This is a genomic window from Hymenobacter caeli, assembly GCF_013294115.1.
Lineage (GTDB): Bacteria > Bacteroidota > Bacteroidia > Cytophagales > Hymenobacteraceae > Hymenobacter > Hymenobacter caeli.
Window position 1 is genome coordinate 227235 of sequence record NZ_JABSNP010000002.1, and the last position, 56882, is coordinate 284116.

Consider the following 56882-nt stretch of genomic DNA (forward strand, 5'->3'; position numbering starts at 1 on the left):
CCTGATGCTGAACCTGCTGGATAACCAGAACAGCTACGTGATGCGCGAGGACGGGGCCTACATCCGCCAGCGCCCGGCCCCCGGCGAGCCGGTGGTGAACGTGCACAAAGACTTCTACCGGCGCGACGAGGCCCAACTGGCCCTGGCCACGCCCGAGGGGCTGCTCGACCTGCTGGCCCAGCAAACCGCCCGCCGCCGGGAGGTGGCCGCCGCCCTGGTGGCCGCCGAAGCGGCCGCCACCGAAGGCACGGTCCCGGCCTCGGCCGTGGGCGACGATTCCGCGTTCGGCGAGGGCCCCGGCGACGACGAAGACCTGGCCGGCGTGGACACGGAGGCCGAAGCTGTGCAAGCAGATTTGGAGTAGGGGGGTAGAATAAGCTTGACGAGGAACGCCGCCGGGGCCACGCAAGGGCATCCTTCGGTGCCCATTTCTCTACTCGACGTCGGCCGGCTCGTTGCGCACGTCGGGGATGGGCGGGTGGGCGGGGTGGCCGCTGGCGGGGCTGATTTCGTCGAAGTGCTCTTCGAATAAGGTCTGGAGCATGCCGTCTTTCAGGCCGATGTCGGGCACGATCATGCTGCTCACGTTGGCCCATTGCATGGCCGAGAGGTAGATGTGGCCGGCGGGCACGATGACGTCGGCGCGGTCGGGGTTGAGCATGGCCACGTTCACGCGCTCTTCCATCGTCAGGGCGGCGAGGCGGGCGAGGAGGGTTTCGAGGCTGCGGCGGGCGACGGGCTTGCGGGGCGCGGCCGGCGACATGCTGTAGAGCTTGTTGATGTTGCCGCCCGTGCCGATGGCCCGCGTGACGTGGTAGCGGCGGGCGTTGTCGCGCACCCAGGCCTCCATGCGCACCCAGAGGTCGGCCTGGGCGTCGGTGTCGCGGGCCCCGCTCTCTTCCTGCTGCATCCGGCGGATGGAGCCGACCTCGAACGACTGGGCCGCTACTTTGCGGCGGTCGTGGTAGATGTTGAACTCGGTGCTGCCGCCGCCCACGTCGATGTGCAGGTAGTGCTTGTTGTCTTCCAGCAGGTGCTCGATGACGCGGTTGATGTAGAAGGCTTCGTCTTGGCCGTCAATTACTTTGATGTGCAGGCCCAGCTCGTCGCGCACACGGGCGGCAATGGCCGCGCCGTTGGTGGCCCCGCGCATGGCCGAGGTGGCGCAGATGAGGTGGTGGGACACCTCGTGCACCTCCATCAGCAGCTTGAGCGAGTGCAGGAACTTGACGAACTTGTCGGCTTTGCGGGGCGAAATCTCGCCGGTGGCGAACACGTCCTCGCCCAGGCGCATGGGGTAGCGCACGTACTCGACGCGCTTGAGGCGAAACTGGTCTTTGTAGCTCAGCACGGCCGAAATCTGGCAGCGCACCGCGTTGGAGCCGATGTCGATGGCGGCGAGTTTACACAGCGGGTACTCCACAGGCGAACGGTTGGTGAGGGTAAGCGGGCAAAGGTAGGGCCGCCCGCCGCCGGTTCCCCCTTCGGGCCGGATCGTTCCGCCCGCCGTGCGCCGGGGCCTAGCCGAGCCGAACGGCGGGCCTGGAGCGGGTAATGCCCGGGCTAGCTCCCGGCGGCCAGCTCGGCCAGCACCTGGGGCACGCCCACGCTGGCCGGGGCCACCACGTAGCGCACGCCGCGCCGGCCGGCCGCGGGCTGGTGCGGGTCGATGACGAACACCGGGCAGCCGGCCGGGGCGTAGTGCAGCAGGCCCGCCGCCGGGTACACTTGCAGCGAGGTGCCCACCACCAGCACGGCGTCGGCGGTGGCCACGGTTTCGGCGGCTTCCTCGATGGCCGGCACCTGCTCGCCAAACCACACGATGTGGGGCCGCAGCTGCGTGCCGTCGGGGCCCAGGTCGCCGGGCTGGATGTCGCCGGGGCAGTCGTACACCGCGGTTTCGTCGCCCACGGTGCGCATCTGGCGCAGCATGCCGTGCAGGTGCAGCACGTCGCTGGAGCCGGCCCGCTCGTGCAGGTCGTCCACGTTTTGGGTGATGATGCGCACGTGCCAGCCGGGCTGCGCTTCGAAGCCGTCCAGGGCGAGGTGGGCCGCGTTGGGCTGCACGGTGCGGGCCTGGGCGCGGCGCTGGTTATAAAAATCGAGCACCAGGGCGGGGTTGCGGGCGAAGGCTTCGGGCGTGGCCACGTCTTCCACGCGGTGGTCTTCCCACAGGCCGTTGGTGTCGCGGAAGGTGCGGATGCCGGACTCGGCCGACACGCCGGCTCCGGTGAGGACAACGAGGTGCTTCATGACAATTCTAAACGTTAAGCCGCGGCAAATGTGGCCAGGGAAACCCTAATAACACAAAAATGATATTGTAGGCCGCAACATCAAAGGAGGGCCGGCCGCCCCGCCCTCAAAACCGCCCCAGCTCGCCCGCCCCAAAGTCCCACTCTGGCGTGGCCATGACTGCCGCCGCTGGCCGCACCGCGAACCAAGCCCCGAGCGCGGGCTCGTCCACGTTGCGCAGCACGTGGATGCTCTGGGCGGGCATGTAGCTCTGGGCCAGCAGCATAAACCGCTGGCCGCTGGCAGGGTTTTCGGCCACGTCCACCACCAATACCGCGTGGCCGGGGGCCCCGCCGTGGACGAGCACGTCGCCGGGTTGCACTGCGGCCAGGGGCACGGGGCCCAGCTCGCGGCGCAGCGACCGGGTGCCCGCGTAGCCGAACGTGGGGACGAGGTAACGGGCGAGGGCGGCGTGGGTGGGCGCTTCGGCGGCCTTGGGCGCGGGCCGCACTTCCTCGCCCACCACCCGGAAGGTGCGGCCGGCCACGTAGTCGGAAAACCAGAAATCGTAGCCCGTGGTGAGGTGGAAATGCACCCGGTTGGGGTCGCGGCCGAACAGGTACTCGGCCCGCAGGCGAATAACCGCGTCGGCGCACTGCTGGAGGTCGGTGGGGCCCACGTCGATGTCGACCACGGCGGCCACCACGTCCTGGCGGTCCTTCAACTTACCGTTGTAGAGGCGGGCGGGGGTGCCGGCGGGGCGCAGGGGCAGCCCGCGCAGCCACGCGCCCCATGCGCCGGCCACCACCGCCACGCGCCGGCACCCGGCCGGGGCCGGAAACCGGGTAGCCAAGGTATTCCCGGCCCGGGTGGGCCGGTCCCGCCAAGCGTAGGCCGGGCCCGGTGGGGGCAGCGGCGGCCGGGAGGGGCCCGCGTCGGCCACCGCGGCCGGGCGCAGTACAGGGCCGGGCGCGACTAGCGCCGCGGCCAACAGGAAACAAACGAAGTGCACGAAGCCAATACGAATAAAAGGAGCCCGCCGCGCGCGGGCCCGGTAGCATAACGGCCAAGCGCTTGATTTAGCCTGCCGACCACTAAGCGGGGAATGCCCGTTTACTATTACCAGGCCAGCGACACGCAGGTGGCGATGCAGCAGTCCGCGTCGGTGGCAGTGGTCTGGTAGGAGCAGGGGCGCAGCCGCAGGCCGGTGGCCAACTCGGTGGTGCTGGTCCAGCTGTAGTTGCCCGACCAGTCGTAGTACGGAGTGCAGCTGCGGGCATAGGCGCGGGCCTCGGCGGTGGGGCGGGCTTCGTTGGCGCGGCTGGCGCGGGAGGCGGGGCGTTGCGATGCGTTTTTCATCGGTACCACGGGCTTAGAGGACGACGGTGGAGGCGGTGGTGGTGGCCCCCGTGCTATCGGTCACGGTCACGGTGTAGCAGCCAGCCGACAGGCCCAGCACCGTGGCGCCGGCCTGGGCCAGGGTTACGCCGGCCGTGGTGTTGCGCCAACTGTGGGTGTAGGGGGCCGAGCCGCCCGTGGCCACCACCGTGGCGGTGCCCCCGTGGCGGCTCCCGCCGGGCCGCGGAACGATGGCCGCCGCCAGCGGGGCCAGGGTTTTGAACATCACCGTGTTGCCGTACACTGTGCCCGCCGCGCCGGTGGCGTAGGCCCGCACGTAGTAGGTGGTGTCGCTGGACAGGTTGATGGACCGCGAAAAGCCGCCCGGGCCGCTGCCGATTTCCACCCGCGTGCCGTTGCCCAGGGTGGGGTGGGCCGCGAAGGCGCTGTACACAATGCCGCGCCTGATTCCGTCCCCGTCCAGGGCTGCAAAGCCGCCCAGCACGGCCGACGTAGCGGTGATGGCGTCGGCCAGCGTGGTGCCCACGGTGGGCAGGGGCCCGCTGCCCAGGCCGGTCGCATCCGGCCCCGGCAGCGGGCCCGCGGGCCCGCTGCCGTCGGCGCGGGCGGCGGCCAGCAGCTGGTGGTTGCCGGCCAGGTCCACCGCGGGCGGGGCGGACGCGTCGGTCGTGCGCACCGGCGCGTCGTGGGTGCCGTCGAGCCGCACGCGCCGCAGGTGGTTGGTGGGGGAAGGGGCGGGGGAGTCGTTGAGCATATAGTACAGGCAGTCGTGCACGCAGTCGAGGGCTAGGCCAACGAGCCGCGTGGCAAGGGCCCCGGCAATGGCCGGGGGAACGAAGAATAGGCTGGAGGCCCCGGTGGTAAGGTTCACGGCGTGGATGGCTTGGCCGTTGGGGTGGGTGGTGGCAATTAGCATCCGGTTGTTGGCCAGGTCCACAACCACCGTTTTGAGCGGCAGGGCCGCTACCGCGGGCGTAGCGGCCCTGCCGGGCGCTGCTGCGCCGGGGACGGCTGCCGCCACCTCCGGCACGGCCACCGCCCGGCTGGCCGCGGCTGCGGGCCGGAGCGGCTCGTGCGCGGGGTACCCCACGAAGGCGTGCGGCAAGCACACGTTCAGGGCCTGGTTGGACCCGGCAGTGTGGGCCGGGCCCGGCCCAAGGGCGGGCGCGCCGGGCAGGCGCGCCCCCACCAGGGAGAGCAGGGAGGCAAGGGAGAACACGGCGCGTGGAGAAGAAGGCCCGGCGGGGCAACCCGTCATAAAAAGATTAAAGCCAGCGCGAAAGGGGCGGCTGCCCCCGGCAGAAAACCCAGGACGGCGAAGGGAGCAGGGTAGAAACCCCCACCGACTAGCGGGCCGTCCTGGGCCCTCGGGCCGGTGGCCCCGGGCCCCGGCAGGGCGAGGCCAGCGAACGAGGAAAACCAAGCTGTTTTCATAGCGGTGAAAGGACTGGAAGTGTGGAAGTGCCGGCTGTTTACGCACGCAAAACAGCACCCTTCCCGCCGCCGATTTCAGCGTAGAAACACCCGTTTTAAAAACCCCGTATTTCTACGCGGTACTCCGGGGGCAAGCCCCGGTACTGGCCACGGCTTTACCCAGCCGGTTTGGCCTTTCCACATGGGCGGCGCACCTCAGCCGGGCCCTTTCCTAAAAGAGCGGGGTGCGTCCGGTAATTATAGGGTTGGCTTAAATCCGACGGCTGACATTCCTGCTTTTTTGGAGGGTTGTTCTCGAATAAAAAACGGCACGCAACAGAACGTCACCAGAAGCATCTCTCCCGCGTAGCTAATATGCCAATTGGGGCAGGAAAGATGCTTCGCTGCGCTCGGCATGACGTTCTGATTTTTTGCTAATTCAGCAAAAAATCTGGCCCCCCCTCACCCTACGTGCGCGGGGTACCCCTCCAGCGCACCGGCTGTGCAAAGCGGCTCTGCAGCGCTGCACCCGCAGACGCTATGTAGCCCCTGAAACGGCGGGGAGACGCTGGGAAATTAATTTCAATCCGCTAGTTAGAACGTATTCAGAATCAGTGCGTCGTAGCGCGAACTACAACGTTCGCGCTTCCACTGGCCGCCACGTGCCCTGATTTCGGACCCGCGCTAGGCGTCGAGCAGGCCGTGGCGCACGGCGTACACCACCAGCCCGGCCGAGTTGGGGGCGCTGGTTTTTTCGAGCAGGTTCTGCCGGTGGCCTTCCACGGTGCGGCGGCTGATGAAGAGCTGCCCGGCGATTTCGGCCGCGGTGCGGCCTTCGCAGATGAGGCGCAGGATTTCTTCCTCGCGGGGGGTGAGCTGCACCGGGTCGGGCAGCCGGGTGGCGGGCTGGCGGGTGGGCTGCTGCACGCCCCGCACCAGGGCCCGCGAAACGGCCGGCGTGAAGTGGTGGCCCGTGGTGAGCACGTCCTCTATGGCCGCCCGCAGCTGGTCCAGGTCGGCGTCTTTGGGCAGGTAGCTGCGGGCCCCCAGCTTCATCATCTGGGTGATGAACTTGTCGGCCGAAAACATCGACAGGACGATGATTTTCAGGTCCGGAAATTCTTCCAGCAGGCGCTGGGCCACTTCGGGGCCGTCCATGCCGGGCATTTGCAGGTCGAGCAGCAGCACGTCGGGCACGCGCTGGCGGCAGAGGCCCCGCAGCTCGTCGAACGCGCCCGCCTCCACCACGGCCTCCACGTAGGGCAGCGCTTGCAGGATGTACCGCAGCCCCTGCCGGAACAGCGGGTGGTCGTCGAGCAGCGCAATCCGAACCGGGTAATCGATGACGGGCATAGAAATAAAATTGGGCGGCCGCCGGCGTACCTCGTCCGTACCGGCCGCTGGTAGCATCAATTCAAAACCCCGCCATAATGTTAGCCGGCGGGCTCGGGCGCGTCCATTTCCACCGCCATGCGGGTGCCCGCGCCGGGGGCCGACTGCTGGCGCAGGTGGGCGTGCAGCATCTGCACCCGCACCTCGATGCTGCGCAGGCCGGCCCCGCCGCTGGCCGCCTTGGTGGCCCCGGGGGCCAGGGGCACGAAGCCGCAGCCGTCGTCCTCCACTTCCAGCACCAGGCGGGGCCCCTGCTGGCGCAGGCGCACGTCGAGCCGGGTGGCGCCCCGGGCGTGCTTCAGGGCGTTGTGCAGCAGCTCCTGGCAGATGCGGTACAGGGCCAGCTCCTCGGCCAGGGGCAGGGGGCGGGGGTAGTCCACGGCCAGCCCGATGGCGAGGGCCCCGGTTTCGTTGCTCACGTCCACGAGGTGCTGGAGGGCCTCGGCCAGGCCGAAGCGGGCCAGCACGGCCGGGTAGAGGCTGTGCGAGATGCTGCGCACGTCGAGCACGGCCGCGCCCATGATTTCCTGCACCAGCCCGAGCAGCTGCCCCGCGTCGTCGGCCGGGGGGCCGCTGCCCAGGCGGTTCACGAGCAGCTTGGCCGTGGCAATGGTCGAGCCGATGCCGTCGTGCAGGTCGCGGCCAATCCGCTCCCGCTCGCGCTCCTGGGCCTCAATCACGGCCGTGAGCAGCTGCTGCTGGTACTCGGCTTCGGCGGCCCGCAGCCGCAGCTGCTGTTGCAGCAGGCGCTTCTGGTACGTCACCAAAAACACCACCAGCAGCGCCGCCGCCAGCAGCATGAACCCGATGCCCCCGAAGAGCAGCTGGCCGAACGCTACTTCGCTGGGCGCATCCATAGGGCCAGGCAGTAGCAGGAGTGGAGCAGGATATGGAGTACGTTTTGAACCGACCAGATATTCCGGTTGGTCTGCAAAGAATAATGCCGTAGCATGTAATCGCTAAAAAGGGCAATTTGCAGGTAGCCCAAAAAATAAATAGACAGCCCAACAGATACCCAAAACATTGGTTCGCGCGTCAGGCTCATTACCCATAACTCGTTGAGCAACTTACGAAAATATAACCCGACTAATCCTAATATAAATACGCTCTGAACTACCTGTTGCCCAGGCCTGTACGAAGAAAGGCCAGGAGCTGATACCAAGCTGTCGAACGCTACGTAAATCGCAAATCCTACGATTAACCATTGCGCGGTTTTGGTGAAAGTGGCCGAGTGTAAAGTGTGTTGATAAATTAGGACAAGCAGCCCGAGTTCGCCCACTATATAGATGGGCATTAAGAATAAATTGTTTCCGTGCTGAAAAATAATTAATAACCCCGCTACCTCAAGGGGTAGTTCAAACCAAGCAAGCCCAGCGAGGTAGCGTAGGTTGTTGGGAAGTTGACGAAAACGCACAAAACCGATGACGGCTGCCAGGACGACTGGTACCAAAGTAAGTCGCCCCGATACCAATGCGAACGTAAGTTGTTTGGTGTCAGACATCTGTCAAATCGATTGCCATTGCCCAGCAATGAAAGATAGCTACGCTTTCCTCGGACCTATTTAGGAGCGGGCGGGCTGGGCTGGCCTATGTCAAAGAATGGGTCATCCGAAGCTGTTGCCGCACTCTCCGCTGTCGTGTCCTTCGCCGCTATGTTACTTGTTGCCGCACCCTTCTCGGTGGGGTTGTAAAGCCGCATCGCCAGCCCGAAGGTTTGTGTCAGGGCCGCACTAACGGGCGCGTAAAACTCGTGCAGGGTGAAGTTCAGACAGACGTTCTGTTGGTCAAATGGTTGGGCGTTGTAGAGCGGGGTCATGAAGTCGGACAGGTCGAAATTGTACCCGCGCAGAGGGCCCGCGGCGGCCCCGGCGGGCGTGGTGAACATGGCCGGCGTGGCCGGGCCCGCTTTGGCCCAGTTGAGCAGCCACTCGCGCACCAGGTTGTGGGGCACCTGCGTGGCGTGCACGGCTACCTGCGCGGGAGACGCGGCCGTGCGGGCCGCCACTACTTCCTGCGCCGCATCCCCCGCGTTAGCGGCGGCCAGCGGCACGTAGTAGGCCGACAGCTGCTGGTCGGCCGCATCGGTCACGAACAGCGCCACGGAGAACTTGTGGTCGTCCGTCACCAAGAAACGCGCTTTCACGAAGCGGCCCCCCACGGTTGACACCAGCTGCACCACCTGTTGCAGCGTAAACTGCACGTTGGGCATTTTGCCGCCCGGGGCCGCGAAGCAGGCGGCCAGCGCTTTGGCGTCGGCCGCGGCGGCCAGCCACTGCTTGGTGTACCGATCAAACTCGTCGGGGGTAAGGAGGCCAGGGGTAGCGTTTGCCATTGTGGTAAAAAGGAAGGAGTTGGTTGAACCGTTCAAAGGTAGAAGCCAACCCCAAAGGATTTCTATATAGCCGGGCTTTTTGTCGAATTTGTTTTCCTACGCCTCGTGCAGGCACAAAAAAGCCCGCGCAAGGCGGGCTTTTTCCATTGCTGGCCGCGGGCCGGCTACTTGGCGGCGGCGGCCTTCCTGGGGGCCGCTTTTTTGGGAGCCGCCGCTTTGGCCGCCGGCTTCTTGGCCGCGGCGGTGGCTTTTTTGGCAGCCGGCTTCTTGGCCGCGGCGGGTTTCTTCTTGGCCGGCTCGTCGGCTCCTTTCTCGGCCGGGGCGGCTTTTTTGGCGAAGCGGCCGCCCTTGGCGGGCTTGTCGGGGGTGGCGTCGGCCAGCTCCTGGCAGCGGGCCAGGGTGAGGTCGGCGGGCTCCTCGCCCTTCGGGATTTTCACGTTCTTCTTGCCCGCCACGATGTAGGGCCCGAAGCGCCCGTTGAGCACCTGGATGTCGGGGTTTTCGGGAAAGGCCTTGATGAGGCGCTCGGCGTCAGTCTTGCGCTTGTTCTCAATCAGCAGCACTGCTTCGTCGCCGGTAATCGTGTGGGGGTCCTGCTCCTTGGTGAGGGAGAAAAACTTGCCGTCGTGCCGCACGTAGGGCCCGAAGCGGCCCAGGGCCGCCGTCATGTCCTTGTCCTCGAACTGCCCCACGATGCGCGGCAGCTTGAACAATTCCAGGGCCTCTTCCAGCGTCAGGCTCTCGATGAACTGGCCCTTGCGCAGGTTGGCGTAGGCCGGTTTCACTTCGCCGTCGGGGTCGCCCAGGGCCACGTAGGGTCCGTACTTGCCCAGGCGGGCCGTTATTTTGTCGCCCGTGTCGGGGTGCACGCCCAGCTCGCGGGTGCCGCCCAGCGTGCTGCGCTCGATGTCCTGCCCGGCCTCAATCGTCGCGTGGAACTTGCCGTAGAAGCCGGTCAGCATCTTCGTCCAGTCCTCGTGGCCGTTGGCAATCTGGTCGAACTCGTCCTCCACCTTGGCCGTGAACTGAAAGTCCACCACCGTGGGGAAGTGCGCCACTAGGAAGTCGTTGACCACCATCGCCGTATCGGTCGGGAACAGCTTGGCTTTCTCGGCCCCGTAGTTCTCGGTTTTCACCTCCGTCTGCACCTCGGCATCCGCCAGCGTCAGCACGTGGAACTTGCGCTCCTTGCCCTCGCGGGTATCTTTTTCCACGTAGCCGCGCTTCTGCACCGTGCTGATGGTGGGGGCGTAGGTGCTGGGCCGGCCGATGCCCAGCTCCTCGAGCTTCTTCACCAGCGAGGCCTCGGTATAGCGGGCCGGCGGGGCCGAAAACCGCTCCGTGGCGCTCAGGCGCTGCAAGGGCAGGGCCTGGCCCACGCTCAGCGGGGGCAGCCCGCGCGAGAAGCTGCTTTCGCTGTCCTTGGCCGCGCCGTCCTCGTCTTCGTCCTCGTCGTCCTTGCTCTCGGCGTACACCTTCAGGAAGCCCTCGAAGGTGATGACCTCGCCGGTGGCCCCGAACGTGGTGCCCGGCAGCGTGCTGATGCCGATAACGGCCGTGGTGCGCTCAATCACGGCCTCCGCCATCTGCGAGGCCATGGCCCGCTTGCGAATCAGGTCGTAGAGGCGCTGCTCCGAGGCGTCGCCCCCGGCCTTCACGGCCCCGAAGTCGGTGGGGCGGATGGCCTCGTGGGCCTCCTGGGCCGAGGCCGACTTGGTTTTGAAGGTGCGCTGGTGGTGGTACGCGGCCCCGTAGGCCGCCGTGATGGCCGCCTGGGCCCCCGCCTGCGCGTCCTGCGACAGGTTCACCGAGTCCGTCCGCATGTAGCTGATTTTGCCGGCTTCGTACAGCTTCTGGGCCACGCTCATGGTCTGGGCCACCGAGTAGCCCAGCTTGCGCGAGGCCTCCTGCTGGAGCGTGCTGGTGGTGAAGGGCGCGGCCGGGCTGCGCTTGCCGGGCTTTTTGTCGAGGCTCTCAATCCGGTAGGTGGCCCCCACGCAGCTGTTCAAAAAGGCTTCGGCCTCGGCGCGGGTTTTGAAGCGGGTGGGCAGGTCGGCCTCCAGCACGGCCCCGCGGCCGGCGTCGAAGCGGGCCACCACGCGGTAGGCGCTGGCGCTCAGGAAGTGGCTGACTTCGCGCTCCCGCTCCACCACCAGGCGCACGGCCACGCTCTGCACGCGGCCGGCGCTCAGGCCGGGCTTCACCTTTTTCCAGAGCACGGGGCTCAGCTCGAAGCCCACGAGGCGGTCGAGCACGCGGCGCGCCTGCTGGGCGTTCACCAGGTTCTGGTCCACCTCGCGGGGGTTGGCAATGGCCCCCAGGATGGCGTTTTTGGTAATTTCGCGGAACACGATGCGCCGGGTTTTGGTCGGGGCCAGGTTCAGCGTCTCGGCCAGGTGCCAGGAAATGGCCTCGCCCTCGCGGTCGTCGTCACTCGCCAGCCACACCAGCTCGGCCTCCTTGGCCAGCTTCTTCAACTGGCCAATCAACTCCTTTTTGTCGGCCGACACCACGTAGGTGGGCTTGAAGCCGTTGGCGATGTCGATGGCGTTGTTGTCCTTCGGCAGGTCGCGCACGTGGCCGTAGCTGGAGCGCACCACGAAGTCCGGGCCCAGGTAGCCTTCGATGGTTTTGGCCTTGGCCGGGGATTCGACAATAATTAAATTCTTAACCATAAAGGGGAAAGGAGTAGCGAGCAAGCAAGCGGGTAGGGTAGATGTAACGCAATAACTGCAACCGGAGATTGAAAAGCGGGGGCAAAGATGTCGGAATAATCCTGCCCGGGGCCCCCGGGCCTAGCAACAGCCCCGCCCCCGTCCCGGTTTCCGGCCCCCGCCGGCCCGCCTATCTTTGCCAATGCGGCCCCCGTGCGCGACCTTCGCCGGCCCTGCCGCGCCGTCCCCTTCCCCTCCCTCGTCAGCACTCCTTTATATATGGCCTCCCCGAAGACCTCGCCACCCAAGCCCCGGCGGGCCCCCGCTGCCCCGGCCGACGCGCCCGCGGAGGCCCCCGCCCACGGCGTCTCCACCGATATGACGCGCACCACTAATGACCTGACCCGTAAGCGCGGCAGCTCGCGCGGCTCCGTCGATACCCAGGACCCGGGCTACGTGAACGACCAGCTCAACCGGGTGCTCTACGCCCTCGACGCCTTTAAGAAGGGCGACGTGAGCGTGCGCCTGACCAAGCAGAACGACGACATCTTCGCCGAAATCGCCGAGGCCTACAACTCGATGGTGGCCATGATCGGCGGGGTGGGCGGCGAGGTGTCGCGCATCAGCAAGGTGGCCGGCGTGGAAGGCAACCTCAAGGCCCGCGCCGCCGTCGACGGCTCGTCGGGCTTCTGGCGCGACATGATCAACAACATCAACGGCCTGGTGGACAGCATCGCCGTGCCGGTGCTGGAAGTGGGTAAGGTGCTCAAAAACATCAGCCGCGGCAACCTCGACGAGCGGTTTCAGATTCCGGTATCGGGCGATTTCAAGGTAATGGCCGAAACCATCAACAAGACGATTGACAACCTGAACGTGTTTGCCGGCGAAGTAAGCCGGGTGGCCCAGGAAGTGGGCACCGAGGGCCGCCTGGGCGGCCAGGCCGTGGTACCCAACGTGGGCGGCGTGTGGAAAGAGTTGACGGACAACGTGAACGTAATGGCCTCGAACCTGACTTCTCAGGTGCGCGACATTGCCAACGTGGCCACCGCCGTGGCCCGCGGCGACCTCAGCCAGAAGGTGACCGTGGAATTGAAGGGCGAGCTGCTCCAGCTCAAGCAGAACCTCAACCAGATGGTGGACTCGCTGAACCTGTTCGCGGGCGAGGTGAGCCGGGTGGCCCAGGACGTGGGCACCGAGGGCCAGCTCGGGGGCCAGGCGCAAGTACCCGGCGTATCGGGCACCTGGAAAGACCTGACCGACAACGTGAACAACATGGCGGCGAACCTGACTTCTCAGGTGCGCGACATCGCCAACGTGGCCACGGCCGTGGCCCGCGGCGACCTCAGCCAGAAGATGACGGTGTCGGTGAAGGGCGAAATCCTGGAGCTGAAAAACATCCTCAACCAGATGGTGGACTCGCTGAACGTGTTCAGCGACGAGGTGACGCGGGTGGCGCGGGAGGTGGGCACCGAGGGCAAGCTCGGCGGCCAGGCCAACGTGCCCCGCGTGGCCGGGGCCTGGAAAGAGCTGACGGACAACGTGAACGTGATGGCGGCGAATTTGACGAGCCAGGTGCGCGACATCGCCAACGTGGCCACGGCCGTGGCCCGCGGCGACTTGAGCCAGAAGATGACGGTGGACGCGCAGGGCGAAATCCTCGACCTGAAGAACATCCTGAGCCAGATGGTGGACTCGCTCAACATCTTCGCCGGCGAGGTGACCCGCGTGGCCCGCGAGGTCGGCACCGAGGGCATCCTGGGCGGCCAGGCCAACGTGCCCCGGGTATCGGGCACCTGGAAAGACCTGACCGACAACGTGAACGTGATGGCCTCGAACCTGACGAGCCAGATGCGCGACATCGCCAACGTGGCCACGGCCGTGGCCCGCGGCGACCTCAGCCAGAAAATCACCGTCAACGTGCGGGGCGAGTTGTTGCAGCTCAAGGAAAACCTCAACCAGATGGTGGACTCGCTCAACACCTTCGGCGACGAGGTGACGCGGGTGGCGCGGGAGGTGGGCACCGAGGGCAAGCTCGGCGGCCAGGCCAACGTGCCCGGCGTGCGCGGCACCTGGAAGGCCTTGACGGACAACGTGAACGTGATGGCGGCGAATTTGACGAGCCAGGTGCGCGACATCGCCAACGTGGCCACGGCCGTGGCCCGCGGCGACTTGAGCCAGAAGATGACGGTGGACGCGCAGGGCGAAATCCTCGACCTGAAGAACATCCTGAGCCAGATGGTGGACTCGCTCAACATCTTCGCCGGCGAGGTGACCCGCGTGGCCCGCGAGGTCGGCACCGAGGGGCAGCTCGGGGGCCAGGCCAACGTGCCCGACGTGAGCGGCACTTGGAAAGACCTGACCGACAACGTGAACACGATGGCCGCCAACCTCACCACGCAGGTGCGCGGCATCGTGGCGGTGGTCACGGCCGTGAGCCAGGGCGACCTGACCCGCAAGCTGACGCTGGAAGCGGCCGGCGAGGTGGCCGACCTGGCCGCCACCATCAACCGCATGGTGGACGACCTCAACCGCCTGGCCTCGGAGGTGAGCCGGGTGGCCCGCGTGGCCGGGGCCGAGGGCAAGCTCACCGAGCGGGCCACCGTCACCGACGTGTCGGGCTCGTGGAAAGAGCTGGTGGACACCCTCAACGCCCTGATTGAGAGCATTGCCCTGCCGGTGCTGGAGGTGAGCCGCGTAGTGCGGGCCATTTCGGAGGGCGACTTCACCCAGCAGGTGGAGGTGCAGGCCGCCGGCGACCTCGAAGCCATGAGCAGCGCCCTGAGCCTGGCCGTGGTGAGCGTGAACGACCTGCTGAGCGAAATCAACGACTCGGCCCAAGTGGTGGGCACCTCGTCGGAAGAGATGGTGGAAAAGGGCCAGGCCATGAGCAGCGTGACGGCCAACGTGGCGCTGGCCATGCAGCAGATGGCCGAGGGGGCCCAGAACCAGGCCCTCAAAACCGACCAGGCCTTCAAGCTGATCGAGGAAATTATGCAGGCCACCAAGGAAACGGCCGACAAGGCCGACGTGGTGAACAAGTCGGCCATCATGGGCGAGCAAACCTCGCAACTGGGCCTAAAAACGGTGGCCGAAGTGGTGAAAAACATGGAAGAGATTTCCAGCGCCGCCTCCCAAACCTCGCGCACCATTGAAGTGCTCAGCACCCGGGCCCAGGAAATCAGCAAGGCCCTGAGCGTGATTACCGACATTGCTTCCCAAACCAACCTGCTGGCCCTGAACGCCGCCATCGAGGCGGCCCGGGCCGGCGAGGCGGGCCGGGGCTTCGCGGTGGTGGCCGAAGAAATCCGCAAGCTGGCCGAAGGCTCGCGCAAGTCGGCCAGCGAGATTGCCACGCTGGTGGACGACGTGCGCAAGGACACCACCAGCGCCGCCACCGCCATAAATACGATGGAAGGGCGGGTGCTGAAGGGCAAAAACGCCACCTTCGAGGCCAGCGCGGCCTTCAAGAACATTGCCACCAGCAGCGGCGAAACCCTGCGCACCTCGCGCGACATCCTCACGGCCACCGAGGTGCAGCGCACCTCCATCGGCGACGTGGTGAAGTACGTGGAGGAAGTGGTGGCCATTGCCGAGCAAACCGCCACCGGCACCCAACAGGTGGCCGGCACGGCCCAGCAGCTCAGCGCCTCCATGCAGGAGCTGACCGCCAGCAGCCAGCGCCTCACCGACATCGCCGACGACCTGCAGCTGGGCCTCTCGGCCTTCCAGCTGGGCGACTACATCGAAGCCGAGCCGGAGCCCGTCCCGGTGCCTGCCCCGCCGGTGCGCCGCCGCCTGGTGGCCCGCGCCAGCCAGAACGGCCACGCAGCCGCGGCCGCCGCACCGCCGGCCCCCGCTGCCGGCCCGGTCCGCCCCGTGCGCCAAGCCGCCAAGCCCGCACCGGCTGAAATGCCGGCCCCGGCGGCCAACGGCCGGCCGGCCGCCAAGCCCCGGCCGCAGCGAATCAAACCCAAAGCCGCCACCAAATAGGGCCGGCTGACCCGATTTGGCCCGATTCAAGCACCATCATCTAGGTACCAAGCACCAAGCACCAACCTATGGCCGATTCCGTTTTGAGCCCCTTGGGGGGGCGGGCCGCGCCGCCGGCCCCCGAGGCCACGGTGCAGCTCATCGTGTTTCAGCTGGCGGGCGAAGACTACGGCATCCGCATCGAGCAGGTGCGCGAGGTCACCATCACGCCCGAAGTGGCGCGGATGCCCAAAACCCCGGCCTTCATCAAGGGCATCGTCAACCTGCGCGGCGACATCATCGCCGTCATCGACCTGGAAGAGCGGTTCGGGCTGGTGAAAACGGCCCGGCCGCTGCCCGAGCGTTCCTACACCGTGGCCGTGGAAGCGGCCGACTACACCATCGGCCTGGCCGTGCGCGAGGTGCCGCGCCCGCTGCGCATTCCGGCCGCCGCCATCGAGGCAGCCCCCGAGTTTTTGCAGGACAGCGGCCAGCGGGAGCGCTACCTCGAGGGCATCGCCAAACTGCCCGACGGCAGCGTTATCATCGTGCTGGACATGCGCAAGTTGCTTACGGCCACTGAGATACTGCGCCTGCCGAATTAATCAGCACCTTTGGCCGCGCCTGCCCGTATAGCCTGCGGCCGCGCCCGGCTGCTTCTATTTTCACCCAGCTTACCCTTTTGGTCTTTTTATAATGAATAAGCGCATCCTCATCGTCGACGACTCCTTTTATATGCGCACGATGCTCAAGAATATGCTCACCGATGCCGGCTACGAAGTGGTGGGCGAGGCCGCCAACGGCCAGCAGGCCCTGGAAATGGCCGCTTCGACCGCGCCCGACCTCATCACCCTCGACGTGATTTTGCCCGACAACACCGGCCTCGACGTGCTGCGCGGCCTGCGCCAGCAGTCGCCCAACGCCAAAGTGGTGATGTGCAGCGCCGTGGGCCAGGAGGTCATCGTGAACGAGGCCATCGAGAACGGGGCCCTGGCCTACATCGTGAAGCCGTTTTCGGAGGAGCGGGTGCTGGAAATTGTGGGCTCGGCGCTGCGGGGCGATGCGGCGTAGCATCGGCTGCCCGGTTGCGGCGGCTCGGCCAGCCCGGTTTGGCACCGCTTACGCGCCAACGTCCGGCTCGCGCCCGCACCCGTTAGTTTCTGGCATAAACCTTTCAATTTTCTGCCCATGACCGCCCGCGAACAGGAATACCGCGAGCTGTTCATGGCCGAGGCGCTGGAGTACTACGAAAGCATGAGCCGCCACCTGAGCGAGCTGGAGCGGACCCCCGACGACGTGCCGGCCCTCAACGAGCTGTTCCGGCTCATGCACAACCTGAAGTCGAACGCCCGCGCCATGGGCCACACCGCCATCGGCGAGGTGGCCCACAGCCTGGAAACGGTGTTCGGCCTGATTCGCGACCGGGAGCGGGCCTTTGCCGGCCCGCTGGTGGCGGTGGTATTCACCGGCCTCGACGAACTGGGGGCCATGATTCGGGCCGTGGGGGCCGACCAGCCCCTGCCCGACGCGGCCGCGCTGCTCGACAACCTGGCCCGCGTGGCTCGCGGCGACGAGCCCGTGCTGCCCGCCCCGGCCCCCGCCGACGCCGAGGCCCCCGCCGAGGAGGACGCCCGCAAGCTGGAGCTGTCCGACCTGGTGTACATCCAGGTGCGCAAGCTCGACAAGCTGCTGAACCTGGTGGGCGAGCTGGTGATTGACCGCGACCGGATTCTGACCCTGGCCGAAGAAATTGGCCACCCGGCCCTGCAAGCCACCGCCCGCCACCTGTTCCGCATCTCCGACGACTTGCAGTACAGCGTGATGGACGTGCGCCTGGTAGGCGTGGGGGTGCTGCTGAACAAGTTTCCGCGGGTGGTGCGCGACGTGGCCACCGCCGAGGGCAAGGAAGTGGAGCTGAGCCTGGGCGGCCAGGACGTGCAGATTGACCGCAACGTGCTGCAAATCATGACCGATGCCCTGCTGCACCTGGTGCGCAACGGCGTGAGCCACGGCCTCGAAGCCCCCGCCGAGCGCGAAGCGGCCGGCAAGCCCCGCGTGGGCCAGCTGCGCCTGTTGGCCCTCACCGAGCGCGACGACGTGCTGATTGAGGTGGCCGACGACGGCCCCGGCATCGACACGGAGGCCGTGCGCCGCAAGGCCGTGGAGCGCGGCCTGGCCACCGCCGAGCTGGCCGCTACCCTCGACGAGCAGGCCGTGTGGGCCTTTCTGTTCGAGCCGGGCTTCTCGACGGCCGCGCAGGTGACCGACATTTCGGGCCGTGGCGTGGGCCTCGACGTGGTGAAGCGGGCCCTGGACTCGCTCGGGGGCCAGCTGCGCATTGCTTCAGTACTGGGGCAAGGCACGTCGTTCACGCTGGTGCTGCCCACCTCCATCGCCGTGAAGGGGGCCCTGCTCGTGGAGCTGGACGGCCGGCCCTACGCCGTGCCCCTGCTGCACACCGACACCGTGCTGGCGCTGCGCCCCGACGAGTTTTCGGTGGTGGGCGGCCTGCTGCTGGCCCACGTGCAGGGCCAGGCCGTGCCGGTGGTGCCCCTGCGCGAGCTGCTGCACGCCGAAGGCACCGAGGCCCTGCCCGCCGCCGACAAAACCCTGCTCCAGGGCCCCCAGCAAGTGCTGGTCGTCAACTACAACCACCGCCGCCTGGGCCTGCTCGTCGACCAGTTTTTGCGCCAGCAGAACATCGTCGTCAAGGCCTTGAGCAAGCCGCTGGACGCCATTGATTTATTCGGGGGCGTGACGCTGCTCGGCAGCGGGCAGGTGTGCCTGGTGCTCGACGTGCCCGCCCTCACCCGTTTGTTTGTTGCCCGCCGGGCGTAGTTTTCCGTACTGCCTCATGCTGCCCTCATCCTTTCCGCCCGCTGCCCACGGTGCCCTAGCTTAATATCATTATGAATTTATCCATGACCGAGCTGGAACGCGACATCATCCGCGAGATTTTGAACATCGGCCTGGCCCGGGCCGCCGACTCGTTCGCCATCGTCGCGCAGGAAAAGGTGTTGCTCGAAGTGCCCAGCCTGGACTTGCTGATGAGCGACGACATCCTGCAACGGGTGCAGGACTACAGCACCAACCACGTGGTCATCCAGTCCGACATTCGGGGCGACTTCACGGGCACGACGCTCATGTTCTTTTCGGGCCAGCACGTGCAACGGCTCTCGCGCGTGTGCCTGCGGATGCAGGTGGACGACTCCACCAAGGTGAACGAGTTGCAGGAGTCGCTGCTGCTCGAAATCAGCAACATCATCACCGGGGCCTTGGTCACGCAGCTGGCCAACATCCTCAAAGCCCGCATTTACGGGGCCCCGCCCTGCAACTTCAACGGCGATACCGCCGCCCTGATGGCCCACCTGCTGCCGAGCGAGTCGCTGCAACCGCTGATTTTTTCCATCATCACCCAGTTCTCCGACCACGGCAACTCGGTGGAACTGCCGCTGATGCTGTTCTTCGACCGCATCACGTTCGGGAAAATCCTCGACATCATCCGCGGCTACGACTTCCTCGGCAAGCAACTGGCCGGGGCCTGAAATTGGCCAACAGTTGGCAGTGAACCGTTATCAATGAGGCCGCTTCGCCTTATTTTTTCGCTGTTAACGCCTGGTTGTTGGCCGTTAATTGATAACTGTTAATTGTTTATCCGATGCCTGATTCTGGCTCCGCCGCCCGCGCCAAAAAAATAGCGGCGTTCGACCCCAATGCCCCCGGCGACGCCGACGCGGGGCTGTTTGGCCTGCCCTTCACGCCCGCCGAGGCCCAGGTGGTGGTGGTGCCCGTGCCCTGGGAGGTAACCGTGAGCTACCGGGCCGGCACCGCCCAGGGGCCCGCCGCCGTGCACGAAGCCTCCCTGCAAGTGGACCTGTACGACCCAGATTTGCCCAACGCCTGGCAGCTGGGCCTGGCCCTGGAAGCCGAAGACGCCGAAATTGCCGCCACCAGCGCCCGCCTGCGCCCTTTGGCCGCCGACTACATCGGCTGGCTCGAAGCCGGCGAGCCGGCGGCCCAGGCCAAGGCCATGCTGGCCGTGCCTGCCCTCGTAAACGCCGAAGGCGACCAGCTGCGGGCCTGGCTGGCCGCCAAAACCGGGGCCCTGCTCGACGGCGGGCAGGGCGTGGTGGTGCTCGGCGGCGACCACAGCACCCCGCTGGGCTACCTCGACGCGCTGGCCGCCCGCCACCCGGAGTTCGCCATCCTGCAAATCGACGCGCACTGCGACCTGCGCCCCGCCTACGAAGGCTTCAAGTACTCGCACGCCAGCATCATGCACAACGCCCTGGCCCTGCCCCAGGTAACGAAGCTGGTGCAGGTGGGCATCCGCGACTGGTGCCAGCAGGAGGCCGACTTCATTGAGCAGTCCAAGGGCCGGGTGGCGCTGTTCAGCCAGCGGTTCCTGAGCGAGGAGCGGTTCGCCAAGAAGTCGTGGAAGAAGGTGTGCGGCAAAATCATCGCCCAGCTGCCGCCCAAGGTCTACCTCAGCTTCGACATCGACGGGCTCGACCCCAAGCTGTGCCCCGGCACCGGCACGCCCGTGCCCGGCGGCCTGGAGTTTGAAGAAGCCACCTACCTCATCCGCAGCATCGTGCGGGCCGGCATCGTCATCATCGGCTGCGACCTCAACGAGGTGGCCCCCGGCGACACCGACTGGAACGGCATCGTGGGGGCCCGCCTGCTCTACCAGATGGCCAACTGGATGGCCGTGTCGCAGGGCCGCCTGGCCGCCCGAAAACACGAGTAGCGCGGCGGCCGTAGAAGCCGCGTCATTCCCCTTTTCATCACCCTTCCCTTTTCCATGCTCGGTTTCATCCTCAAGTTTTTGCTCACCGCCGTGCTTGTGTACGGCCTCAGCCGCATCCTGCCGGGCGTGGCCCTCGACGGCGTGGGCGCGGCCGCCGTGCTCGTCATCGTGCTGGGCGTCCTCAACGCCATCGTCAAGCCGGTGCTGAGCTTTCTGAGTTTGCCCATTAATATTCTCACGCTGGGCCTGTTCTCATTGGTTATCAACGTCATCATCATCAAGCTGGCCGATTACCTGATGAGCAGCTTCGACGTGCACGGCTTCCTCAACGCCCTGCTGTTCAGCCTGGGCCTGGCCGTGGTGAACACCGTGGTGGACGCCGTGCTGGACTAAGCACCCCCTGGCACCAAAAGGGCCTCACCGCTGGCAAGTAGCCGGTGGTGGGGCCCTTTCGCGTTGAACGGAGCTTAAACGGCCGCACGCCGCCGCCAGCGCCGGGCCGCCCACCAGCCGGCGAGGCCCAGCACGAGCAGCGGCCAAACGCTCACCGCGCCGATGAGCAGGCCCGTGGTCAGCTCCCAGCCGCCGTACAGGGCCCCCACGAGCCGGCTGCCCAGCGACACCACCGGCGCGTCGGGCGTGGCGATGGGCAGCAGCTGGTAGCAAGTGAGGGTGATGGTGGAGTAGCCCACTTCATCGTCGAGGGTTTTCAGGCGGCTTTCGGTGCTTTCGATTTCTTCGCGTACCCCGCCCATTTTCTCCTCGATTTCCAGCATGTCGCTCACCTTCCGGGCCTGGCCGAGCAGGGCCAGGCAGCGCTGCTCCACGGCCCGCTTAGTGCGCAGGCGGGCGGCCACATCGGCGCGCTCGGCCGTTACGTCGTCGGTGGTCAGCTTTTTCTCTTCCACCGTGCCCAGCTGCGCCAGGGCCCCCAGGAGGCTCCCGAACCCCCCGGGCCGCACCCGGATGGTGGTTTCCTGCCGCCACTGGCCGTCTTCCCGCACTTCGGTGGCGGCGCTGGTGTAGCCCCCACTGCGGCGTACCAGGCTGTCGAGGCGGGCGCTGGCCCGGGGCAGACTGGCCACTTTCAGCCGCAGCGCGGCGTGGTAGATGAGCAGGCGGGGCACGGCCGCCACCCGGGCCACCGCTGGTTTAGGCAGGGCCCCCTGGTCGGGGGTGGCGATAACTTCCTGCTGGTCTTCATTTTTAGTTTCTTGGAGCGGCGGGGCCGCCAGCAGCAGCGGGGCCGGGGCCCGGGCCAAGCGGTTTTCTTCCGGCTTGCGTTCCTGGCTGCACCCGCACAACAGCGCGGCCAGCCCCAGGGCAGCCCCCAAGGTGTTTTTCATGTTCGTTCGACTGTAAGGTGAAGCTGAAAATGGGAGGCTGCGCAGCCAGGCTTTTATGCCAACGAACCATTAGAGGTAACCCATATAGCCGCATAAAAAAACTCCCGGCCGAAAGGCCGGAAGTTTTCGCTTTTTTAAACCGGGTTGACTACATCCGCCGAATGTCGGCCCCCAACGCGTTGAGGCGCTGGTCGATGAACTGGTAGCCGCGGTCAATTTGCTCCACGTTGAGGATGGTGCTGCTGCCCTCGGCGCTGAGCGCGGCGATGAGCAGGGCCACGCCGGCCCGGATGTCGGGCGAGGTCATGGTGATGCCGCGCAGGCGCGTGCGCTGGTCGAGGCCGATAACGGTGGCGCGGTGCGGGTCGCAGAGGATGATTTGGGCCCCCATGTCGATGAGCTTGTCCACGAAAAACAGGCGGCTCTCGAACATTTTTTGGTGAATGAGCACCGTGCCCTTGGCCTGGCAGGCCACCACCAGCACAATGCTGAGCAGGTCGGGCGTGAAGCCCGGCCACGTGTGGTCGCTGACGGTGAGGATGGAGCCGTCGAGGTAGGTATTGATTTCGTAGTGCGGCTGGGCCGGGATGTGGATGTCGTCGCCGCGGAACTCGATTTGGATACCCAGCTTGCGGAACGTGTCCGGGATGAGGCCCAACTCGGGAATCTGGCAGTCCTTGATGGTGATTTCGGAGCCCGTCATGGCCGCCAGGCCAATGAAGGAGCCGATTTCAATCATGTCGGGCAGCATGCGGTGCTCGGTGCCGCCCAGGCTGTCCACCCCTTCAATGGTGAGCAGGTTGGAGCCAATGCCTTGGATGTTCGCGCCCATGCGCACCAGCATGCGGCACAGCTGCTGCAAGTAGGGTTCGCAGGCGGCGTTGTAGATGGTGGTGGTGCCCTCGGCCAGCACGGCGGCCATCACGATGTTGGCCGTGCCCGTTACCGAGGCCTCGTCGAGCAGCATGTGGGTGCCCTTGAGCTTGCCATCGGCCTTGATGCGGTAGAAATCGGTGCCCTCCAGGGTGAGCTGGCCGCCGAGCTTTTCGAGGCCCAAAAAGTGCGTGTCCATCGGCCGGCGGCCGATTTTGTCGCCGCCGGGCTTGGGTAGCTGGCAGCGGCCGTAGCGCCCAAGCATGGGCCCCAGAATCATTACCGAGCCGCGCAGGGCCCCGGCTTGCTTCACAAACTCGGGCGAATCCATGTAATCCAAGTGCACGTCTTCGGCCTGGAAGCGGTAGGTGTCGGTGGCCAGCTTGCCCACTTTCACGCCCATGTCGCGCAGCAGCTCGATGAGCTTGTTGACGTCGCGGATGTCGGGGATGTTGCTGATGGTGACCGGCTCATCGGTGAGCAGCACTGCGCAGAGGATTTGCAGGGCTTCGTTTTTGGCCCCTTGGGGCGTGATTTCGCCGCGGAGCGGCTGGCCACCGCGCACTTCAAATGCAGCCATTGATTTTTGAGCTGTTGGCTAATAGCTGATGGCTACTGGCCTTTGGGAAAATAGAAGGAAAATGCCCGGTTGGGCTTGGCAAAACGCTAACAGCCATCAGCCACTAGCCGACCGCCAAAAACTATTGGGGCGGCTGTTGGGGCTCCTGGCGGCCTTTTTTGCCGCCCTTCTTATTGCGTTTCTGGCCATTGCCGAAGCTATTGCTGCTGTTGCCGTAGCCGTTGCCGCTGGGGGGGCCAGTGCGGCGCGGTTGGTTGGGTTGGGCCACGAAAGGCGCGCGACCATTACTGGCATTGCCGCCGGTGCCGGGGGCCACGCCGGGCCCCATCTCAAACAGGTCTTCCTGGTCCACCAGGGCCGGGTCCAGCTTCAGCTGGCCGTTCGACAGCTCGCTGAGGTGGCGGATGATGGTGGCGTCCTTGGCGTTCTCCTTGTTGTGCTGGCGGAACAGGAACTTCATTGTGCGCCCAATCTGGATGGCGGCCTGCTCGCGCTCGGCGGGGCTTTCCAGCGTCAGCGCCTTGGCGATGAGGGCCTCGATGGCGCGGCCGTAGGCGCGCAGGCGCGGCGGCTGGCGCGGGTAGGGCACGGGCTTGGGGCGCGTCACGCGCAGGCTCACCGGGCGCAGGGCCACGGGGGCCTCCAGCTCCATTTCCTCGCCCAGCAGGGCCGAGAGGTGGCTCCAGAGGCGGGTTTGGATGTCGGGCTGGTCGCGCAGGGCGGGCTTGAGGCGCAGGATGAGCTGCACGATTTGGGCGGCGCGGCGGGTGCGCTCGGCCACGTCCTCTACCTGGCGCAGGCCCTGGATGAGTTGGTAAGTGCTTTGCCCGTACTCGCGCACCAGCAGCTGCAAGTGGAAGGGCAGGGATTGAAACTCGTTCATGAGGGATAAGCTGTTAGCTATTAGCTGCTAGCCATTAGCTTTTGTCTTGGTATGTAATAAGTTGCTGGGGGAAGCAACGTCAATGCAATTTCGCTTGACCGTTTAGTGTAAGAGAAGCAGGTGGCGAGCAGCGAAACAGGCCCCGCTGACGGCTAGCAGGCCTAAAGGTAAGCGCCGGCTTTGTAGAACGGAGTGGCGCTCCTTTTCGGATAAAATCCCCTGGTGAAAGGCGGTTCCAAGCTGGCTGGGGGCCCGTTCTGACCGCAACGGAGTGCCACTCCGTTTTACGGGTGGATGCGCAGCTTGGCGAAGCTTAGGAGCAGCACCTTTTCGCCCACCTCCTCGAAGTCGATGGTGGCCTTGGCGCCGGCGGGCTCCTTTTCCAGCAGGCGCACCGTGCCGAAGCCGAACTTGGGGTGCTCCACGCGCTGGCCGGCCACCAGGTTTTTGGTGTCGGAAGGGGAGAAGTCGGCCGGGGCCACGTACTTGGTAGCCGCCACTTTGCGCGGCAGCACCGGCACCAGGTTCGAGCGGCGCTCGAACACGTGCTGGAACGGCTGCTCGGCCGCGCCGGGGCCCCCGCCGGCCGCAAACTTGAAGTGCACGAAGGCCGGGTCGATTTCGTCCAGGAAGCGGCTTTTCTCGGCGCTGCGCAGGTTGCCCCACTGGTAGCGCGAGGTGGCGTAGCTCAGCGTCAGCTTCTTCTCGGCCCGCGTGATGGCCACGTAAAACAGCCGCCGCTCCTCCTCCAGGTCGGCCCGCGAGGTGATCATCATCTGGCTCGGGAACAGGTTTTCCTCCATGCCCACGATGAACACGTTGCGAAACTCCAGGCCCTTGGCCGAGTGGATGGTCATCAGCGTCACGGCCTCGCCGTCCTGGGCGGCGTCCTTCAGGTCGGAGTCCGTCACCAGCGCAATGTCCTGCAAAAAGGCGCCCAGCGACTTATCCTCCCGCTCGGGGTCGTCCACGTATTCCTTGATGCCGTTGAGCAGCTCCTGGATGTTCTCGTAGCGCGAGAGGCCCTCGATGCTCTTGTCGGCGTACAATTCCTCGATCATCCCCGAGTTTTTGGCGATGAACTTGGCGGACTCAAACGCATCCTCGCGGGCCGCTAAAGCGGTGTAGGCCTTGATGTTTTCGGCGAAGGTGACGACCGGGTTCGAGATGCGGGCGGCCACGAACTGGTCGGCGTTGCTCACCACTTCCCACAGGCTGTGGTTGGCCGCCTCGGCGGTGGCCACGAGCTTGCTGACGGTGGTGTCGCCGATGCCGCGCTTGGGGTAGTTGATGACGCGGCGCAGGGCCTGCTCGTCGTTCTGGTTCACCGTCAGGCGCAGGTAGGCCACCAGGTCCTTGATTTCCTTGCGCTGGTAGAAGCTCAGGCCCCCCACAATTTTGTAGCGGATGTTGAGCTTGCGCAGGGCCTCTTCCATGGCCCGGCTCTGGGCGTTGGTACGGTAGAGGATGGCGAAATTGTCGTACGACAAGTGCCCGTTCATCTTGTCCTCGAAGATGGTGGTGGCCACCAACTTGCCTTCCTCGTTGTCCGAAGCGGCCTTGATAACTTCAATCAGCGTACCCTCCTCGTTCTCCGAAAAAACGTCCTTGCGCAGCTGCGCCTGGTTGTTTTTGATGACCGAGTTGGCCGCCTTCACGATGTTCTGGGTGGAGCGGTAGTTCTGCTCCAGCTTGAAGACTTTCAGCTCCGGGTAGTCCTTCTCGAAGTTGAGGATGTTGGTAATATCGGCCCCGCGGAAGGCGTAGATGCTCTGCGCATCGTCGCCTACCACGCAGATATTCCGCTCTTTAGCCGCCAGTTTGCGCGTGATGAGGTACTGCGAGTAGTTGGTGTCCTGGTACTCGTCCACCATCACGAACCGGAACATGTTCTGGTACTTGTTCAGCACGTCGGTGTGCTCCCGGAACAGCACGTTGGTGTTGAAAAGCAAGTCGTCGAAGTCCATCGCGCCGGCCTTGAAGCAGCGCTGCTGGTACTGTTGGTACAACACCCCGATTTTGGGCCGGAGCGCCGCCTCGTCGTCGGCCTTGATGGCGGCGTCGCTCAGGTACTGGTTCACCGAAATCAGCTTGTTCTTGGCCGCCGAGATGCGGCCCAGCACCAGGCCCGGCTTATACAGCTTGTCGTCCAGCTCCAGCTCCCTGATAATCTGGCCGATAAGGGTTTTGGTATCCTGGGTGTCGTAGATGGTGAAGCTGCGCGGGTAGCCGATTTTGTCGGCCTCCGAGCGCAGGATTTTGGCGAACACCGAGTGGAAGGTGCCCATCCACAGGCTGCGGGCGTTGGGGCCCACCACCTTTTCTACGCGGGCGCGCATCTCCTTGGCGGCCTTGTTGGTGAAGGTGAGGGCCAGGATGTTGAACGGGCTGACGCCCTGTTCGAGCAGGTGGGCGATGCGGTAGGTGAGCACCCGGGTTTTGCCCGAGCCCGCCCCGGCGATGATCATGCAGGGGCCCTCGGTTTGCATCACCGCGCCGGCCTGGGAGGGGTTGAGCAGGGAAAGATAATCTAGTGCCATCAAGTCAGAATAGGAGGCGCAAAGGTAAGGCCGGGCCCGCCGGGGCCCTATTCGATGTGCAGCGTAACGCGCCGCCCCAGGCCCTGCTGCACAATGCGGCGCAGGGTGGCCAGGTTGATGTCGGAATGGCCGTTCTCGATGCGCGAGATATAGCTCTTCTTGGTGCCGGTCTTGTCGGCCAGCTGCTGCTGGGTCAGCTTGGCCTGGCGGCGGGCCTCCTTCAGCATTTCGCCGGTGCGAAAGGCATCGGCCTTGGCCTCGAACGCTTCGCGGACGGGGCTGCCCACGGGGCCATACTCCGCGTTCAGCAAGTCATCGAAATTATGAATGTTCTCGAACGAAGTGATAGGTAGTCGGCTCATGGGTGCGAACGTGATTTTTGCTGGAAATACTCAGCCTTCAAGCGCAAGGCCCGCTCCAATTCAGTGCGGGGCGTTTGGGGGGTCTTTTTTTGAAAAGCGTTGGCAACCACCACCAAGCTGCCCGCATCGAAAAAACAGAAAATTCGGTAGATGGAGTTGCTGACCTCCACCCGTATTTCGTAGAGCCCGTCGGTGCCGGTCAGGTGCTTGAAGAACTTCTCGGGCACCCGCGGCTCGGTGCGCACTAGGTTGAAAACGTACTGAATCTTGGTGCGAACATTGACGGGTTGTTTAAGATAAAATTCCTGAAAATGTGAGCCGAAGAATTCAATCTGCCTAACCATACCCAAAGGTAACCAAAAAGTGAACACGCCCACGGGCCCCAAGTTCCCCGCTGGCCGGCCGGTATCTTTGCAGTATGATAATTATCCAGCAAACGGTCATTTCCGACGACCTCGCCGACAACTTTTTCGTCTGCAACCTGGAGGCGTGCAAGGGCGCCTGCTGCGTGGAAGGCGACCTGGGGGCCCCTCTGGAGGAGGCCGAGCTAAAGATTCTGGAAACGGAATACGAAAACATCAAGCCCTTTCTCACCGATGCCGGCCGCCAGGCCATTGCCGAGCAGGGCCTGTACATCAAGGATTGGGAGGACGACTACAGCACAACCACGATTGGCGACCGAGAGTGCGCTTACGCGCTCTACGACGGCAAAGGCATCCTGAAATGCGGCATCGAAGAAGCCTATCTGGCCGGGGCTACCACCTTCAAAAAGCCCATCAGCTGCCACCTGTACCCAATCCGCATCACGAAGTACGAAGAGTTTGAGGCCCTGAACTACGACCGCTGGAGCATCTGCTCACCGGCCTGCTCGTACGGCGCTAACCTGGGCGTGCGGGTGTACCAGTTCCTGAAAGACCCGCTGATTCGCAAGTACGGCGAGGCGTGGTATAATGAATTGGACAGGGAAGTGGAGAGCCAGTTGGGGGCCAAGTAGGGAAGCTTAGTTTCACCAACAGTACCTTAAAGCTATTCTGTCTATGGAAGATTTCTTTTTAAGCCAGATAATTACATCAAAAGAAGTTCAAGCAGCTTTAGAGTTGGCGATGCCGTCTTTGAAAGCAGTTGAATGTAAAATATCAAAAGGAGAAGACTATCCAACACACTTTGATATTGATTCCAATACGCATATTCTTTATGAAATAGAAACAGAATCAGATAGTATCCCGCTGTTTACAAGCCGCTTAAGGCTGTATAATACACCCAGTGCAAATTGCGACGAGCGGCAATTATGGTTAGCACAAATGCTGTCGAGCAAATACCAGATAAATGTGTTAGTCACTTTCACGCATCCTGATAATCCGACAAACCCATTTTATAATATTGTATTTCAGGATGGCCAGAGCTATTTAGCTGATGATGTTGAGACGGAGTTTGGGTGTTTAGATACTAAACCGGTGCGTGTAATAGGACCATATTCTTTGCCTGTGTACAATTTTGATTCATTTGGGAAATTTATAGGTGCTTCGTAGATAAGTGGTGGCATTAAACATCTCTCCAGCCGAATGAACCAAACAATTGGGTTACCCAGCGGGAGAGATGCTTCACTTCGTTCAGCATGACGGCCTGACGGAAAATTCAACCAACCCCTACACTGGCACCACGTGCAGCACGTTCTGGCTGCGCTGGCGGACGGCGGCGCACAGGGCGGGGTTGTCGGCCAGCTTCTGGCCGAAGGAAGGCACGAGCTGGCGGAATTTGGCCTGCCATTCGGGCGTGGCGGCCTGCTCGGGGAAGCAGCGCTGCACGAGGTCGAGCATGATGGCCACGGCGGTGCTGGCCCCGGGCGAGGCCCCCAGCAGGGCGGCGATGGAACCGTCGGCGGCCGTCACCACTTCGGTGCCGAACTCCAGCACGCCGCCTTGCTTCTTGTCCTTTTTGATGACCTGTACGCGCTGGCCGGCTACGGCGAGCTGCCAGTCGGCGGGGTTGGCTTCGGGGTAGTACTCGCGCAGGGCGGCGATGCGCTCGGTGGGCGTGAGCAGCACCTGGCCGATGAGGTACTTGGTGAGGCCCAGGTTGCGGGCCCCGGCGTAGAGCAGCGGCCGGATGTTGCCCAGCTCAATGGAGCGGAACAAGTCGGTGTAGGAGCCTTTCTTGAGAAACTTGGTGCTGAAGCCGGCGTAGGGCCCAAACAGCAGCTCCTGGCGGCCGTTGATTTGGCGGGTGTCGAGGTGGGGCATGCTCATGGGCGGCGAGCCCACGGCGGGCTTGCCGTACACCTTGGCGTCGTGGCGGGCCACCACTTCGGGGTTCACGCACTTGAGCCACTGGCCGCTGACGGGGAAGCCACCGTAGCCGTTGGCCTCCGGGATGCCCGATTTTTCGAGCAAAGGCAGCGAGCCGCCGCCGGCCCCGATGAACACGAACCGGGCCCGCACCGTGCGCTTGGTGGCGGCTTTCAAGTCCTTCACCTTCAAGCGCCACGTCTGGCCGTCGTCGCGGCGCTTGATGCCGCTTACCTCCTGGCCCGGGGTAAACTTCACGCCCGGCAGGCCCTGCAGGTGCTCGAACAGCGTGCGGGTGAGGGAGCCGAAGTTCACGTCGGTGCCGATGGCCATGCGGGTGGCGGCCACGGGCTGGGCCGGGTCGCGGCCGTCCATCACCAGCGGAATCCACTCGGCGATTTTCGCCGGGTCGGTGCTGAACTCCATGCCCTGGAACAGGGGCGAGTGCAGCAGCGCGGCGTGGCGCTTGCGCAGGTACTCCACGTTGGCCGCGCCCCACACAAAGCTCATGTGCGGAATGGCGTGGATGAACGCATCGGGGTCGGGCAGGGTACCGTTCTCCACCAGTGAGGCCCAGAACTGCTTGCTCAGCTCGAACTGCTCGGCGATTTTATCGGCCTTGGAAATGTCGATGCTGCCGTCGGGGCGCTCGGGGGTGTAGTTCAACTCGCAGAAGGCCGAGTGGCCGGTGCCGGCGTTGTTCCAGGCGTCGGAGCTTTCGGCGGCCACCTCGTCGAGGCGCTCGATGATTTCGACGGTGAGGTTGGGTTGCAGCTGTTTCAGCAACGTGCCCAGCGTGGCGCTCATGATGCCGGCGCCGATGAGCACGACGTCGGTCAGGGCTTTAGGAGGAGAGGGAGCGGCGGAGTCGGGTGCCATAATAAAGCAGTGGCAGTTAGCAGTGAACAGTTAATAACAAGCCGGCCGGCCATCGAATGGGTCCGCGGGCTTTTTTCGGTTGCGGCCGTCCGGCGGGGTGGCCCGCGGCCGAGGGCTTAATACGGCTCCCGGCCGCGTGGGGCCGTTGAAAACACAAAATTACGGCCCCAGCCGCTCCACTACCGGCCCCGCCCTACCTTTCGGCCTTCTGCCAACCGTTCATTGCTAATTGCCCACTGCCCCCTGATGGCCCCCGACCCCGCCGACCTGCCCTTGGCCCCACTGCCCACCCAGGCCACCGCCGCCGACGCCCCGCGCGTGCTGCTGGTGTACACCGGCGGCACCGTGGGCATGGCCGTGAACGCCGCCGGCGAGCTGGCCCCGATGGAGCTGCAACGCCTCGACCGCCAGATGCCCGAGCTGGCCCGCCTGCCCTTGCGGGTGTCGCTGCTGAGCCTGCCCGAGCCGATGGACAGCAGCAACGTGGCCCCCGCCGACTGGCTGTTCTGGGCCCGGCTCATCGGCCACCACTACGCCGATTTCGACGGGTTTGTGGTGCTGCACGGCACCGATACCATGGCCTACTCGGCGGCGGCGCTCAGCTACTTGCTGGAGCATTTGGGTAAGCCGGTGGTGTTCACCGGGGCCCAGCTGCCGGTGGGGGCCAGCCGCTCCGACGCCCAGCGCAACCTCGTGACGGCCCTCGAAATTGCCGCCGCCCGCCATCCCTGCGCCAGCACCGTGCGGGTGCCCGAGGTGGGCGTGTTTTTCAACGACGTGCTGATTCGGGGCACCCGGGCCAAGAAGGTGGAAAGCCAGCAGTTCGCGGCCTTCAAAAGCGAGAACTACCCGCCGCTGGCCCGCGCCGGCATCGGGCTGGAATTCAGCGACGCCAGCATCCGGCGGCTGCCCGCCGGCCGCCTGCGCGTGCACCAGCGCCTCGAAACCGGGGTGGCCGTGCTGCGCCTGTTCCCGGGCATCACGGCGGCGGTGGTCGACGCCGTGCTGGGCGTGCCGGGCCTGCGCGGCTGCGTGCTCGAAACCTACGGCTCGGGCAACGCGCCCACCGCCGCGTGGTTTTTGGCCAGCCTGGCCCGGGCCCGCCAGCGCGGCGTGTGGCTCCTGAACGTGAGCCAGTGCGTGGAGGGCCGCGTGGTGCAGGGCAAGTACCAAACCAGCGCCGCCCTCGCCGACCTGGGCGTGGTGGGCGGCAACGACATCACCACCGAGGCAGCCGTCACCAAGCTCATGTTTGTGCTGGGCCTGGGCCTCGACGAGGCCCGCATCCGCCAGCTGCTGGGCCAGGACTTGCGGGGCGAAATTACGCCCTGAGGCCCCGGCACTGCATCACCGGGCCCGGCCGCGAGCTCCGCGCTAGCGCAATTCGCACAGGTAATACGGCCCAAAAAACGTGGCCGCCGAGTCCACCTTCCCCGCCGAAAAGCCCGTCACGAGCGCTGCATCGGCCGCGCCGCTCAACAGGCGGGCCCGGTTGAGAGGCCGGTCATTGCCCACCAAATCGGTGTAAACCGGGTGCCCGGCCCGCCCTTGGGCCCCCAGCCAGGCCCGGGCCGGGCCCAGGCCCCCGAGGCGCTGCACCAGCCGCGCCGGGGCCGGCAGCACCTGGGGCGGCGGGGCGGGCCGCCCGGTTTGGTAGTACCACTGGTTGAGCAGCAGGTTGGGGTCGGCGAGGAGCAGGCGGGCCCGGGGGCGGGTGCGGAGGCAGGCCAGGAGCGGGGCCGTGTTTTGAAATACGAGGAAGTGCAGCGGCAGCAGCCCGAAGGCCAGGTTCCAGGCCAGCAGGGCCCCGCCGCCCGCCGCCACGGCCCGGCCCGGCAGCCGGGCCCCCGCCGCGCCCACGGCTACCACGGCGGCCAGCGCGGGCAGCATCACCATGAACTCGGCGTTGCCGTCCGACACGGCTGCAAAAGCCAGTTGCAGCGAAAAGATAAGGGCGTGCACGGCGGCCACGCGGCGGCCTGCGGCGGCCGGTGCGGGCCCCAGCGGTTCGAGCTTCCGGGCGCGCCGAACCGCCGCCAGCGCGTAGCCGCCCAGCGCCACGCAGCCCACTGCCACTAGTCCCAGCGCGGGCCAGCGCCGCAGCAGCGGCCCCAGGTAGCCGTGCACCTGCACCAGGGTGCGCACCAGGCCGATGCCCGTCAGCAGCAGGCCGTGGGCGAGGGTGCCGTGGGCGGCGGTGCCGCTGTAGTAGTCGTGCAGGCCGAAGTGCCACAGGGCCCCCGGCGTGAGGGGCAGGCCCCAGGCCGGCAGGGCGGCGGCGTAGGCCAGCGGCCACAGCAGCGCCGCCGGCAGCCCAAACCACAGGGCCCGCCGCCACGGGGCCTCGCCAGGTACCGGGGCCGCCGCAGCGGCTGCGGGGCCGGTGGGCGGGCCCCACCAGCTGCCCGCCAGCAGCCCCAGCCACCACCAGAAATGCACCTGGTGCAGCAGGGCTCCCACGGCGGCCCATGTGCCGGCCAGCAGCAGCAGGCGCATTCGGCCCCGGCCCGCCGGGGCCCCCAGCGCCCGCGCCCACGCCGCCGAGGCCAGCACCGAGGCCAGCAGCGGCAGCACGTAGGTCTCGTTTTCGGTGGCGAAGCGGAGCAGGCCGAAGCTACTGCCCACCGCCAGCAGCCACGCCGCTATGGGCGCGGCGCGGCCGCCCACGCGGCGCAGCAGGCCCCCCAGGGCCGCCAGCAGGGCCCCGGCGGCCAGGGCGTTGAGGAGTTTCAGGGCGGCCAGGGCGTCGGGGGGCCGGCCCAGGGCCCCCAGGCCGCGCACCCAGGCCCAGCCCGCGGCGCTGTGCCAGAGGTGGTGGGGTAGCAGCAGCTCGTGGCCGTAGCGCACCTGCGCGGCGTAGGCCCAGGCGTCGGCGGTGGAGTTGCGGGTGGGCAGGGCGGCGCACAGCGCCGCCAGGGCCCCCGCCACGGCCCACCGGGTGCGCCGCCGGGCCCAGAAACCAAGCGTCATCATCGGGCCGAAAGGTACGCCGGCCCGGCAAAGGCTTGCCGGGCCGGCCGGGGCCCCGTACCTTTGCCCCGGCAGGCCGCCACCCAGAGGGGTGTCCGAGTGGTCGAAGGAGCACGCCTGGAAAGTGTGTATGGGCCAAAAGCTCATCGTGGGTTCGAATCCCATCCCCTCTACACGCAAAGCCCCCGTTTCCAACCTGGAAACGGGGGCTTCTGCTTTTCACACCGATTTGGATCGAGAAGGCTGGACGCCCGGCGACCGGCGCTGAGGGCCTGCGCCCGGCCCGGAACCTTTCCCGCTTGCCCCGGGCCCCCGGCATCGCGGGGGCCGGTAGCTGCGTAAGCAGGCATTCACTTAGCCCAAGTCCATGCTAGCATTCAAGCCCGGAGAAGTCGTCCATTTGGCCTCGGGAGGGCCCGCCATGACCGTCGTCGCGGTGGAAGGCGAGCTGGTGCTGTGCACCTATTTCGACCGGGAGGGCCTTTTGCAGGGCTACCCCACGCCCCTGGCCTTCCCCCACGCGCTGCTGCACGCCGGGGCCGCCCCCACGCCGGCCGACGACGAAGCCCGCGAAAACAACAAGTTCGGCTACGCCTGACTTGCGTTTCGTCTTCGGCTGCTGCTAAAACCAAAACGCCCGTTTCCGAGCCGGAAACGAGCGTTTTGGTGGCAATGCGCCCGGTAAGCCAGGGTTATAGCTTTACGTTTAGCGCTTTGCCCGCGTAGGTGACCGTTTTGTCGGCTTTGCTGGTCGGCTCGCCGCTGCTGCCGTGGCCGGGCTGCACCAGCACCACGCTGAAGACGCGGCTGGCCGCCATGCCGGGGAAGGTGCCGGCGCGGTCGGTGATGGTGAGCTGGCGCAGCTTGTCGTTCCACCGGAACTTGAAGGTGGCCGACGCGCCTTTTTCGTAGTTGTAGGTGTCGTTTTCGTCCTCGTAGTACGTGAACTCGCCGTCGGCCCCGGGGTAGATGCGCAGCTCGGTAGGGGCGGTGGTGGGCTGGGTGGCGTACTCCACGTCGGGGCCCATCGGCACGATGGAGCCGGCGCGTACGTACAGCGGCAGGGTTTCGAGGGGGGCGGCGGCGGCCACGGTCTGGCCGCCGGGCAGCAGTTTGCCGGTCCAGAAATCGTACCACTGGGCGGCGGCCGGCAGGTACACCTGGCGGGTGCCCGCGCCGGTAATGGCCTTGGGGCCCGAATAGAGCTGCTGCGTGACCGGGCTCACCAGGAAGGCGGGGCCGAACATGTACTGGTCGGGGATGCTGTACACCTTGGCGTCCTGGCGGAAATCGAAGGGCAGGGCCCGCATGATGGTGTAGTTGCTGCTCGTCACGCGGCCGGCCAGCGAGTAGATGTAGGGCAGCAGGCGGTAGCGCAGCCGGTCGTACTTCAGCAGCGTGGCCTTGGTGGCGGCGTCCCAGTTGTTGGAAAACAGGGCCCGCTCGCCCTTGCCGTGGATGCGGAAAATCGGGCTGAACGCCCCGAACTGGAACCAGCGCGTGAACAGCTCCCGCGCCTGCGGGTCGGCCCAGTTGGGGATGCCCTCGGGGGCCGTGTTCGAGCGGTAGCCGCCGATGTCGGACGTCCAGTACGGGATGCCCGAGGCGCAGGCGTTGATGCCCTGCGGGACCTGGCTCTTGAAGGCCCGGAAGGTGGTCAGGATATCCGACGACCACAGGGTAGTGGCGTTGCGCTGCTGCCCGGCAAAGGCCTGGCGCACCAAAAACATGGCCCGCTTGGGGCCCATGTCGGCCCGCCAGCCCTTGTAGAGGCCCTTGGTGTGCTCCAGCGAATAAGTGTTGAAGTAGTCGATGCCCCGGCCGGTGGCGAAGGTGGCCTTGCGGCGCTCGTCGAGCAGGGCCCCGTTGTCGGGCTCGCACTGGTCCACCCACCAGGCGTCCCAGTCGTACTTCTTCACGAGGCTGTCGCGGGCCTGCTCCCAGTACAGGTCGCGGGCCTTGTAGCTGTGGGCATCGTAGTAGGTATCAAAGGTTTTGGTCACGAAGTTGTCCCAGGTGATGCTCGTCAGGTTGCCCGCTTTCTTCATGGCGTCGAAGTTGGGCGTGTTGCTGCCGAACACCGGCCAGATGGAAATCATGGCGTGCACGTTGGCCTGGTGCAGCTCCTTCACCATCGCCTTGGGGTCGGGGTAACGGGTGGGGTTCATGACATGCGAGCCGATGGGCAGCGGCTCCCAGTAGTACCAGTCCTGCACGATGGCGTCCACAGGCAGGTGGTTTTGGCGGTAGCCGTCCTTCACCGACAGCACTTCGGCCTGCGTTTTGTAGCGGTCCTGCGACTGAAACAGCCCGAACGACCACTTCGGAAACATCGGGGCCCGGCCCGTGGCCGTGCGGTAGAGGTCGATGATGCGGTCGAAGTCGGGTCCGTAGAAAAAGTAATAATCCACCTGCTGGCCGCTCTCCGACACGTACTTGTACTGCGTTTTATTGGCCTCCGCGCCGTAAAAGTTCGACGCCGCGTAGTTGTCCCACAGCAGGCCGTAGCCCCGGGTGGAGAGCAGCACCGGAATGGCCCCGGTCATGTACTTAATCAGCATTTGCTGGTCGCGGCCCTTGTAATTAATCGAGAGCGTGTCCTCGGGGTGGCAACCCAGCCCGAACAGGCCCTCGGTGGCCGGGGAGGTAAAGCGGGTGGTGCAGTTGTAGGTGCTGATGCCGGCGATGGTGGCCGCGCGCATGGCCTTGTTGCCGCTGGGGGCCTCCGCCGCCACCGGAGCCCCGGCCAGGTCGAAATAGGCCACGGCGTTGGTGGCCTTGTTGACCACAATTTTCAGCTTGGCGGTGGTGATGGTCACCTGCCCGTTCTTCTCCGCCACCGTGAACGGGGTTTTCACCGTCCAGGGGTTGTTCACGACCAGCGACGTTTTGGCCGGGAAGGCGGGCAGGACGGTGTACTGCACCTGCACGATGTCGGCCCGGCAGATGCGGACGCTCATCAGGCCCTGGTCGAGCTTAAACGTGACTTTGTCGCCGGCTTGGGCGTAGGAGATGACGGCGGCTTGGGCGAAGCCGGCCGGGGCCAGGCCGAGCAGCAGCAGCGCGAACCATTTGAGGAATCCTGGGCGGGTAGGGCAGGAGAATAGTGGCATTATTGAGCGGTTGAATGAAAGAATGGGAAGGTAGGACGGATCGAATGTAGGGCAAAGTTGGCGCTGCCGCTTCCCGCGCCGGGGGAGGCGGCCCCGACCGGCGGGCGCGGGGCCCCCGGGCCCTCGGCTACGGCCACGTTACGCCGCCCCGCAAGTGCCCAAAACCCGCTACCTTGGCCGCTGTGCGCCTTTTATTTCTGCGCCGCCCCACTTTGTATGGCCGCCAACCCCACCCCGCCGCCCCCGGCCTACTTCCCCTCCCTAAGCCTGGAAAACGTGCGCAGCTTCGGGACAAAGCAGACAATTTCCTTTGCGCGGCCCGGTGGTCAGCCGGCGCCGTCTACCAGTCCGCTGCGCTGAGTGGAGCCGAATTTGCCGGTATGGTGCGCGCCAACTTCCCGCACCTGCCCACTCAATAAACGCCCCGCCATGAACTTCCGCCTGCGCCAATTGTGGCAGCCGCTCCGCGAGTCGCTGTGGTTTGTGCCGCTGCTGATGGTGCTGGCCGCGCTGGGGCTGGCCTACGGGCTGGTGCGCTACGACCAGGCCAGCAGCGCCAGCGGCACCCGGCCGCTGCCGCTGCTGTTCGGCATCGACGCGGGCGGGGCGGGCGGGATGCTGAACGCCATTTCGGGCTCGATGCTGACGGTGGCGGCGCTCACGTTTTCGCTGCTGCTGGCGGCCATTGCGCAGGTCAGCAACCAGTACTCGCCCCGGGCGCTGCGCAACTTCATGCGCGACGGCGTGAACCAGTTCACGATGGGCTACTTCGTGAGCGTGTTCACGTTTGGGCTGCTGGTGCAGGGCACCATCCGGAGCGGGCGGGCCGATAAGTTTGTGCCCACCACGGCGGTGCTGGTGGGGCTGCTGCTGGCGCTGGGCGGCGTGGGGGCCCTCATTTTCTTCATCCACCACGTGGCCGAATCCCTGCAAACGGGCACGCTGGTGCGCCGCATCATGGCCGAAACGGAAGCCGAAATCGACCAGCTTTTCCCCCTGCACTTCGGGCAGGAGCTGCACCCCGAGGCCCGCGCCGCCGCCGAAACCTTCGTGGCCGCGCCCGCGGGCTGGCAGCCGGTGGTGGCCACCGGGGCCGGCTACCTGCAATACCTCGACCGGCCGGGCCTGTTGGCCTGGACCGTCCGCCACGGCACGGTGCTGCGCCTGGAAGTGCACACCGGCGACTTCGTGGGCACGGGCCAGCGGCTGTTCAGCGTGCGGGCGGGCATGGAGCGCGCCGCCCCCGACCGCGCCGACTGGCCCGCCGACCTGCTGCGCTACGTGGGCCTGGGGCCCCACCGCAACCCCGCGCAGGACGCGGCCTTCGGCGTGCAGCAGCTCGTGGACATTGCCCTCAAGGCCCTCTCGCCGGCCGTGAACGACACCACCACCGCCATCATGGCCCTCGACTACCTGGGCGAGCTGGTGGGCCGCCTGGCCCGGCGCGAGTTTCCGGGGGCCCTGCGCGGCGACGGGCAGCACCTGCGGGTGCTGGTGCGGGCGTATTCGTTCGAGGACTACGTGCGGCTGGCCTTCGACCTGGTGCGCGAAAACGCCCGGGGCAACCCGGCCGTGCAGCGCCGCCTGCTGCGGGCCCTGGCGCTGGTGGCCAGCCAGGTGCGCGACCCGGCCCGCCGGCCCGTGCTGCGCGAGCAGGCGGCCCTGCTGCTGGCCTGCGCCCAGGCCAGCCTCGGCACCGACTACGAGCGCCGGGAGGTGCAGACTTTGTACGACGAGCTAAGCCCGGCCTGGGCGGGGTAGGGGCCCCGCCGGCGGGCGTTTGCACTGCGCCGTTACCGTTAGGTTATGGGGCGGGCGGCCACCCCCAAAACTTAGTATCTTGGCCGCTCACTCACTCTGCAGCACATGGCTCCCACCGCCCCCGCGCCGGCCGTCGAAAAAGACAACAAGCGCATTACCAACGGCTGGACGTTCTACGACTGGGCCAACTCGGTGTACCCGCTCGTCATCACCAGCTCCATTTTCCCCATCTACTGGGGGGCCATCACCAAGGCCATCAACCCCACCGACGTGGTGGATTTCTTGGGCTTCAAAGTGCCGGGCTCGTCGTTGCTCACCTACGCCATCTCGGCCTCGTTTCTCATCATCGCGCTGGTCAGCCCGTTCCTGACCTCGCTGGCCGACTACTCGGGGCGCAAGAAGCTGTTCCTGCAAATCTTCTGCTACCTCGGGGCGGCGAGTTGCGCGGGGCTGTACTTCTTTACCCGCGACACGCTCACGCTCTCCACGTTCGTGTTCATCGCGGCCACGGTGGGCTTCAGCGGCAGCATCGTGTTCTACAATTCCTACCTGCCCGAAATCAGCTCCGAAGAGAAGTTCGACTCGCTCTCGGCGCGGGGCTTTTCGATGGGCTACGTGGGCTCGGTGCTGCTGCTCGTCCTCTGCCTGGGCATCATCCAGGGCCCCGAAATCATGGGCGGGCCCAAGGGCGTGGCCCTGTTTGGGATGAGCACGGGGCAGGCCACGCGGCTGAGCTTCCTGCTCACGGGCCTGTGGTGGGTGGGCTTCGCCCAGATTCCGTTCTTCACCCTGCCGCCCGACCTGGGCCGCGCGGCCGATGCGCCGGTTTCCAAGGATGGCTGGCTGCTCAACGGCTTCCGCGAGCTGGGCAAGGTGTGGGACCAGCTCAAGCAGCAGCCCAACCTCAAGCGGTTTCTGCTGGCCTACTTCACCTACAACATGGGCGTGCAGACGGTGATGTACGTGGCCACCATCTTCGGCGACAAGGTGTTGCAGCTCGACAGCACCTCGCTCATCGTCACCATTTTGCTGCTCCAAATCGTGGGCATCCTGGGGGCCTGGCTGTTCGCCAAGCTCTCGGAGCGCATCGGCAACACGCGGGCCCTGAGCTGGGCCGTGTTCATCTGGATGCTGATTTGCGTGGCCGGCTACTTCGTGCAGAAGGGGTGGAGCTTCTTCGCCCTGGCCGCCGTCATCGGCCTCACCATGGGCGCGGTGCAAAGCCTCTCGCGCAGCACCTACTCCAAAATCATTCCCGAAAACACGCCCAACGCCGCCGCCTACTTCAGCTTTTTCGACGTGGTGGAAAAGCTGGGCATCGTCATCGGCACGCTCTCCTTCGGCCTGATTGGGCAGATTACGGGCTCGATGCGCAACAGCATCCTCTCGCTCATCGTGTTCTTCATCCTCGGCCTGGGCTTTTTGCTGACGCTGCGCGGCAAGAAGCTGCGCGACACACCGGCCACCAACCCGGCCACGTTTCCGGGCCCCCCGGCTGCCTCGTCCATCGCCAGCACGCCCAGCACGTTAAAATAAACCGCGGCTGGCCCCGCGTCCAGGCCCGGTAGGGGCCTTACCAGCGCTGACGCTTCGCCCCAAGATTTTCCCCACCTCAAATTTCCCATGCACACTTCCTCCCTCCAACAAAACATTCTCGAAGAGCTGGACCGCGAGCTGGCCGTGACGCGCCAGGTCCTGGAACGCGTGCCCACCGACCACTTCGACTACCAGCCGCACCCCAAGTCCATGAAGTTGGGCCAGCTGGCCTCGCACATCGTCAATTTATTGAAGTTCAAGCAGCTGTTCATCGAGGGGAGCGAGCGTGACTTCCTCGACACCAGCGCCCCCAAGCCCCCGCCCAGCCCCACGTCGTCCGAAGAGCTGCTGGCCCGCTTCGACCAGTTCAGTGCCGACCTGCGCCAAGTCCTGCATGATTCGAGCGACGTAAAGCTGGGTGAAACCTTCACGCTTCGCCGTGGCGAGCAGGTGCTGATGGAGCGCCCCAAGGGTGCCGCGCTGCGCATCATGGGCCTCAACCACAGCATCCACCACCGCGGCCAGCTCACGGTGTACCTGCGTCTGCTCGACATTCCGGTGCCCGGCGTGTACGGCCCCAGCGCCGATGCGATGGGCGGCTTTTGAGGCAATTAAAAATGGAGAATTAATAATTAAAAATGGGCCGTTCAACAACCCCCGGTGGAATCGTTGAACGGCCCATTTTTAATTATTAATTCTCCATTTTTAATTGCCTCAAAACACCCGCTTCCCGCCAATCCACGTCTGCTGCACTTTCGCGTCGTGCAGCTGCTCTTTGGGGGCGTTCAACAAGTCGGTTTTCAGCACCACAAAATCGGCCAGCAGGCCGGGCTTTATTTGGCCCTTGCGCCGCTCCTCGAAGCCGGCGTGGGCGGCCCAGGTGGTCATGCCGCGCAGGGCGTCGGGGCGGCTCAGGGCGTTGTCCATTTGGAAGCCGTTGGCGGGGAAATTCTTGGCATCTTGCCGGGCTACGGCGGCGTGGAAGCCGTAGAGCGGGTTGATGTCCTCCACCGGGAAGTCGGAGCCCAGCGCCACCTGGCCGTACTGGTGCAGCAGCTCCTGGTAGGCGTAGGCCGTTTGGAGGCGCTGGGGCCCCAGCCGCTCGCCGGCCCAGTACATGTCGGACGTGGCGTGGGTGGGCTGCACGGAGGGCACGATGTGGTAGCGGCCAAACTTGGGCATGTCTTGCGGGCTCACCACTTGGGCATGCTCGATGCGCCAGCGCCGGTCGGGCTGCCCGTGCAGCGCCGCCCCGTAAATGTCCAGCAGCAGCCGGTTTGAGGAGTCGCCGATGGCGTGGGTGTTCATCTGGAACCTGGTGGCCGCCAGCTCCCGGGCCAGGGCGCGGTAGTAGTCCGGGTTTTGGAGCAGGAAGCCCGTTTCGTGGGGCCGGTCGGTGTAGGGGGCCAGCAGCGCCGCCCCGCGCGAGCCCAGGGCCCCGTCGGCGTACACCTTGAAGGAGCAGATGGTGAGGTTGTCGCTGAAGTAGGGCCCCCGGGGCAGGTAGTACGCCTTGTTTTTAGGCGTGGGGTTGAGCATGGCGTAGAGCCGCAAATGCAGCTGGCCGGCCCGCTGCAGCGCGGCCATTTGGTCGATGTTGGCCTTGTCGAGGCCCGCGTCGGCGAGGCTGGTGAGGCCCACGGCGAGGCAGTTTTGCTGGCCTTGCAGCAGCAAGCGCGCCGCCTCGGCCGGGCTGGGCTCGGGGATTTTGGCGGCCACCAGCTTCACCGCATTGTCCACGAGCAGGCCGGTGAGGCCCCGGGCGTCGCGCCCAATCACGCCGCCACTGATGGGCGTGGCGGCCGTGACGCCCGCCAGGTCCAGTGCCTTTTGGTTCACCAGCGCCGCGTGCCCGTCGATGCGGACGAGGAGTACCGGCACGTCGGGAAACAGCCGGTCCAGCGTGTCTTTGGTGGGAAAGCGCTGGCCGGGCCAGTCGTTCTGGTCCCAGCCGCGGCCCGTGAGCCAGGCCGCGCCCGGCTGCTGCCGGCGGTGTTGCACGAGGCGGCCCACCGTTTCGGCCCACGACGCGGCCCCCACCAGGTTGGCCGACTGCAACCCCAGCGCGTAGCGGTAGAAGTGGCAGTGCGCGTCGTAAAAGCCGGGGTAGATGAACCGGCCTTGCATGTTCATCGTTTGCGCCGCCTGGTAGCGGCCCGCCAAATCAGCCGACGTGCCCACGGCCACAAACTTGCCGCCGCGCACCGCAAACGCCTGCGCCTTGCTGAAGGCCGAATCCACCGTGTACACCGTGGCGTTGGTCACGAGCAAGTCCACGGCCTCGCGGCGCGGCTGGCAACCGGCCAGGGCCCCCAGCCCCGCGCCGCCCAATGCCAGCCCCACCACCAATTGCCGCCCGAAAACTCTGGTAAATATCTTCATAAGCCAGCACGGGCGGAACCCCAAAAAATCCGTTTAATCCGCTGAAAATCCGTTAAATCTGTGGTCTTTACTCGAACTTCAAATGCTTCACCGACTCGCCCGAATTCTTCAGCTCCAGCAGCGACTCGATGCCAATCATGAGGTGCTGCTGCACGAAGTTGGTGGTCACTTTCGAGTCCGATTCCGACGTTTTCACGCCCTCGGGCGTCATCGGGTTGTCGCTCACCAGCAGCAGGGCCCCGTGGGGGATGTCGTTCATGAAGCCGACCACGAAAATGGTGGCCGTTTCCATGTCCACGGCCAGGGCCCGCACCCGGCGCAGGTAGTCCTTGAACTCCTGGTCGTGCTCCCACACCCGGCGGTTGGTGGTGTACACGGTGCCGGTGTAGTAGTCCAGCTCGTGCTTCTTAATCATCGACGAAACCGCGCGCTGCAGCCGGAACGAGGGCAGGGCCGGAATTTCCTTGGGCAGGTAGTCGTCGGAGGTGCCGTCGCCGCGGATGGCCGCGATGGGCAGCACCAAATCGCCGAGCTTGGTCTTTTTCAGGCCCCCGCACTTGCCCAGGAACAGCGCCGCCTTGGGCTTGATGGCCGAGAGCAGGTCCATCACCGTGGCCGCCATCGGCGAGCCCATGCCGAAATTGATGATGGTGATGCCGCCCGCCGTGGCCGACTGCATGGGCTTGTCGAGGCCCTGCACTTCCACGCCGAACTGCGCGGCGAACATGTGCACGTAGTTGCTGAAATTGGTGAGCAGGATGTACTGCCCGAAGTCACCGAGCGGTACGCCGGTGTAGCGGGGCAGCCAGTTGTTTACGATGTCTTCCTTGGTCTTCATGGGGGCAATGAGTGAATGGGTGAATGAAAGAATGAGTGAACAGGTGAGCGAGTAAAGGGGGCGGATGCCCTTTTTTCTCATTCACCCATTCACTCATTCGCTCATTGAAAAGGGTACCTTTGGAGGTGATGCAAGTGCTGGACCTGCCGCCTTTCGAGGCCAAACTTACGCAATCGGCCACAAACCAGCCGCTCATCTGGGACGGGCTGCGGCGCAGGCACGTGGTGCTGACGCCCGAGGAGTGGGTGCGCCAGCACGTGGTGCACTACCTGGTTGATTACCTGGCCTATCCGCGCGGCCTGCTGGCCCTGGAGCGCGGCCTGCGCTACAACCAGCGCCAAAAGCGCACCGACCTGCTGGCCCTGGGCCCCGAAGGCCAGCCCCTGCTGCTCGTCGAATGCAAGGCCCCGCACGTGGCCATCGACGGGGCCGTGGCCCGCCAGGCCACCACCTACAACCAGACCATCGGGGCCCCGCTGCTGCTGCTCACCAACGGCTTGGTGCACTACTGCTGGCGCGTCGATTTTGCGGCCCGCACCAACGAGCGGCTCGCCGAAATTCCGGCTTTCGCGGCAGCCGTGGCGCTGGCCGGGCCGTAAGAGGGGATTGGTTGTCGGTTGTTCGTTGTCGGGTATCTGAGGATTTCATCAGTGGTTTCCCGCGAACAGCTGCCCCCAAAGCCCCCCTGACCACTGACGACAAAAAACTGACAATTACCACTTACCCCATGCAATTATTCCGCTTCGGCCCGCTGGGGCACGAGCAGCCCGGCGTGCGCACCGCCGCCGGCCAGCACCTCGATGTGTCGGCGTTTGGCGAAGACTACAACGAAGCCTTCTTTGCCACCGACGGCCTGGCCAGGCTCGCTGCCTGGCTGGCCGCGCACGAAGCCACCTGCCCCGCCGTGCCCGCCGACGCCCGCCTGGGCAGCTGCGTGGCGCGGCCGTCCAAAATCGTGTGCATCGGCCTCAACTACCGCGACCACGGCGCGGAAACCGGCCTGGGCCTGCCCACCGAGCCCGTGTTTTTCCTCAAAGCCACCTCCGCCCTGTGCGGGCCCCACGACGACGTGGTGTTGCCCCGCGGGGCCGAGAAGCTCGATTGGGAGGCCGAGCTGGCCTTTGTTATCGGCAAACAAGCCCGTTACGTCCCGGAGGCGGATGCCCTGGGCCACGTGGCCGGCTACACCATCCTAAACGATTACAGCGAGCGGGCCTTCCAGCTGGAGCGCGGCGGGCAGTGGACCAAGGGCAAAAGCGCCGATACGTTCGCGCCCCTGGGGCCCTACCTCACGCCGGCCGCCGCCGTGCCCGACCCCGAAAACCTGCGCATCTGGCTCACGGTCAACGGCGGAGCAAAGCAAGAGGCCAGCACCCACGACCTGGTGTTCGGCATCGCCAAAATTATCAGCTACGTGAGCGAATTCATGACGCTGCTGCCCGGCGACGTCATCTCCACCGGCAGCCCGGCCGGCACCGGCCTGGGCCTGCACCCGCCCCAGTACCTGCGCGCCGGCGACGCCGTGGCGCTGGGCATCGAGGGCCTGGGCGAGCAGCGCCAGCGGGTAGCGGCCTTCCCGGGCCAGTAGCGGCGGCCAGCCCGGGGCCCCTGATGGCCGCCGCTAAGGCATTCGGCGTAGTTGTGCGTCAATGCGGTTGGTGGTTCGCCGCCGCCTGCCACACCTTATTTACCAACACCAGAAACTTATGAAGTACAACCTCTTGGGCAATACGGGCCTGAAAGTATCCGAGCTGTGCCTGGGCACCATGACGTTTGGCAGCGTCGGGGGCCGCTTTGCCGCCATCAACGGCGTGGACCAGGCCGGGGCCGATGCCCTGGTGAAACGCTCGCTCGACGCGGGCATCAATTTCCTCGACACGGCCAACATCTACACCGAGGGCCAGTCGGAGGAAATAACGGGCCAGGCCCTGCACAACCTCGGCGTGAACCGCTACGACGTGGTGCTGGCCACCAAGGTGCGCGGCACGATGGGCCCGGGGCCCAACGACGCGGGCCTCACCCGCAAGCACATCATCGCCCAGGCCGAGGCCAGCCTCAAGCGCCTGAAAACCGACTACATCGACCTCTACCAAACCCACAGCTACGACCCGCTCACGCCCCTCGACGAGACGCTGCGGGCCCTCGACGACCTCGTGCGCAGCGGCAAGGTGCGCTACATCGGGGCCAGCAACGTGGCCGCCTGGCAGCTGATGAAGGCCCTGAGCCTCTCGCACCACCAGCACCTGGAGCGCTACGCGTCGCTGCAAGCCTACTACACCGTGGCCGGGCGCGACCTGGAGCGCGAGCTGGTGCCCCTGCTGCTCGACCAAAAAGTGGGCCTCATGGTGTGGAGCCCGCTGGCCGGCGGCTTCCTCAGCGGCAAGTACACCCGCGAAAACCAAAAGGGCGAAGGCCGCCGCAGCGGCGCGTTCGACTTTCCGCCCGTTAATAAAGACCTGGCTTTTGACATCATCGACCAGCTCCAGCCGATGGCCGCGGCCAAGGGCAGCACGGTGGCCTCGCTGGCCCTGGCCTGGCTGCTGCACCAGAAAGTGGTGAGCACCGTCATTATCGGGGCCAAAAAAATGGAGCAGCTCGACGACAACCTGAAAGCGGTGGACGTCAAGTTCACGCCCGAGGAGTTGCAGCAACTCGACGAAGCCAGCCAGCTGGCCCCCGAGTACCCCGGCTGGATGCTGGACCTCACCGGCGGCGACCGGAAAATGGAGTAAGGGGCCCAGATTAAAAAAAAGCCTCCCCGATGCTGCATCGGAGAGGCTTTTTTGTAGCGCGAATTTTGTGGTTCGCGGCGCGGCTTGGTTGCCCAGTGGTACTCGCCGGGACGAAGCGAAGCGAACGGCAAAGTTTGCGCTGCTGACTGCGCCGCCGTTACCGGCTCCAGCGCGCGGTCTCGTCCACCGGCGGCCGGCTTCCGACGAAGCCCCGGCGGCTGGCTAGGCTTGCTGCATCTGCTTTTTCATTTCCTGTTCCTGCGCGGCGTGGTTGGCGGTGTACTGCGCGCGCTGGGCCTCCGTGCGCTCGTGGCCCAGGCTGCGCAGGTGCTCCCGCAGCTCGGGGGCGGGCATGTCGGCCCCGTACGACGGGGTGCCGGGCTGCTGCCGCCACGACTCGTGCAGGGTGCCGTCTTCCACGGCGTCGAAACCCAACTCCTCGACCAGCGCCATCACCCGCCGCTTGGCGGCTTCGTCGTCGCCGGCCACGGGCAGGGCGATGCGGCCGGGGGTGCCGACGGGCGTGCCCGATTTTTCCAGGTGCTCCGAGTAGATGTTGTTGAACACCTTAATGACCGGCCGGCCCAGGTGCTGCTGCACCCATTCGCTCTCGGTGAGGTCGCCGCCGTCCAGCTCCAGTATCCGGCCGTCGCGCAGCAAGGGGTAGTAGTTGCTGGTGTCGATGACGGGCACGTCGGCGGGCACGCCGGCGAACAGGTCTTTGGGCAGGTCGGGGATGTTTTTCAGCGGGATGGTCACGACGATGATTTCGCCGTGGCGGGCCGCCTCCTGCGCGGTAACGGCCGTTGCGCCCGTCCGGTGGGCCACGTCCGCCAGGGTTTCGGGGCCCCGGGAGTTGGCGATGTAAACCGAATGGCCAAGGCCGCTGAGCCGGATGGCGAGGGCGCTGCCGATGTGGCCGGCCCCAATGATTCCAATGTTCATCTGCGTAAGGGTTTGGCGCGGTTGCTCCGTGCAACTGCGAGTAGCTAAACAACCCGGGCCCCCAATTGCTTTTTCAGGCAACAAGCAACTTGCGGCGCGGCTGCTGGATTTGGTTTTTTTCCGCTATTCCGAACGCTGTAGAGACGCATCTTTGCGTCTCAGGAGTGAACGACTTGTCCAAAGATCGGTCACTCCTAAGACGCAAGGATGCGTCTCTACAGCCTGGTGATGCCAACGCAGACAGCTTCTTAAGAGCCTAATCCCCATTTTTTCAGCCAGGCAAACGGGGCCCGGTGTCTTTAATGTTTTAGGGGCCGCCGAAACTGCTCTAATAGTCTTTAGATTAAGCTGCTACCGGCTCCAATACTTCGGCTACGTCCACCAGGGGCAGGCCCCAGGCGTCGGCTACGCCTTTGTACACCACTTCGCCGTGCACCACGTTCAGGCCGAGGCGCAGGGCGGCGTCCTGGCGGCAGGCGGCCTGCCAGCCCAGGTTGGCCAGCTTCACGGCGTAGGGCAGCGTGGCGTTGGTGAGGGCCAGGGTGGAGGTGTAGGGCACCGCGCCGGGCATGTTGGCCACGCAGTAGTGCACCACGTCGTCGATGATGAAGGTCGGGTCTTCGTGGGTGGTGGGGCGGCAGGTTTCGATGCAGCCGCCCTGGTCCACGGCCACGTCCACGACCACCGTGCCGGGGCGCATGGTCTTGAGCATGTCGCGCGTGATGAGGTGCGGGGCCTTCGCGCCCGGTATCAGCACCGCGCCCACAATCAGGTCGGTGGTTTTGATGGCTTCGCGGATGTTGTACTCGTTGGAGTACTGCGTCACCACGTTTTTGGGCATGAAGTCGTCCAGCTCGCGCAGGCGGTTCAGGTTGATGTCCATGATGGTGACCTGGGCCCCGAGGCCCGCGGCTACCTTGGCGGCCTGCGTGCCCACGATGCCCGCGCCGAGCACCAGCACGTGCGCCGGCTTCACGCCGGGCACGCCGCCGAGCAGGATGCCGCGGCCTTTCAGGGGTTTCTCCAGGTACTTGGCGCCTTCCTGGGGGGCCATGCGGCCGGCCACTTCACTCATCGGGATGAGCAGGGGCAGGGCCCGGTTGGGCAGCTCCACCGTTTCATACGCCAGGCAGATGGCCTTGCGCGCTATCATGGCATGGGTCAAATCCTCGCCACTGGCGAAGTGGAAGTAGGTGAACAGCAGCTGATTTTCCTTGATGAGGGGGTACTCCTCGGCAATCGGCTCCTTCACCTTCACAATCATCTCGGCCTGCCCGTACACGTCGGCGATGGTGGACAGCAACTGCGCGCCCGCCTGCTCGTACTCGGCGTCGTCGAAGCCGCTGCCGCTGCCGGCCCCGGCCTGCACCAGCAGCGAGTGGCCGTGCTTGCGCAGTTCGGCCACGCCGGCGGGCGTGAGGCCCACGCGGTTTTCGTTGTTTTTAATTTCCTTGGGAACGCCGATAATCATAACGATGCAGGGTAGGAGTGGAGGAGTCGGGAGCGCGCCGAAACGCGGCGCAAAGATAGGGCCCCAACGGCCCGGGCGGGGCCAAAAGTTCGCTACCCGGCCGCCTGGCCGTCGGCCACCAGGGCCGGCAGGTCGAGCGGGTGGGTGTACATGGCCACGCCGCCGGCCGCGTCGCGGGGCCACGCGGCGCGGGGCCGGTCCCAGTACAGCTCCAGGCCGTTGCCGTCGGGGTCGTTGAGGTACACGGCTTCCGACACGCCGTGGTCGGCCGCGCCCGTGAGCGGGTAGCCGGCCGCCACCAGCCGGCCCACCACGCGGCCCAGATCGGCGCGGGTGGGGTAGAGCAAGGCAGCGTGGTAGAGGCCCGCGCCCTGGGTGCGCGCCGGGGCCCCGCCTAGGCTGTTCCAGGTGTTCAGGCCGATGTGGTGGTGGTAGCCCCCGGCCCCCAGAAAAGCGGCCTGCTCGCCGTAGCGCAGCTGCAACTCGAAGCCCAGCAAGTCCCGATAAAAAGCAATGGAGCGTTCCAGGTCCGTGACTTGCAAGTGCACGTGGCCCACCCGGGCCCCGGCGGGTGCGGTGTAAGCGGGGAGGGCGTCGGGCATAGTTTAGGGAATTAAAAAAATGGGCCCCCAGGCAACGCCTGGGGGCCCCGATGAAGCCGGTTTAGGCCGTGGCCTTTTCTGCCGGCTTCTGCAAAATGTGCTCAATCTGGTCCAGCTCGTCGGGGCTGAACGCCAGGTGCTTGAGGCAGTCCAGGGAGTCGGCCAGCTGCTCGGGGCGGCTGGCCCCCACGAGTACCGACGTCACCCGGTCGTCTTTCAGCAGCCACGACAGCGCCATCTGGGCCAGGCTCTGGCCGCGGGCCTGGGCTATTTCGTTCAGGCTTTGCAGCTGGGCCACCAGGGCGGGCGTCACCTGGTCGGGCCGCAGCGAATCGCCGTCCCGCGCGGCCCGCGAGCCGTCGGGAATGCCCTTGAGGTACTTGCCCGACAGCAGGCCCTGGGCCAGGGGCGAGAACGGGATGCAGCCCACGCCTTCCTCGGCCAGCACTTCGAGCAGGCCGGCCTCGGGGTCGCGCACCAGCATCGAGTACTTGGGCTGGTGGATGAGGCAGGGCGTGCCCATTTCGCGCAGCAGCCGGATGGCCGCCTGGGCCAGCGCCGGCGGGTAGTTGCTCAGGCCCACGTACAGGGCCTTGCCCTGGCGCACGGCGTGGGCCAGGGCCCCCATGCTTTCTTCCAGGGGCGTGTCGGGGTCGGGCCGGTGGTGGTAGAAGATGTCCACGTACTCCAGGCCCATGCGCTTGAGGCTCTGGTCGAGGCTGGCCAGCAGGTACTTGCGCGAGCCCCACTCGCCGTAGGGCCCGTCCCACATGCCGTAGCCGGCCTTGGTGGAAATAATCAGCTCGTCGCGGTACGGCGCGAAGTCCTGCTGCATGATTTTGCCAAAGTTCAGCTCGGCCGAGCCGGGGGGCGGGCCGTAGTTGTTGGCCAGGTCGAAGTGCGTCACGCCGCGGTCGAAGGCCAGGCGCAGGGTGGCGCGGCCGGTGGCCAGCAGGTCCACGTCGCCGAAATTTTGCCAGAGGCCCAGCGAGAGCGCCGGCAGCTTCAGGCCGCTTTTGCCGCAGCGGCGGTAAGGGATGGCCTGGTAGCGGTCCTCGGCAGGAAGGTAATTCGTCATGAAAAAAGGAAAGGATTGGGTGGTTCGTTGCGCGTTGTCAGGTGTTAGTCAATTAGCCGATTGATATAAAGGCTGTCGTGCTGAACGCAGTGAAGCATCTCTCCCGCTGACTAGTCCTAGGCTACTGCCGCGGGAGAGATGCTTCACTGCGTTCAGCACGACCGTTTTAACTGACTCAAGCAGCATTTTATTTAAACGGCACAGCGGTGCCGCTCTCTTTTACGAGGCTTTCGGGGGCCAGGGTGCGCACCACGGTGGCCCGCAGCGTGAGCTTGGCGTCGCCGGTGGCGGTCACGTCGTTGGAGTGCAGGACCACGGCGTCGGCCGCGGCCCCGAGCTGGCGCGGGGCGTACACGAGGTCTACGGCGGCGCTTTGGCCGGGGGCGATGGGGGCGGGCGGCGTTTTGTAGCCCACGCAGTAGCAGGCGCTGGTGAGGGCCCCGAGCACGAGCGGGCTCTTGCCGGCGTTGCGCACCACGAAGTGGGCCGTGAGCTGCTGCCCGGCTTCGAGGCGGCCGAAGTCGTGGTCGGGCTTATCGAGCACCAGGCGCGGCGAGCGGGCCAGGTCGGCGGGGGTCAGGGTTTTTTTCTGCTCCTCCTTCGTCAGCACCGTGCCCTTGATGGTGAGCACCTGGCTGCCGATGGCGGCGTTGCTGCTCACGGTCACGGTTTTGCTGAACACGCCGGGCCGGCCGGCGCTGCTGTACACGGCCCGTACCACGCCCGACTTGCCGGGCAGCACGGGCGTTTTGGTCCAGTCGGGGGTGGTGCAGCCGCAGCTGGCCTGCACGTTGGCGATGACCACCGGCTGGTTGCCCGTGTTCTTGAAGCGGAACTCGTGGGCCGCCTGGGTGCCCTCGGGCACGGAGCCGAAGTCGTGCAGCTCCTGCTCGAAGGTGAGCACGCCCTGGGCCCGGGCCCCGAGGGCGCCGGCCAACAAAGCGAGGGCGAAAAGGTATCTCATGGCGAGTTGCGGCTGGGTGAGCCCCCGGCCGGGCACGACGAAACGCCCCCGCCGGTGGTTACGGCAAATATACACCGGCCCCCGGCCCGGCGGGCCGCCCGCGCCCGGCGCTGTATTTTTGCCGCGGCCCCGGCCATTCCGTCCTTCCGCATCCCACCCACGTCAGCTATAAATATTCTGCCCATGCCCACCGCCGAACTCACCGCCCCGGCCCCCGTGGCCGCCCTGGCCCCGGCCGATTTCTTGCACGACTACCGCCTGGGCTGGGAAAGCCGGCACGCTTCGCTGGCCGGCCGCAAGGAGGTGTTCATGGGCAAGGCCAAGTTTGGCATCTTCGGCGACGGCAAGGAGCTGCCCCAGCTGGCCCTGGCCCGGGTGTTCCGAAACGGTGATTTCCGGGCCGGCTACTACCGCGACCAGACCTTTATGGTGGCCATCGGCGAGCTGACCTGGCAGCAGTACTTCGCCCAGCTCTACGCCAACCCCGACGTGGAGGCCGAGCCCTCCACCGCCGGCCGCGCCATGAACGGCCATTTCGGCACCCGCCTGCTCGACGACGACGGCCACTTTAAGCCCCAGACTTCGACCAAAAACTCGTCGGCCGACATTTCGCCCACCGCCGCCCAGATGCCGCGCCTCGTGGGCCTGGCCTACGCCAGCAAGCTCTACCGCCAAAACCCCGAGCTGCACCAATTTGAGGACTTTTCGGTGAACGGCAACGAGGTGGCGTTCGGCACCATCGGCAACGCCAGCACCTCGGAGGGCATGTTTTTTGAGGCCCTGAACGCGGCCGGCGTGCTCCAGATTCCGCTGCTGGTGAGCGTGTGGGACGACCACTACGGCATCTCGGTGCCGGCCGAGTACCAGACCACCAAGCAGAGCATTTCGGCCATCATGGCCGGCTTGCAGCGCGAGGGCGAAGGCCAGTCCGGCCTCGAGCTGTTCGTGGCGAAGGGCTGGGATTACCTGGCCCTGGTAGACGCCTACCAGCGGGCCGCCGCCGTGTGCCGGGCCCAGCACGTGCCGGTGCTCTTCCACGTCACCGAACTCACGCAGCCCCAGGGCCACAGCACCAGCGGCTCGCACGAACGCTACAAGTCGAAAGACCGCCTGCACTGGGAGGAGCAGCACGACTGCCTGCTGAAGATGCGCGAGTGGCTGCTGGCCGAGGGCCACGCCAGCGCCGACGAGCTGGACGCCCTCGAAAAAGAGGCCGCCGCCACCATTAAGCAGGCCCGCACCACCGCCTGGGCCGCGTTCATGGACCCCATCCGGGCCGAGCGCGACGCCACCGTGGCCCTGCTCGACCGCCTGGTGAAGGCCACCGGCACCGAGCACGCCCTGGCCGAAACCGTGCAGCAGCTGCGCACCAACCCCGCGCCCATCCGCGCCGACAGCGTGCGCACCCTGCGCCGGGCCCTGCGCCAGGTGCGCGGCCTGGGCCGCCACCCCGGCCGCCGCGCCGTGCAGCAGTACCTGGAGCAATTGCAGGCCGAAAACGCCGACCGCTACAACGCCAACCTTTTCAGCCAGAGCGAAGAAGCCGTGGGCAACATCGACGAGGTGCCCGTGGCCTACGCCGACAAGTCGCCGCTCGTGGACGGCCGCGAGGTGCTGCAAGCCTGCTTCACGGCCAACTTCCGGCGCGACCCGCGCATCTTCGCCATCGGCGAGGACGTGGGCCAGATTGGCGACGTGAACCAGGCCTTTGCCGGCTTGCAGGAGCAGTTCGGCGAGCTGCGCGTGACAGACACCGGCATCCGCGAGTGCACCATTATTGGCCAGGGCATCGGGGCGGCGCTGCGCGGGCTGCGGCCCATCACCGAGATTCAGTACCTGGATTATTTGCTGTACGCGGTGCAGATTCTGAGCGACGACCTGGCCTGCCTCCAGTACCGTACCAAGGGTGGGCAGAAAGCCCCGCTCATCGTGCGCACCCGGGGCCACCGCCTGGAGGGCATCTGGCACTCGGGCTCGCCGATGGGCCTGCTGCTGAGCACGCTGCGCGGCATCCACGTGTGCGTGCCCCGCGACATGACCCAGGCCGCCGGTTTTTATAACACGCTGCTGCGCAGCGACGAGCCCGCTGTGGTGGTGGAGTGCCTCAACGGCTACCGCCTCAAGGAAAAGCTGCCCGCCAATGTGGGCGAGTTCACGCTGCCCCTGGGCCGCCCCGAGGTGCTGCGCGAGGGCACCGACGTCACCCTCGTCACCTACGGCTCGATGTGCCGCATCGTGCTGGAAGCCGCCAAGCAGCTGGCAGAAGTCGGCATTTCGGCCGAAGTGGTGGACGTGCAAACGCTGCTGCCCTTCGATACCCAGCACCTCATCGCCGACAGCCTGCGCAAAACCGGCCGGGTGCTGTTCGCCGACGAGGACGTGCCCGGCGGGGCCTCGGCCTTCATGATGCAGCACGTGCTCGACGAGCAGGACGGCTACCAGCTGCTCGACGCCGCCCCGCGCTGCCTCTCCGCCCAGGCCCACCGCCCGGCCTACAGCTCCGACGGCGACTACTTCAGCAAGCCCAGTGTGGAAGACGTGTTCGACGCTGCCTATGCCTTACTCAGCGAGTCCGACCCCGAGCAGTTCCCGGACATTTATTGAGTGGGCGAATGAGGCGTTGTGTCCGTCGCGGCGTAGGGTGCGGGGCTGCCCCCGCCCGTCGTTGAACGGAATCGTTGAAATGGTGCGAACGGCGGGCGGGGGCAAGCCCCGCACCCTACCGCGTTTTCGCAAACCATTTTGGGATAAATGTAAAAATGCCGCCAGGTGGTCCCGGCAGCATTTTTTATCCTGGACAACATCAAACGGAGTTACGGAATCGTGATATCGTTGGTGGTCACCTGGTTGCTCTCGTGCAGGGCCCGGTCCTGGATGCTGATGACGAAGTGCACCACGTCGCCGGGGCGGAAGGGCGAGCCGAGGCCAAACGACTGGCTGTATCTGAGGTCGCCCTTCACCGGGGCCTCCTTGGTACCGTCGGCGGTGATGCGCGGAAAACGCCCGTTGTACTCGCCGGGTGCGGAGGTGAAGCGGGGCTGAAAGTTGCCTTGGGCATCCTTCACGTAGGGTTGCAGGAAGTAGTTGAAGTAGTTGCGGTTGGTGCCGTTCATGTAATCGTAGACGCCGGTGTTATCGGTCGTCGACAGGCCCAGGTCGCCGGTGCCGTCCTGGTACGAAACGGTGAGCACCAGCGAGTCGCGCGTGCCCAGGTTGCCGGTCAGGCGTTGCTGGAAGCTGACCCGCGCGTTGTCGATGCTGGGCGTGTCGGAATAGTCGGGCGGGTTGAGGCAGCCGCTGAGGGCCCCGCCCACGATGGCCAACAGGCCCGCCCAGCGGAGCGACGAGTAGAAGAGGGTGCGCATACAAGCTAAATAATTACGAGAATAAACCCGGCCCCGGATCCGCCCGAAAGCGGCCCGAATGTACGTTTTTCGCAACGAAGCCCGCCCGCTTTTGTTGTGTCCTGCTAACCCTTACGCCCGCCAATGAGTTTCCGCGCCGAGTTCCTGCGCCAGCTGCCCGAAGTATCCGCCGCCACCTTCGAGGCGGCGGCCCTGGCCTTGTTTCGCCACCAGGCCGCCCACTGCCCGCCCTACGCCGCCTACCTGCGCCAGCTGGGCCGGGCCCCCGCCGCCGTGGGCACCCTGGCCGACATCCCGTTCCTGCCCATCGAGTTCTTCAAAACCCACGACGTGCGCACCGAGCCCGCCGCCTGGGGCCCCCAGGAAGAATTCCTGAGCAGCGGCACCACCCGCCAGCAGCGCAGCCGCCACCAGCTGCGCGACCCCGCGCTGTACCGCGCCAATGCCGCCCGCATCTTCGAGCAGTACTACGGGCCCCTCCTGGGCTGGACGCTGCTGGCCCTGCTGCCTTCCTACCTGGAGCAGGGGCAGTCGTCGCTGGTGGCGATGGTGGACGACTTTGCCCGGCGCTCGGGCCAGGCGCAGCCCGCGTTTTTCCTGCATGATCACGGGGCCCTGCGCCGGGCCCTGGCCGAAGCCAAGCAAGCCGCCGGCCGCCGCGTGCTGCTGCTCGGCGTGAGCTACGCCTTGCTCGACCTGGCTGCTGAGGCGGGCCCCGCGCCCGAGCTGCAAGGCCTGACGGTGCTCGAAACCGGGGGCATGAAGGGCCGCCGCCGCGAGCTGATTCGCGAAGAGCTGCACCAGGAGCTGCAACGCGCCTTCGGGCCCGCCGGCATCCACTCCGAGTACGGCATGACGGAGCTGCTCAGCCAGGCCTACTCGCTGGGCGACGGCCGCTTCCACTGCCCGCCGCCGCTGCGCGTGCTGCTACGCGACCCCGCCGACCCGTTCGACGTATCCGAGCGGCGCGGCGACGGGGCCATCAACGTTATCGACCTGGCCAACATCGACTCGTGCGCGTTCATCGAAACCAAAGATTTGGCCCGCCAGCACCCCGACGGCTCGTTTGAGGTGCTGGGCCGGATGGACAACTCCGACGTGCGCGGCTGCAACCAGCTGGTGGCGTAGAGCTGTAGCGCGGACTTTGTAGTCCGCGGCTCTCGCTTCGTCCTGACGGTTGCCGCCCATCGATTACCGGGCAGCAACGCGGACTACAAAGTCCACGCTACCGGCCAATTGGCACTGCTTTCGCCGTACCTTCGTTGTCTTAAAAACCGCCTCCTGTGAAGAATATCCGCAATTTCTGCATCATCGCCCACATCGACCACGGCAAGAGCACGCTGGCCGACCGCCTGCTCGAATTCACGAGCACCGTGGCCAAGCGCGACATGCAGGCCCAGCTGCTCGACAACATGGACCTGGAGCGCGAGCGGGGCATCACCATCAAGAGCCACGCCATCCAGATGCAGTTTCCCTACAAAGGGGAGGTGTACACGCTGAACCTGATTGACACGCCCGGCCACGTCGATTTCAGCTACGAAGTGAGCCGCAGCATCGCCGCCTGCGAAGGGGCCCTGCTGATTGTGGATGCCTCGCAAGGCATTGAAGCCCAGACGATTTCCAACCTCTACCTCGCCATCGGGGCCGACCTGGAAATCATTCCGGTGCTCAACAAAATCGACCTGCCGCACGCCATGCCGGAGGAGGTAACCGACGAGATTGTGGACCTGATTGGCTGCAAGCCGGAGGACATCATCCACGCCTCGGGCAAGGCCGGCATCGGCATCGAGGCCATCCTGAACGCCATTGTGGAGCGCGTGCCGGCCCCCAAGGGAGACCCCGCCGCGCCCTTGCAGGCCCTGATTTTCGACTCGGTGTTCAACTCGTACCGCGGCATCGAGGTGCTGTTCCGCATCAAGAACGGCGTGATGAAGAAGGGCGACAAGCTCCGCTTCATGGCCACGGGCAAGGAGTACGGGGCCGACGAAATCGGCATCCTGGGCCTCAACCAGGAGCCGCGCCAGGTGATGGAGGCCGGCAACGTGGGCTACCTCATCTCGGGCATCAAGGAGGCCCGCGAGGTGAAGGTGGGCGACACGATTACCCACGTCCACAACCCCACGCCCGACGCCATCCAGGGCTTCGCCGACGTGAAGCCGATGGTGTTCGCCGGCATCTACCCGGTGGATACCACGGAGTACGAGGAGCTGCGCAGCAGCATGGAAAAGCTCCAGCTCAACGACGCCTCGCTGGTTTGGGAGCCCGAAACCTCGGTGGCGCTGGGCTTTGGCTTCCGCTGCGGCTTTTTGGGCATGCTGCACATGGAAATCGTGCAGGAGCGCCTGGAGCGCGAGTTCAACATGACGGTCATCACCACCGTGCCCAGCGTGCAGTTCCACGCCACCGGCACCAAAGACCAGCTGCTGACCATCAACGCGCCCTCCGAAATGCCGGAGCCGAACCTGATTAAAACCATCGAGGAGCCTTACATCAAGGCGCAGATTATCACCGCTTCGGAGTACGTGGGGCCCATCATCACGCTGTGCATGGAGAAGCGCGGCATCATCAAGGGCCAGTCGTACCTGACTTCGGAGCGGGTGGAGATGAGCTTCGAGCTGCCGCTCTCGGAAATCGTGTTCGATTTCTTCGACAAGCTCAAGTCCATCAGCCGCGGCTACGCCTCGCTCGATTACGAGCTGATTGGCTTCCGCGAGTCGGACATGGTGAAGCTGGACGTGATGCTGAACGGCGAGAAGGTGGACGCCCTCTCGGCCATCGTGCACCGCTCGAAAAGCTACGAGTGGGGCCGCCGCCTCTGCGAAAAGCTGCGCGAGCTGCTGCCCCGCCAGATGTTCGACATCGCCATCCAGGCCAGTATCGGCCAGAAAATCATCGCCCGCGAAACCATCAAGGCCCTGCGCAAAAACGTCATTGCCAAGTGCTACGGCGGCGACATCAGCCGCAAGCGCAAGCTGCTCGAAAAGCAGAAGGAAGGCAAGAAGCGGATGCGCACCGTGGGCTCGGTGGAAATCCCGCAGGAGGCCTTCCTGGCGGTGTTGAAGATTGACTGAGCACGAAAAGGCCGGCTCCCGCGAGGAAGCCGGCCTTTTCGTGGCGGCGGCAAGCGGCGGCTAATACGACGTGGGCGCGGTGCCAAAGCTGCTGGCCGCCGTGCCGGGGCCCTCGCTGGGGCCCACGTACCGGGCGTCGCCCAGCCCGAGGTAGAACGGCCAGAAGAAAATAGACAGTATGATTTCGCCCGTTTCGCGTTTGCCGA

Annotated in this window: 49 protein-coding genes and 1 tRNA gene (2 of these 50 cut by a window edge); 22 read left to right on the top strand and 28 right to left on the bottom strand. The window is 65.7% G+C overall.

Annotation, left to right across the window (positions count from 1 at the left end; genetic code table 11):
• Nucleotides 1-364: the end of a polyphosphate kinase 1 gene (gene ppk1 / locus HNP98_RS02670; RefSeq protein ID WP_246274927.1), read on the top strand. 1973 nt of this gene lie to the left of the window's left edge; 364 of the gene's 2337 nt are visible here — the last part of the coding sequence; its start codon lies off the left edge, out of view; it ends in the stop codon at nucleotides 362-364.
• Between the two features lie 69 nt (nucleotides 365-433).
• On the opposite strand, the gene HNP98_RS02675 is transcribed toward ppk1, so the two are convergent.
• The 10 genes from HNP98_RS02675 to topA all read right to left on the bottom strand — a co-directional run bounded on the left by HNP98_RS02675 (nucleotide 434) and on the right by topA (nucleotide 11402).
• The gene (locus HNP98_RS02675) at nucleotides 434-1423 is read right to left on the bottom strand and encodes a Ppx/GppA phosphatase family protein (protein WP_173808506.1); all 990 of its coding nucleotides are present in this window, start codon (nucleotides 1421-1423) and stop codon (nucleotides 434-436) included.
• A gap of 140 nt (nucleotides 1424-1563) precedes the next feature.
• Nucleotides 1564-2253, bottom strand: coding sequence for a Sir2 family NAD-dependent protein deacetylase (locus HNP98_RS02680; RefSeq protein ID WP_173808507.1), 690 nt, complete (start codon nucleotides 2251-2253; stop codon nucleotides 1564-1566).
• Between the two features lie 106 nt (nucleotides 2254-2359).
• The gene (locus HNP98_RS02685; protein ID WP_173808508.1) at nucleotides 2360-3244 is read right to left on the bottom strand and encodes a DUF4846 domain-containing protein; all 885 of its coding nucleotides are present in this window, start codon (nucleotides 3242-3244) and stop codon (nucleotides 2360-2362) included.
• A 107-nt stretch (nucleotides 3245-3351) separates the two neighbouring features.
• Entirely contained in the window at nucleotides 3352-3591 is a 240-nt protein-coding gene (locus HNP98_RS02690; RefSeq protein WP_173808509.1) for a hypothetical protein, read from the bottom strand.
• Nucleotides 3592-3604: 13 nt separating this feature from the next.
• Nucleotides 3605-4810: a hypothetical protein gene (locus HNP98_RS02695; RefSeq protein WP_173808510.1), complete on the bottom strand. Its 1206-nt coding sequence runs from the start codon at nucleotides 4808-4810 to the stop codon at nucleotides 3605-3607.
• An 878-nt stretch (nucleotides 4811-5688) separates the two neighbouring features.
• Nucleotides 5689-6357, bottom strand: a complete 669-nt coding sequence (locus tag HNP98_RS02700; protein ID WP_173808511.1) for a response regulator — start codon at nucleotides 6355-6357, stop codon at nucleotides 5689-5691.
• 80 nt (nucleotides 6358-6437) lie between these two features.
• Nucleotides 6438-7253 (bottom strand): sensor histidine kinase, encoded by an 816-nt coding sequence (locus HNP98_RS02705; protein WP_173808512.1) that lies wholly within the window; start codon nucleotides 7251-7253, stop codon nucleotides 6438-6440.
• Complete coding sequence (locus HNP98_RS02710; protein ID WP_173808513.1) at nucleotides 7232-7897, bottom strand: hypothetical protein; 666 nt, start codon at nucleotides 7895-7897, stop codon at nucleotides 7232-7234. Before HNP98_RS02710 ends, HNP98_RS02705 begins: the two co-directional genes overlap by 22 nt.
• Nucleotides 7898-7953: 56 nt before the next feature.
• Complete coding sequence (locus tag HNP98_RS02715; RefSeq protein ID WP_173808514.1) at nucleotides 7954-8727, bottom strand: hypothetical protein; 774 nt, start codon at nucleotides 8725-8727, stop codon at nucleotides 7954-7956.
• 164 nt (nucleotides 8728-8891) lie between these two features.
• The gene (gene topA / locus HNP98_RS02720) at nucleotides 8892-11402 is read right to left on the bottom strand and encodes a type I DNA topoisomerase (protein ID WP_173808515.1); all 2511 of its coding nucleotides are present in this window, start codon (nucleotides 11400-11402) and stop codon (nucleotides 8892-8894) included.
• A gap of 258 nt (nucleotides 11403-11660) precedes the next feature.
• Here topA and HNP98_RS02725 point away from each other — a divergent pair, with 258 nt between their 5' ends.
• The 7 genes from HNP98_RS02725 (at nucleotide 11661) to HNP98_RS02755 (ending at nucleotide 20493) form a co-directional block, all read left to right on the top strand.
• Complete coding sequence (locus HNP98_RS02725) at nucleotides 11661-15371, top strand: HAMP domain-containing protein (protein WP_246274928.1); 3711 nt, start codon at nucleotides 11661-11663, stop codon at nucleotides 15369-15371.
• 68 nt (nucleotides 15372-15439) lie between these two features.
• Nucleotides 15440-15955, top strand: coding sequence for a chemotaxis protein CheW (locus HNP98_RS02730; protein WP_173808516.1), 516 nt, complete (start codon nucleotides 15440-15442; stop codon nucleotides 15953-15955).
• Between the two features lie 91 nt (nucleotides 15956-16046).
• On the top strand, nucleotides 16047-16421 hold the full coding sequence (locus tag HNP98_RS02735) for a response regulator (protein WP_173808517.1): 375 nt from the start codon (nucleotides 16047-16049) through the stop codon (nucleotides 16419-16421).
• Nucleotides 16422-16538: 117 nt separating this feature from the next.
• Entirely contained in the window at nucleotides 16539-18188 is a 1650-nt protein-coding gene (locus tag HNP98_RS02740) for a chemotaxis protein CheA (protein WP_173808518.1), read from the top strand.
• Nucleotides 18189-18259: 71 nt separating this feature from the next.
• The gene (locus tag HNP98_RS02745) at nucleotides 18260-18895 is read left to right on the top strand and encodes a chemotaxis protein CheC (protein ID WP_246274929.1); all 636 of its coding nucleotides are present in this window, start codon (nucleotides 18260-18262) and stop codon (nucleotides 18893-18895) included.
• 113 nt (nucleotides 18896-19008) lie between these two features.
• Nucleotides 19009-20100, top strand: coding sequence for an arginase family protein (locus HNP98_RS02750; protein ID WP_173808519.1), 1092 nt, complete (start codon nucleotides 19009-19011; stop codon nucleotides 20098-20100).
• A 54-nt stretch (nucleotides 20101-20154) separates the two neighbouring features.
• Nucleotides 20155-20493: a phage holin family protein gene (locus HNP98_RS02755; RefSeq protein WP_173808520.1), complete on the top strand. Its 339-nt coding sequence runs from the start codon at nucleotides 20155-20157 to the stop codon at nucleotides 20491-20493.
• A gap of 74 nt (nucleotides 20494-20567) precedes the next feature.
• Here HNP98_RS02755 and HNP98_RS02760 read toward each other — a convergent pair whose 3' ends face one another.
• From HNP98_RS02760 to HNP98_RS02785, 6 genes are all read right to left on the bottom strand, one after another.
• Nucleotides 20568-21446, bottom strand: a complete 879-nt coding sequence (locus tag HNP98_RS02760) for a DUF4349 domain-containing protein (protein WP_173808521.1) — start codon at nucleotides 21444-21446, stop codon at nucleotides 20568-20570.
• 148 nt (nucleotides 21447-21594) lie between these two features.
• Entirely contained in the window at nucleotides 21595-22899 is a 1305-nt protein-coding gene (gene murA / locus HNP98_RS02765) for a UDP-N-acetylglucosamine 1-carboxyvinyltransferase (protein WP_173808522.1), read from the bottom strand.
• A gap of 121 nt (nucleotides 22900-23020) precedes the next feature.
• Complete coding sequence (locus HNP98_RS02770; protein ID WP_173808523.1) at nucleotides 23021-23782, bottom strand: DUF4290 domain-containing protein; 762 nt, start codon at nucleotides 23780-23782, stop codon at nucleotides 23021-23023.
• Nucleotides 23783-24066: 284 nt separating this feature from the next.
• Nucleotides 24067-26322 (bottom strand): ATP-dependent helicase, encoded by a 2256-nt coding sequence (locus HNP98_RS02775; protein WP_173808524.1) that lies wholly within the window; start codon nucleotides 26320-26322, stop codon nucleotides 24067-24069.
• Between the two features lie 47 nt (nucleotides 26323-26369).
• On the bottom strand, nucleotides 26370-26684 hold the full coding sequence (locus tag HNP98_RS02780) for a helix-turn-helix domain-containing protein (protein ID WP_173808525.1): 315 nt from the start codon (nucleotides 26682-26684) through the stop codon (nucleotides 26370-26372).
• Complete coding sequence (locus HNP98_RS02785) at nucleotides 26681-27061, bottom strand: type II toxin-antitoxin system RelE/ParE family toxin (protein WP_317171025.1); 381 nt, start codon at nucleotides 27059-27061, stop codon at nucleotides 26681-26683. Before HNP98_RS02785 ends, HNP98_RS02780 begins: the two co-directional genes overlap by 4 nt.
• A gap of 41 nt (nucleotides 27062-27102) precedes the next feature.
• On the opposite strand from HNP98_RS02785, the gene HNP98_RS02790 reads away from it, so the two are divergent.
• Nucleotides 27103-27678: a DUF3109 family protein gene (locus tag HNP98_RS02790; RefSeq protein ID WP_173808526.1), complete on the top strand. Its 576-nt coding sequence runs from the start codon at nucleotides 27103-27105 to the stop codon at nucleotides 27676-27678.
• Between the two features lie 43 nt (nucleotides 27679-27721).
• Nucleotides 27722-28213, top strand: coding sequence for a hypothetical protein (locus tag HNP98_RS02795; RefSeq protein ID WP_173808527.1), 492 nt, complete (start codon nucleotides 27722-27724; stop codon nucleotides 28211-28213).
• A gap of 117 nt (nucleotides 28214-28330) precedes the next feature.
• On the opposite strand, the gene HNP98_RS02800 is transcribed toward HNP98_RS02795, so the two are convergent.
• Nucleotides 28331-29848, bottom strand: coding sequence for a malate:quinone oxidoreductase (locus HNP98_RS02800; protein WP_173808528.1), 1518 nt, complete (start codon nucleotides 29846-29848; stop codon nucleotides 28331-28333).
• Nucleotides 29849-30094: 246 nt separating this feature from the next.
• On the opposite strand from HNP98_RS02800, the gene HNP98_RS02805 reads away from it, so the two are divergent.
• Nucleotides 30095-31180, top strand: a complete 1086-nt coding sequence (locus HNP98_RS02805) for an asparaginase (protein WP_173808529.1) — start codon at nucleotides 30095-30097, stop codon at nucleotides 31178-31180.
• 42 nt (nucleotides 31181-31222) lie between these two features.
• On the opposite strand, the gene HNP98_RS02810 is transcribed toward HNP98_RS02805, so the two are convergent.
• Nucleotides 31223-32821 carry a hypothetical protein gene (locus HNP98_RS02810; RefSeq protein ID WP_173808530.1) on the bottom strand — a complete coding sequence of 533 codons (1599 nt, stop codon included), beginning with the start codon at nucleotides 32819-32821 and terminating at the stop codon, nucleotides 31223-31225.
• An 82-nt stretch (nucleotides 32822-32903) separates the two neighbouring features.
• Here HNP98_RS02810 and HNP98_RS02815 point away from each other — a divergent pair.
• Nucleotides 32904-32991: transfer RNA gene (locus tag HNP98_RS02815), tRNA-Ser, on the top strand.
• Between the two features lie 194 nt (nucleotides 32992-33185).
• Complete coding sequence (locus tag HNP98_RS02820; RefSeq protein WP_173808531.1) at nucleotides 33186-33416, top strand: DUF2158 domain-containing protein; 231 nt, start codon at nucleotides 33186-33188, stop codon at nucleotides 33414-33416.
• 94 nt (nucleotides 33417-33510) lie between these two features.
• Here the strand turns inward: HNP98_RS02820 and HNP98_RS02825 are convergent, their stop codons facing one another.
• Nucleotides 33511-35931 (bottom strand): glycoside hydrolase family 31 protein, encoded by a 2421-nt coding sequence (locus HNP98_RS02825; protein ID WP_173808532.1) that lies wholly within the window; start codon nucleotides 35929-35931, stop codon nucleotides 33511-33513.
• Between the two features lie 429 nt (nucleotides 35932-36360).
• Between HNP98_RS02825 and HNP98_RS02830 the strand changes: the two genes are divergently transcribed.
• The 3 genes from HNP98_RS02830 to HNP98_RS02840 all read left to right on the top strand — a co-directional run bounded on the left by HNP98_RS02830 (nucleotide 36361) and on the right by HNP98_RS02840 (nucleotide 39834).
• Complete coding sequence (locus tag HNP98_RS02830; protein WP_173808533.1) at nucleotides 36361-37692, top strand: DUF2254 domain-containing protein; 1332 nt, start codon at nucleotides 36361-36363, stop codon at nucleotides 37690-37692.
• Nucleotides 37693-37797: 105 nt separating this feature from the next.
• Complete coding sequence (locus HNP98_RS02835; protein ID WP_173808534.1) at nucleotides 37798-39228, top strand: MFS transporter; 1431 nt, start codon at nucleotides 37798-37800, stop codon at nucleotides 39226-39228.
• 87 nt (nucleotides 39229-39315) lie between these two features.
• The gene (locus HNP98_RS02840) at nucleotides 39316-39834 is read left to right on the top strand and encodes a DinB family protein (RefSeq protein ID WP_173808535.1); all 519 of its coding nucleotides are present in this window, start codon (nucleotides 39316-39318) and stop codon (nucleotides 39832-39834) included.
• A gap of 108 nt (nucleotides 39835-39942) precedes the next feature.
• Here HNP98_RS02840 and HNP98_RS02845 read toward each other — a convergent pair whose 3' ends face one another.
• The gene (locus HNP98_RS02845) at nucleotides 39943-41610 is read right to left on the bottom strand and encodes an amidohydrolase (RefSeq protein WP_173808536.1); all 1668 of its coding nucleotides are present in this window, start codon (nucleotides 41608-41610) and stop codon (nucleotides 39943-39945) included.
• 67 nt (nucleotides 41611-41677) lie between these two features.
• On the bottom strand, nucleotides 41678-42448 hold the full coding sequence (locus HNP98_RS02850) for an AMP nucleosidase (protein ID WP_173808537.1): 771 nt from the start codon (nucleotides 42446-42448) through the stop codon (nucleotides 41678-41680).
• Between the two features lie 104 nt (nucleotides 42449-42552).
• Here HNP98_RS02850 and HNP98_RS02855 point away from each other — a divergent pair, with 104 nt between their 5' ends.
• From HNP98_RS02855 to HNP98_RS02865, 3 genes are all read left to right on the top strand, one after another.
• Complete coding sequence (locus HNP98_RS02855) at nucleotides 42553-43047, top strand: type I restriction enzyme HsdR N-terminal domain-containing protein (RefSeq protein WP_317171026.1); 495 nt, start codon at nucleotides 42553-42555, stop codon at nucleotides 43045-43047.
• Between the two features lie 128 nt (nucleotides 43048-43175).
• On the top strand, nucleotides 43176-44036 hold the full coding sequence (locus HNP98_RS02860) for a fumarylacetoacetate hydrolase family protein (protein ID WP_173808538.1): 861 nt from the start codon (nucleotides 43176-43178) through the stop codon (nucleotides 44034-44036).
• 118 nt (nucleotides 44037-44154) lie between these two features.
• Nucleotides 44155-45180: an aldo/keto reductase gene (locus HNP98_RS02865; protein WP_173808539.1), complete on the top strand. Its 1026-nt coding sequence runs from the start codon at nucleotides 44155-44157 to the stop codon at nucleotides 45178-45180.
• Nucleotides 45181-45402: 222 nt separating this feature from the next.
• Here HNP98_RS02865 and HNP98_RS02870 read toward each other — a convergent pair whose 3' ends face one another.
• From HNP98_RS02870 to HNP98_RS02890, 5 genes are all read right to left on the bottom strand, one after another.
• Nucleotides 45403-46209: an NADPH-dependent F420 reductase gene (locus HNP98_RS02870; RefSeq protein ID WP_317171027.1), complete on the bottom strand. Its 807-nt coding sequence runs from the start codon at nucleotides 46207-46209 to the stop codon at nucleotides 45403-45405.
• Between the two features lie 259 nt (nucleotides 46210-46468).
• Nucleotides 46469-47596, bottom strand: a complete 1128-nt coding sequence (gene ald / locus HNP98_RS02875; RefSeq protein WP_173808541.1) for an alanine dehydrogenase — start codon at nucleotides 47594-47596, stop codon at nucleotides 46469-46471.
• A 92-nt stretch (nucleotides 47597-47688) separates the two neighbouring features.
• On the bottom strand, nucleotides 47689-48198 hold the full coding sequence (locus HNP98_RS02880; RefSeq protein ID WP_173808542.1) for a VOC family protein: 510 nt from the start codon (nucleotides 48196-48198) through the stop codon (nucleotides 47689-47691).
• Between the two features lie 61 nt (nucleotides 48199-48259).
• Nucleotides 48260-49276 carry an L-glyceraldehyde 3-phosphate reductase gene (mgrA, locus tag HNP98_RS02885; protein WP_173808543.1) on the bottom strand — a complete coding sequence of 339 codons (1017 nt, stop codon included), beginning with the start codon at nucleotides 49274-49276 and terminating at the stop codon, nucleotides 48260-48262.
• Nucleotides 49277-49463: 187 nt separating this feature from the next.
• Complete coding sequence (locus HNP98_RS02890; protein ID WP_173808544.1) at nucleotides 49464-50240, bottom strand: DUF1573 domain-containing protein; 777 nt, start codon at nucleotides 50238-50240, stop codon at nucleotides 49464-49466.
• Between the two features lie 183 nt (nucleotides 50241-50423).
• Between HNP98_RS02890 and HNP98_RS02895 the strand changes: the two genes are divergently transcribed.
• Nucleotides 50424-52844: an alpha-ketoacid dehydrogenase subunit alpha/beta gene (locus tag HNP98_RS02895; protein WP_173808545.1), complete on the top strand. Its 2421-nt coding sequence runs from the start codon at nucleotides 50424-50426 to the stop codon at nucleotides 52842-52844.
• Nucleotides 52845-53053: 209 nt separating this feature from the next.
• On the opposite strand, the gene HNP98_RS02900 is transcribed toward HNP98_RS02895, so the two are convergent.
• Nucleotides 53054-53605: a hypothetical protein gene (locus tag HNP98_RS02900; protein WP_173808546.1), complete on the bottom strand. Its 552-nt coding sequence runs from the start codon at nucleotides 53603-53605 to the stop codon at nucleotides 53054-53056.
• 123 nt (nucleotides 53606-53728) lie between these two features.
• On the opposite strand from HNP98_RS02900, the gene HNP98_RS02905 reads away from it, so the two are divergent.
• Both HNP98_RS02905 and lepA read left to right on the top strand, forming a co-directional pair.
• On the top strand, nucleotides 53729-54733 hold the full coding sequence (locus HNP98_RS02905) for an acyl-CoA synthetase family protein (protein WP_173808547.1): 1005 nt from the start codon (nucleotides 53729-53731) through the stop codon (nucleotides 54731-54733).
• A 155-nt stretch (nucleotides 54734-54888) separates the two neighbouring features.
• Nucleotides 54889-56676, top strand: coding sequence for a translation elongation factor 4 (gene lepA, locus HNP98_RS02910; protein WP_173808548.1), 1788 nt, complete (start codon nucleotides 54889-54891; stop codon nucleotides 56674-56676).
• A gap of 60 nt (nucleotides 56677-56736) precedes the next feature.
• On the opposite strand, the gene HNP98_RS02915 is transcribed toward lepA, so the two are convergent.
• Nucleotides 56737-56882, bottom strand: the end of a protein-coding gene (locus HNP98_RS02915; RefSeq protein WP_246274930.1) for a DUF5684 domain-containing protein. The gene runs 271 nt beyond the window's last position; 146 of the gene's 417 nt are visible here — the last part of the coding sequence; its start codon lies off the right edge, out of view; the stop codon is at nucleotides 56737-56739.

Bases quoted from the DNA above. Each gene is read 5' to 3' on its own strand.
- HNP98_RS02740 (WP_173808518.1), top strand. From the start codon at position 16,539: ATGACCGCCCGCGAACAGGAATACCGCGAGCTGTTCATGGCCGAGGCG.
- HNP98_RS02730 (WP_173808516.1), top strand. From the start codon at position 15,440: ATGGCCGATTCCGTTTTGAGCCCCTTGGGGGGGCGGGCCGCGCCGCCG.
- ald (WP_173808541.1), bottom strand. From the start codon at position 47,596: ATGATTATCGGCGTTCCCAAGGAAATTAAAAACAACGAAAACCGCGTG.
- HNP98_RS02745 (WP_246274929.1), top strand. From the start codon at position 18,260: ATGAATTTATCCATGACCGAGCTGGAACGCGACATCATCCGCGAGATT.
- HNP98_RS02845 (WP_173808536.1), bottom strand. From the start codon at position 41,610: ATGAAGATATTTACCAGAGTTTTCGGGCGGCAATTGGTGGTGGGGCTG.
- HNP98_RS02840 (WP_173808535.1), top strand. From the start codon at position 39,316: ATGCACACTTCCTCCCTCCAACAAAACATTCTCGAAGAGCTGGACCGC.
- HNP98_RS02735 (WP_173808517.1), top strand. From the start codon at position 16,047: ATGAATAAGCGCATCCTCATCGTCGACGACTCCTTTTATATGCGCACG.
- HNP98_RS02760 (WP_173808521.1), bottom strand. From the start codon at position 21,446: ATGAAAAACACCTTGGGGGCTGCCCTGGGGCTGGCCGCGCTGTTGTGC.
- HNP98_RS02880 (WP_173808542.1), bottom strand. From the start codon at position 48,198: ATGCCCGACGCCCTCCCCGCTTACACCGCACCCGCCGGGGCCCGGGTG.
- HNP98_RS02715 (WP_173808514.1), bottom strand. From the start codon at position 8,727: ATGGCAAACGCTACCCCTGGCCTCCTTACCCCCGACGAGTTTGATCGG.
- HNP98_RS02905 (WP_173808547.1), top strand. From the start codon at position 53,729: ATGAGTTTCCGCGCCGAGTTCCTGCGCCAGCTGCCCGAAGTATCCGCC.
- HNP98_RS02890 (WP_173808544.1), bottom strand. From the start codon at position 50,240: ATGAGATACCTTTTCGCCCTCGCTTTGTTGGCCGGCGCCCTCGGGGCC.
- HNP98_RS02800 (WP_173808528.1), bottom strand. From the start codon at position 29,848: ATGGCACCCGACTCCGCCGCTCCCTCTCCTCCTAAAGCCCTGACCGAC.
- HNP98_RS02835 (WP_173808534.1), top strand. From the start codon at position 37,798: ATGGCTCCCACCGCCCCCGCGCCGGCCGTCGAAAAAGACAACAAGCGC.
- HNP98_RS02810 (WP_173808530.1), bottom strand. From the start codon at position 32,821: ATGATGACGCTTGGTTTCTGGGCCCGGCGGCGCACCCGGTGGGCCGTG.
- HNP98_RS02820 (WP_173808531.1), top strand. From the start codon at position 33,186: ATGCTAGCATTCAAGCCCGGAGAAGTCGTCCATTTGGCCTCGGGAGGG.
- HNP98_RS02710 (WP_173808513.1), bottom strand. From the start codon at position 7,897: ATGTCTGACACCAAACAACTTACGTTCGCATTGGTATCGGGGCGACTT.
- HNP98_RS02865 (WP_173808539.1), top strand. From the start codon at position 44,155: ATGAAGTACAACCTCTTGGGCAATACGGGCCTGAAAGTATCCGAGCTG.
- HNP98_RS02750 (WP_173808519.1), top strand. From the start codon at position 19,009: ATGCCTGATTCTGGCTCCGCCGCCCGCGCCAAAAAAATAGCGGCGTTC.
- HNP98_RS02775 (WP_173808524.1), bottom strand. From the start codon at position 26,322: ATGGCACTAGATTATCTTTCCCTGCTCAACCCCTCCCAGGCCGGCGCG.
- HNP98_RS02680 (WP_173808507.1), bottom strand. From the start codon at position 2,253: ATGAAGCACCTCGTTGTCCTCACCGGAGCCGGCGTGTCGGCCGAGTCC.
- HNP98_RS02805 (WP_173808529.1), top strand. From the start codon at position 30,095: ATGGCCCCCGACCCCGCCGACCTGCCCTTGGCCCCACTGCCCACCCAG.
- HNP98_RS02690 (WP_173808509.1), bottom strand. From the start codon at position 3,591: ATGAAAAACGCATCGCAACGCCCCGCCTCCCGCGCCAGCCGCGCCAAC.
- HNP98_RS02860 (WP_173808538.1), top strand. From the start codon at position 43,176: ATGCAATTATTCCGCTTCGGCCCGCTGGGGCACGAGCAGCCCGGCGTG.
- HNP98_RS02700 (WP_173808511.1), bottom strand. From the start codon at position 6,357: ATGCCCGTCATCGATTACCCGGTTCGGATTGCGCTGCTCGACGACCAC.
- HNP98_RS02755 (WP_173808520.1), top strand. From the start codon at position 20,155: ATGCTCGGTTTCATCCTCAAGTTTTTGCTCACCGCCGTGCTTGTGTAC.
- HNP98_RS02850 (WP_173808537.1), bottom strand. From the start codon at position 42,448: ATGAAGACCAAGGAAGACATCGTAAACAACTGGCTGCCCCGCTACACC.
- HNP98_RS02825 (WP_173808532.1), bottom strand. From the start codon at position 35,931: ATGCCACTATTCTCCTGCCCTACCCGCCCAGGATTCCTCAAATGGTTC.
- HNP98_RS02705 (WP_173808512.1), bottom strand. From the start codon at position 7,253: ATGGATGCGCCCAGCGAAGTAGCGTTCGGCCAGCTGCTCTTCGGGGGC.
- mgrA (WP_173808543.1), bottom strand. From the start codon at position 49,276: ATGACGAATTACCTTCCTGCCGAGGACCGCTACCAGGCCATCCCTTAC.
- murA (WP_173808522.1), bottom strand. From the start codon at position 22,899: ATGGCTGCATTTGAAGTGCGCGGTGGCCAGCCGCTCCGCGGCGAAATC.
- HNP98_RS02795 (WP_173808527.1), top strand. From the start codon at position 27,722: ATGGAAGATTTCTTTTTAAGCCAGATAATTACATCAAAAGAAGTTCAA.
- HNP98_RS02780 (WP_173808525.1), bottom strand. From the start codon at position 26,684: ATGAGCCGACTACCTATCACTTCGTTCGAGAACATTCATAATTTCGAT.
- HNP98_RS02725 (WP_246274928.1), top strand. From the start codon at position 11,661: ATGGCCTCCCCGAAGACCTCGCCACCCAAGCCCCGGCGGGCCCCCGCT.
- HNP98_RS02895 (WP_173808545.1), top strand. From the start codon at position 50,424: ATGCCCACCGCCGAACTCACCGCCCCGGCCCCCGTGGCCGCCCTGGCC.
- topA (WP_173808515.1), bottom strand. From the start codon at position 11,402: ATGGTTAAGAATTTAATTATTGTCGAATCCCCGGCCAAGGCCAAAACC.
- HNP98_RS02770 (WP_173808523.1), bottom strand. From the start codon at position 23,782: ATGAACGAGTTTCAATCCCTGCCCTTCCACTTGCAGCTGCTGGTGCGC.
- HNP98_RS02790 (WP_173808526.1), top strand. From the start codon at position 27,103: ATGATAATTATCCAGCAAACGGTCATTTCCGACGACCTCGCCGACAAC.
- HNP98_RS02900 (WP_173808546.1), bottom strand. From the start codon at position 53,605: ATGCGCACCCTCTTCTACTCGTCGCTCCGCTGGGCGGGCCTGTTGGCC.
- HNP98_RS02830 (WP_173808533.1), top strand. From the start codon at position 36,361: ATGAACTTCCGCCTGCGCCAATTGTGGCAGCCGCTCCGCGAGTCGCTG.